Raw genomic sequence first — 57671 nt, 5'->3', positions numbered from 1 at the left:
ACCGAGACCGGCGTACGGAGGGTCGGTCGTCCCACTCGAGTACGGGTCACCGGCCTGCGCACCTGGGTCCGCATCGCCGGTGCCCGCGCGGCCGTACGGCTCATTCGACTGCGCGGCCGGGTCCGCGTCGTCGTCGCCCGCGAGATCAAACGAGTCCCCGCGCGCCGCGGTCAGACCCGGGTACCGATCGTCGGCGTCCGGCTCTGGCCATCCGTCGTCCGCCCGCGGGCCGTTGGGACCCGGTGGGCCAGAGGGCCGGGACGGGCCCGGAGGGGCCGCGGGGCCGGGATGGCCGGTGTATCGATTGTCGGACACGATCGTTCCTCCTTGGACGCGGAACCGGAACTGCCCGGGCATACCGGCGCCGAGCCGGCGGTGCCGGGCAGGGAACCGGCACTGCCGGTCGCCGAACCAGCGGTTGGCAGACACCGAACCCGTCGTGCCGGGTACCGCACCTGCGGTGCCACGCACCAAACCTGTGGTGCCGGGTGGCCCGTGGTGACGGATGGCCAGGGCCGGACACCGACCCGACAACTGCCGGACACGCAGCCCATGACGCCGGGCGCCGAGCCAGTGGCACCGGTACCGAACCCGGCGGTGCCGGGAGCCGAACCGGTCCCGGCGGTCGCGGAGTTCAGTGGAGCCGTCACGGTAGCCTCGAGAACCAGAGCAGTGATGTTGCCGCCGCGGCCAGGGCCGTGATGAGGCCGGCTGCGACGAACCACTGCCAGATCTCGCGTTCCTCGGTGCGGTGGCCGACGGAGCTGCCGATGTCCTCGTACACCTCCTGGAGTTCTTCTCCCGTCGCGGCCTCGTGGAAGTCGCCGCCGGTGCGGGACGCGAGGTTTTCCAGGGCGGGCCCGTCCACGGGGACCTGAATGGTGTCGCCGGACGGCAGTTCGATGGTGCCGCCTTCGGTGCCGTACGCGATGGTCGAGACCGGGATTCTGTCGCCGGCCGCCTCTTCGGCCGCCGATTCGACGGAGCGTCCCGTGGTGTTGGAGCCGTCCGACAGGAGCACGATGTGCGCGGGCGGCGGGCGCCGCTCAGCCTCCCGGTCGAGCATGCGCACGGCGTCCCGCGCGGCCACGACGGCCTCGCCGATCGCCGTGCCCTCGCCGGTGGTGAGCCGTTCGATGGCCGAGCGCAACGCGCCCCGGTCGGTGGTCGGCGGCACCGCCACGTTCGCGGTGCCGCTGAAGGGCACGAGCCCCGCGTTGAAGCGCTCGGGCAGCCGGTCGACAAAGGCGAGGGCGGCCCGCTGGGCTGCTTCGAAACGGGTCGGCTCGACATCGGTGGCCTCCATGGAGGCGGAGACGTCGAAGGCGACGACGACGGTGGCCCGTTCGCGCGGCACCCGCACGTCCGTGGTCGGCCGGGCGAAGCCGACGACCAGCAGGCCGAGCGTGGCGCAGAAGGCGGCCGCGGGGATGTGCCGCCGCCAACGGGGCTGCTTGGGTGCGACCTTGTCCAGCAGATCGAGGTTGGTGAATCGGACGGCGTACCGGCCGCGCCTGCGCTGCACCACCAGATACACGCCGATCAGCGCGACGAGCGGCACCAGAAGCAGCAGCCAGCCGGGCGAACGCAGACTCATGGCACCTCCCGGGGGACGGGGACGGGGACGGATGCGGATGCGGACGACGGTGATGTGGTGCTCACCCGGCGCAACGGCCGCCGGCTCCACGGCCGCCGGCACCTGGGCCGGGCGTTCACGCGGCACCGCCTCCCGCTCGGCGCCGCTGGGCCGCGACATGGCGTACGACGTCACGCACCCAGTCGCGGTCCGTGCGCAGCCGCAGGTGGGCCGCGCCCGCGCGGCGTATGGACGTCTTGATCAACGCCCGTTGCTCCAGCGCGGCTTCGGCGTACCGCTCACGCAACCGCCGGGCGTTGGTGGGGATTTCACGCCTGCGGCCGGTCTCGGGGTCGACCACCGTGAGCAGTCCGACGTCGGGCAGCTCCAGTTCGCGGGGGTCGACCGTCTCGACCGCGAGCAGCTGGTGGCGGTGGGCGATGGTGCGCAGCGGCTGCTCCCAGCCGGTCTCCAGGAAGTCGGAGACGACGGCGACGAGTCCGCGGCCCGGCAGGGTGCGCAGGGAGGACAGGGCGTCGGCGAGGGTGTGTCCGGGGGCGGCCGCGCCGGGTGCCACGCGGGGGCGGTCGAGGGCGGCGCGCAGGATTCTGAGGAGGTGGCCGCGGCCGGTGCGCGGCGGGATCCGCCGGATGCCGTCGGGGCCCGTGATCTGGGCGCCGAGCCGGTTTCCGGCCCGCTCGGTGAGGAAGGCGACGGCCGCGGCGGCGCCGACGGCCAGGTCGCGTTTCTCCATCCGGGCCGTGCCGAAGTCCATGCTCGCGGAGGCGTCCAGGACGATCCAGGTGGTGAGTTCCCGGTCGGCGAGGGTGAGGCGGACGTGCGGGACGGTGGTGCGCGCGGTGGCGCTCCAGTCCATCCGGCGTACGTCGTCCCCGATGACGTACGGACGGGTCTCGGACACTTCGCTGCCGGGACCGGGCACCAGCCCCGGGTGGTCGCCCTGGAGGAGGCCGTCGGGGCGGCGGGTGAAGAGCAGCTCCAGGTGCTTGAGGGCTTGTTCGGGGGTGAGTTCGCGGAGGGTGGGGGTGCCGCTCATGCCACGTTCTCCTCCTGGTCGGCCGCGGCCTGGCGCGGACTGATCCGTGGCTGCTCCACCGCGGCGAGCACCTCGTCGACGATCTCGGCTCCGGTGACGCCGTCGGCGAGCGCGTCGAAGGACAGCACCAGCCGGTGCGCGATGACCTCGTGGGCCAGATCGTGCACATCCTCGGGGAGGACGTAGCCGCGGCCGCGGAGCAGGGCGAGCGCCCGGGCGGCGGCGACCAGGCCGAGGGTGGCGCGAGGCCCTGCACCGTGCGCCAACCGGCTGTCGGGGCCCGCGAGTTCACGGGTCGAGACGATCAGCCGTACGGCGTACTCGGCGATCGCGTGGTGCACGAACACCTCGTCGGCGGTCCTTTGGAGCGCGATGAGCCGCTCGGGGGTCAGGACGGGGCGCGGCCGCGGCGGGTCGACGCTCATCCGGTAGAGGATCGCGAGCTCTTCGGACTCGCTCGGCGCGGCGATCTCCACCTTGAGCAGGAAGCGGTCGCGCTGGGCTTCGGGGAGTTGGTAGACGCCCTCGGACTCGATGGGGTTCTGGGTGGCGAGTACGAGGAACGGCTCGGGGACGGGGATGGTGGTGCCGCCGATGGAGACCTGGTGCTCGCCCATCACTTCGAGGAGCGCGGACTGCACCTTGGCGGGGGCGCGGTTGATCTCGTCGGCGAGGACGAAGTTCGCGACGACGGGGCCGGGTTCGACGCTGAAGGTCTCACTGGACTGCCGGTAGATCCGGTTGCCGGTGATGTCGGACGGGACGAGGTCCGGGGTGAACTGGAGCCGGGCGAACCGGCCGCCCGCGACCTGGGCGAGGGTCTTGGCGGCGAGCGTCTTGGCGACCCCGGGCACACCCTGGAGCAGGCAGTGCCCGCGGGCCAGGACCGCGGTGAACATCCGCTCCACCATGCGGTCCTGCCCGACGATCACCCGCTTGACCTCGAAGAGCGCCTCTTCGAGGAGCTTTCCGTCGCTGGTGTCGCTGTTCGTGGTCACAGGGCCTCCGCGGGGTCGGCGCTTCCTGCCGCGGCCGGCGCGGTGACCGTTGCGAGGACCGTGTTGCGCGTACGTGTCATGGTCTTGTCGCTCCTTAGCGCCGTCGGACTGCGGCTTCGCCCGGCGCACGGAGGCGCGGGCGAGGCCGCTGTGAGGCGTTGCCTGGGAGCAAGACCATCAGGCGAGGGCGAAAACCGGCTTAAGGACGGACCTGACTCGACGCGGAGCCGATTTCCGGAACGTCGTCCTCGTGGGTCCCTGCGCCATGGTCGTGTGCCGGCACGTCGTCCTCGTGGACCGGCCCGCCCAGTGTCGGTACCTCGCCCAGTGCCGGTACGTGGCGCAGGATCCGCAGTGCCGCGACGGCGAGCGCCGCCGATACCGCGGCCGCCACCACCGCGGCGACGCTCATACCGCTGGTGAAGGCGTCCCGCGCCGCCGCCACGACACCGGCGGGCAGTCCGTCCGCGGCCAACGCACCCGGCAGGCTGTCCTCCGCGGCCGGGCTGTCCGATGCCCGGCCCTCCATACGGGCCCGGTAGACGGCCGCTCCGACAGAGCCGAGCAGCGCGATGCCGAGGGCCGAGCCCAGTTCCCCCGCGGTCTCCGACAACGACGACGCCGAGCCCGCCTTCTCCGCGGGGGCCGAGCCCAGCACCAGGTCCGTGCCGAGCACCATCGTGGGCGAGACGCCCAGGAACGCCAGGGCCACGCCGCCGACCGTCAGGCCGAAGCCGCCCGTGCCGCCCGCCGCGGCGACCATCGCGTGGCCGAGGACCGCCAGCGCCAGACCGCCACCGACGAGGCGGCCCGGCGGCACGCGCCGGGCCAGCAACGGCGACACCATGGAGCCGGCGATCGTCGCGCCCATCGCGGGCAGCAGCCACAACCCCGCGTCCAGCGCCGAGAGTCCCCGGACCATCTGCAGGTACTGGACCGCGAAGAGCATCGTGCCGCCGACCGTGATCACCGCGACCAGCATGATCAGCAGAGTGCCGGTGAAGGCCCGCTCCGCGAACAGCCGCAGATCCATCACGGGCTGCGTCAGCACCCGTTGACGCCGCACGAACGCCAGGCCCAGCAGGACGCCGCCCGCTAGGACCACGAGAGCCGACGGCCGCAGTCCGTGTGCGGCCAGCTCTTTCAGGCCGTACACCACCCCGATGGCTGCCCCGAGCGACAGGGCCACGCTCAGCGGGTCGACGCGCCCGGCGCCGGGGTCGCGGTGCTCGGGAAGCAGCATGGGCGCGCTGATGAGCAGCAGCGCCATCACGGGCACGCCGAGCAGGAAGACCGAACCCCACCAGAACCGCTCGAGCAGCAGTCCTCCGACGACGGGGCCGACGGCGCTGCCCACCATGAAGCAGGTCATCCAGACCCCGACGGCGACCGCACGCTGCCGTGTGTCGCGGAACATGGTGCTGATCAGGGCGAGCGTGGACGGCATCAGGGTGGCGCCCGCGACGCCTAGCAGTGCGCGGGTGGCGATCAGCATGCCGGGGCTGGTGGAGTACGCGGCGGCGACGGAGGCGGCGGCGAAGGCGGTGGCGCCCGCCATGAGGAGCCTGCGGCGGCCGATGCGGTCGCCGAGGGCGCCCATGGTCACCAGGAATCCCGCGATCATGAATCCGTAGATGTCGAGGATCCACAGCAACTGGGTGCTGTCCGGCTTCAGTTCGGCGCTCATACTGGGTGCGGCGAGGTGCAGCACGCTGAGGTCGAGGGCGAGCAGCAGCGTGGGGAGCGCGAGGACGGCGAGCCCGGCCCATTCGCGGCGCCCCGCTCTGGTCGCGTGGGTGTAGGTCGTCATGCGCCGAGCGTGCCGAGCGACGCTGATGGTCCGCTGACGGCGGGCTGAGGGAGCCGGTTACGCTGGGCGTATGCGGTTCGGGGTGCTCGGTCCTGTGGCGGTCTGGTCCGCCGACGGCACTCCGGTGAACGTGCCCGAGCCCAAGGTCCGCGCCCTGCTGGCACTGCTGCTGGCCGCCGAGGGCCGGCCGGTGTCGCCGGACCGGCTGATCGAGGCGGTCTGGAGCGGCCGTCCGCCGGGCAAGGCGGCGAACGCCCTTCAGGCGAAGGTGTCCCAGCTGCGCCGGGCCCTGGAGCAGGGCGAGCCGGGGGCACGGGAGCTGGTGGAGTACGGCCCCGGGGGTTACCGGCTGCGCCTGGAGGCGGCCGAGCTGGACGCCGACCGCTTCCATGAGCTGGCTGCGCGGGCCCGTGCCACCCGGGATTCCCGCGCCCGCGCCGGACTGCTCACGCGGGGACTGGAGTTGTGGCGCGGCCCCGCCTACGCGGACCGCGCCACCGACGACCCGTTCGTGCACACGGCTGCCGACCGGCTGGAGGAGCAGCGGCTCACCGCACTGGAGGAACTGGCCGAGGCCCGGCTGGAGTTGGGCGAGCACCGCCTCATCGCCGACGAGCTCCGCGAACCGGTCGCGCTGCACCCGCTGCATGAGCGACTGCACGCCGTCCGGCTGCGGGCGCTGTACGGGGCCGGGCGGCAGGGTGAGGCACTGGCGGAGTACGAGGCGCTGCGGGTGCGTCTCGCCGAGGAGCTGGGCGCCGATCCCGGTCCCGAACTGGCCGCCCTGCACCGGTCGATCCTGCGCCAGGACCCGGCGTTGACGGAAGCGGTCCGGCGGGACCGGCCGCAGACGAACCTGCCCGCTCCCCTCACCCCCCTGCTGGGCCGGTCGGCGGCCGTGACGGAGCTGCGGAAGCTGCTCACCGGGCACCGTCTGGTGACGCTGACCGGGGCGGGCGGCGTGGGCAAGACCCGGCTGGCGCTGGAGACAGCGCGCCTGACCGAGGCCGAACACCCGGACGGCGTATGGCTCGTGGAACTCGCCGGGATCGGCGGGCCGTGCGGCGGCGACCCGTTCGCCGCCCTGACGGAGCTGACCGCGGGCGTCCTCGGCATCCGGGAGGAGCGGGGTCGGCCTCCCCTGCCGGGCGGCGGTGCGGCGTCGGGGGATCCTGTCGCCGAGGCCCTGCGCGAGCGGCGGCTGCTGTTGGTGCTGGACAACTGTGAGCATGTCGCGGACGCCGCGGCCCTGGCCGTCGGCCGCTGGCTGCGGGCCGCTCCCGGGCTGACCGTCCTGGCGACCAGTCAGGAGCCACTGGGCGTCGAGGGCGAACTGGTGTGGTCCGTACCGCCGTTGGCGCTCGAGGACGCCGTCGAGCTGTTCACCGCCCGGGCCGCCCCCGGCTTCGTACCGACTGCGGAGAACGCGGATGCCGTGGAGAGCGTGTGCCGTCGCCTCGACGGCATCCCGCTGGCGCTGGAGCTGGCGGCCACGCGCGTACGGGCGCTGGGTGTACGGGAGTTGGCCGCGCGTCTGGACGACCGGTTCGCCGTACTGGACGCGGGGCGGCGTGATGCCCCGGCTCGGCAGCGGACTCTGCGCGCCATGATCGACTGGAGTTGGGAGCTGCTCACCGGCCCGGAGCGCGCGGTGCTGCGCCGGCTCTCCGTCCACGCCGACGGCTGCACGCTCGACGCGGCCGAGGCGGTGTGCGCAGGGGACGACGTGCCGCGGTCCGAGGTCACGGGCCTGCTCGCCCGGCTGGTGGACCGCTCCCTCGTGGTGATGACCGAAGGGCCGGACGGGCCGCGCTACCGGATGCTGGAGTCCGTCGCGGTGTACAGCGCCGAACGCCTGGCGGAGGCGGGCGAGTCGAAGCGCGTACGGCGTCTGCATCGCGCGTACTACCTCGCGCTCGCCGAAGCGACCGCCCCCTTGCTGTACGGCGCCGGGCAGCAGGACGCCCTGCGGCGCCTGGACGGTGAGGCCGCGAATCTGCGGCGGGCCGTGGAGGGCGCCGTGCGGGACGGTGCCGCGGAGAGCGCGCTGCGGCTCGTCAACGCGCTGGGCTGGTACTGGTTCCTGCGCGGGCGGGCGCGCGAGGCGCTGCGCACGCTGGACACGGTGCTCGACGCGGCGAAGGGGGCACCCGAGGTGTCGCGTGCTCAGGCCGCGGTGTGGCGGGCGGGTCTGGCGATGGCGGTCTTCGGCGACGGCGAGGCCGTCGAACGCGGCGGCGAGGCCCTGGACGCGTACACGGCCGTGGCACCGGATCCGCGGGCGCGCGCATGGGCCCGTTGGTTCCTGGCCCTCACCCAGTGGGGCATGGGCGACCAGACCGTCTGTGTGAGACGGCTCGAGGAGGCCCTGGCGGGTTTCCGCGCCTGCGGCGACCGCTGGGGCACGGCCGCCGCCCTCGCGGCCCGCGCCTTCCAGGCCGAACTCGAAGGCGATCTGGCCGCGGTGGCGCGCCACGGCTGCGAGAGCCTGGATCTCTTCAGCCGGCTCGGTGACCGCTGGGGGCAGTTCCAGGCCACCGACGCACTCGGCTCCGTCGCCATGATCACAGCGGACTACGCGGAGGCGGAACGCCTGCACCGCGTCTCCCTGGAGCTGACGGAGGAGCTGGGCCTGTGGACCCAGTACGCGGAGAAGCTGGCCGATCTCGGCCGGGTCGCGTTACTGCGCGGCGACCACGCCCGCGCGGACGAACTGCTCGAACGGGCCCGGCGACTGGCGGCCGAGCACTCCCATCCCGTGGGCGAACAGTACGCGGATCTGGGACTCGCCATCAGCGCCCGCCGCCAGGGACGGCTCGACCGGGCCGAGGCACTCTTCCGCGCCTGGCTGGAACCCGACCGCGCCGCCCGGGCCTATCCGGCGCTCGCGTTCATCCTCGCGGAGCTCGGCTTCATCGCGGAGCTGCGGGGCGACGCGGCGGGTGCGCTGGCCCTGCACGAGGAGGGGCTGGCGAACGCCGAACGCTCCGCCGACCCCCGCGCGGTGGCCCTGGCCAAGGAGGGCCTGGCCGGTGCACACGCGCTGGCCGGCCGCACCGGCCTCGCCGCGCGGCTGCTCGCCGACGCGGCGGCTCTGCGTGAGTCCACCGGGGTCCCGCTGCCGCCGGCCGAGCGCGGCGACGTCGACCGCATCGCGGCGCGCATCGCCGCGGCGGGCACCGCAGCGGCGGAAACGCGACCGCGGCCCTGACTACGGTGACTACGGTGCCCGGACGCGCTCACACGGGAGTACGCCGGTCACAGCGCTTCGGGATCGACCGTGGACTCGGACGGAGTCCCGCCGGTCCCGTCCTTCTCGGGGCAGTCCTCCCGGTCGTAGGCGCCGGCTCCGCTGTCCGACGAGCCTTCCTCGACGACGAACTGGACCTTGTCGCGCGGCGGCTCGTCACCGTCGGCGGCGATGGCGACACCGCCTCCGGCAAGGCCCGCGGCGGCCAGCACGGTGGCGGCGACGACAACTGTCTTACGCATACGACGTGTCATGGTCGGTGGCTCCTTCAGCCGTGTGGGACGACATCGGGTACAGGGCCAGACCATCAGGCGAGGGCGAAAGCGGGCTTAAAGCGGGGCGCTGCCTGCGGGTTTGGTTGAGCCGGGGGGTCGTTCGTCGGGTGCGGGTGCGTCGTGGCTGGTCGCGCCCGCGCGGCGGAGCCGCATATAGACACTGCCCCGCGCCCCTGGGGAGGCGCCCCTGAGGGACGCCTCCCCTACGCCGCGTTTCCCAGCTTCTGACCTCTCAGGAGCACCCATGACGCTGCCGACGCGGCCAGCAGCACTACCGCTCCAATGCCCGCCGCGAGCGTGAGCCCGTCGACGAAGGCCGTGCGGGCGGCGTTCAGCAGCCCGTCGGCGTTCGGCAGGGCCGCCGCCGACTCCACCGCGCCGCCAAGGGACTCGTGCGCCGCGGCGGCCACGTCCGGGGGCGTGCCGGCGGGAGCGGTGAAGCCGCCGTAGACGCCGGTGACGATGGAGCCGAGCAGCGCGATGCCGAGGGCGGCGCCGAGTTCGTACGCCGTCTCGGAGACCGCGGACGCGGCGCCCGCCTGCTCCTTGGGGACGCTGGAGAGGATCACGTCGGCGGTCACGGTGAAGGAGAAGCCCGCTCCGACGCCCACGACCAGCAGCGCGCCACCGAGCAGCGGATAGCCGGTGGACTGGCTCAGCAGCGTGAGCGCGGCCAGTGCCAGGCCGATCGCGGCGAGCCCGCCCGCGACGACACCACGCACCGAGTACCGGCGCGCGGCCTTACCGGCTACGAGCCCCGCCGCCACCGCACCGATCGCCGCGGGCAGTTCGGCCAGCCCCGCCTCCAACGGCCCTCTGCCCTGCACGAGTTGCAGATACTGCGACAGGAAGAAGACCAGCCCGGACAGACCGAGGATGGTCAGCAGATCGGCGAGCACGGCCCCGGAGAAACCGCGATTGCGGAACAGCCGCATGTCCAACAGCGGGGTGGGCAACGTGAGTTGGCGGCGTACGAACCAGAAGAGCGCGGCCGCGCCGAGCAGACCCGCGGCGGCCGACTCACCACTCGCTCCGTGCGCGGCGGCCTCCTTCACCCCGTACACGATGCCGACCATGCCGACGAGGGACAGCAGGACACTGGTGAGGTCCCAGGGGCCGGGCTCAGGGTTGCGGGACTCGGGCAGCAGCTTCACGCCGACGAGGACGAGGACCGCCATCACGGGGAGGTTGATCAGGAAGACGGAGCCCCACCAGAAGTGTTCGAGCAGGAAGCCGCCGACGACCGGACCGACAGCCGTACCGGCCGAGGCGGTGGCGCCCCAGATACCGATGGCGAGACTGCGTTCGCGCGGGTCGTGGAAGAGGTTGCGGATGAGCGCGAGGGTGGCGGGCATCAGGGTCGCGCCCGCGACACCGAGCAGCGCCCGCGCCACAATCATCAACTCCGGTGTGCTCGCGTAGGCGTTGAGCACGGATATGAGACCGAACGCGACCGAGCCGATGAGCAGCAGCTTCTTGCGGCCGACGCGGTCGCCGAGGCTGCCCATCGAGACGAGCAGTCCGGCGATGACGAAGGAGTAGACGTCACCGATCCACAGGAGCTGAGTGCCGGAAGGCTTCAGGTCCTCGCTGATATAGGGGGTCGCGAGACCGAGTACGGTCGCGTCGACGGCCACCAGCAGCACGGCGAGGACGAGGACGGAGAGCGCGAGCCAACGGCCCGGACGCTTCTCCACCTCCGCCACGGCGGCCGGCCGCACAGTGCTGGTCATGATTCCTCTCTCCGTAGCGCACCGCCGAGCAACAGCTCGACGATCATGTAGTGGAAGTCCTTGGCGGCGACCCTGCCCTCGGTCACGGCCCACGCCCCGGAGGCGATGAGCCCGTAGACGGCCTCCGTGAGCCAGGCCGGCGTGAGGTCGATACGGAACTCGCCGCTCTCCTGACCGCGCCGGAACAGCGCGCCGATGCGGGCGTCGAGCCGGGCCCAGCCCTCGTTCCGCTCCTCACCCTCGAACAGCTGGTTCTCGCCATAGAGGAAGGCGAGCAGCCCGGCGGCGCTCTCCAGCTCCTTCACCAGGCGGCGTACGGCCTCCCGAGCGGTGCCCGCGTCGAGCCGCGCCGCATCCAGGGCCGCCTCGCACTCCTGGATGCCGAGCTCTTCGAGGGCTCGTACGAGGGCGTCGCGCCCGGCGAACTGGCGGTGCAGCGTGGCCCGGCTGATCCCGGCCGCCCTGGCGACCTCGTCCATGGTGGCGGTGGACTTCCGGGTCAGCAGGGCCGCGGCACTGCGCAGCACGTGTTCACGATCGACAGCCATGAGACAAGCATAGGCCATATGAGACAAGAGCGTCTCATACAAGGCGTGCGACGCTCACCACCAGCGGGTCTGCCGCGGATGCGAAACCGTGAGACTCAGTGCCAGGGCAGCTGCCCGCGCCGCTCCCAGTACGCGCCCGGCTCCTCGGCGAGAGCGGTCAGCCGGGCCGCTTGTTCGTCGTCCAGGTCCACCACCGCGGCGTGCAGGTTCGACGCGAGCTGGGTGACGGTGGCCGCGCCGGAGAGGACGACACCGGCCCAGGGCTGCCGCAGGACGAGGGCGAGGGCGACCGCGTCGGAGCCGAGTTCCGCCGCTTCGGCGATGGCGCGTACGGCCTCCGGGGCGTGCGGACCGGCGAGGCGGCCGTTGGCCATGGCCTCTTTGACGATCACGGTGAGCCCGGCGTCGTGCGCCTCGGCGAGCGCGGGCGCGGCGGAGGTCTCCAGCGCGTTGTAGGTGGCCTGGACGGTACGGAAGACGGGCTCGCCGTCGACAGTCACGGCGAGGGCGGCCCGGATGGCGTCGGCCTGGGCCGGTCCGCTGGTGGAGAAGCCGATCGTGAGCCCTTGGGCGGCGGCTTCCGCCAGCTTGGCGTGGAGTTCCTTGTCGGTGAGGGCCGGGCTGTCCGGGGTCACCGAGTGGATCTGGTAGAGGTCGAGCCGGTCGCCGAGCAGCTCGGCGGTCTCGGCGCGCTGCCGCTCGTACGTGGCGACGCTGTGGTCCTTGACCTCATGTTCCTCGGCGTCCGAGCGCCAGTCCGCGGTGTAGGTGTAGCCCCACTTGCTGCCGATGACGACGTCGTCGACACCGGGCCGGGTACGCAGCCAGTCGGCGAGGAACTCCTCGGAGCGGCCGTACGAGCGGGCCACGTCGAAGTAGCGCACGCCCTGGGCGTAGGCGGCGTCGAGGAGTTCGTGGGTGCGGATGCGCAGCGTTTCGACGCTGCGGTTCTCTCCGAGGTCGCGGTCCCGGCCGAGGTTGATGTAGCCGGGGCGGCCGACGGCGGCGAGGCCCAGTCCGATGTGGCAGGTGGGGGTTGTTGCTGTGGCCAGTCGGGCGAAGGGCATCGCGGGCTCCGTTCGGTCGGCTCCGGTACGGTTCCCGACCAACGTAACCCGCGATGACCTTTGACTCCGCCCAAGAGCTCGGTTCGTACCGTGCTTTGGCGGGTGCGGGAGCCTCGTGGCTTGTCGCTCCCCCACTCTCGGCTTCGCTCGAGCGGGGGGACCCCCATCGCGGCGGAGCCGCAAATCGATACAGCCCCGCGCCCCTTACGGGGCGCTCCACTTACCGCTTCTCTTTGGCCTTGGCCCACGCGTGCTGGGCCGCCACGTCCGCCTTCACCTCGGCGAGCTGGACGGCGACCGCGCTGGGCGCCGTGCCGCCGCGGCCGTTGCGGGAGGCGAGCGCGCCCGGGACGTTGAGCACGGACCGCACCTCGGGTGTCAGGTGCGCGGAGATCTTCGCGAACTGCTCGTCGGTGAGGCCGTCGAGCTCGAGGCCGTCGGCCTCGGCGACCTTCACGCACTCGCCGGCGACCTCGTGCGCCACGCGGAACGGCACGTTCTGCTTGACCAGCCACTCGGCGATGTCGGTGGCGAGCGAGAAACCGGCGGGGGCCAGCTCTTCCATGCGCTCGCGGTTGACGGTCAGGGTCGCCATCATGCCGGTGAAGGCGGGGAGCAGGACCTCCAGCTGGTCGCAGGAGTCGAAGACCGGCTCCTTGTCCTCCTGGAGGTCGCGGTTGTACGCGAGGGGCAAGGCCTTGAGGGTGGCCATGAGGCCGGTCAGGTTGCCGATCAGCCGGCCGCTCTTGCCGCGCGCCAGCTCCGCGATGTCCGGGTTCTTCTTCTGCGGCATGATCGAGGAGCCGGTGGAGAAGGCGTCGTGGAGGGTGACGAAGGAGAACTCCTTCGTGTTCCAGATGATGACCTCCTCGGCGATCCGGGAGAGGTTCACGCCGATCATCGCGGTGATGAAGGCGAACTCGGCGACGAAGTCCCGGGAGGCCGTGCCGTCGATGGAGTTGCCCGAGCTGCCGTGCTCGAAGCCGAGGTCCTTCGCGACCGCCTCCGGGTCGAGGCCGAGGCTGCTGCCGGCCAGGGCCCCCGAGCCGTACGGCGACACGGCCGTCCGCTCGTCCCACTGACGCAGACGCTCGGCGTCCCGGGAGAGGGCCTGGGCGTGGGCCAGTACGTGATGCGCGAAGAGCACCGGCTGGGCGTGCTGGAGGTGCGTACGGCCCGGCATGGCGACGTCCGGGTGGGCCTCGGCCAGGCCGATCAGCGCGTCCTGGAGGTCGGCGATCAGGCCGCCGATGACGCGGGCGTGGTCGCGCAGATACATCCGGAAGAGCGTGGCGACCTGGTCGTTGCGCGACCGGCCCGCGCGGAGCTTGCCGCCGAGGTCCGGGCCGAGCCGCTCCAACAGGCCCCGCTCCAGGGCGGTGTGGACGTCCTCGTCGGCGATGGTGCCCACGAACGAGCCGTCGGCGACATCGGCCTCGAGCTGGTCGAGCCCCGCGAGCATGCGCTCCAGCTCGTCGGCCGTGAGGAGGTTCGCCTTGTGCAGCACGCGCGCGTGGGCACGCGAACCGGCGATGTCGTACGGCGCGAGCCGCCAGTCGAAGTGGACGGACGCGGACAGCTTCGCCAGGGCCTCGGCGGGACCGTCGGCGAAACGGCCGCCCCAGAGCCGTACGTCACCGCTGTTGCTGCTCACTTGCTCTGCTCCTCGGAGGATGGTGAATGTGCGACCGCCTCCCCACCCTTCCAGGTGAGGAGGCGGCTGTCAGGCCAGTGTCGGGCATAGGGGCGCGGGGAACTGCGCGACCAGCCACAGACGGCCCGCAGTTTCCCACCGCCCTTCAGCGGAGCGCTCAGGCCAGGTCGCGCTTCGCCGCGATCTTCGACGACAGGCTGTAAATGTCGATGAAGCCCTTCGCCGCAGACTGGTCGAACGAGTCGCCCGTGTCGTACGTCGCGAGGTTGAAGTCGTACAGCGACGACTCGGAGCGCCGGCCGGTGACGACGGCGCGACCGCCGTGCAGGGTCATCCGGATGTCGCCGGAGACGTGCTGGTTGGCCTCGTTGATGAAGCCGTCCAGGGCACGCTTGAGCGGGGAGAACCACAGGCCGTCGTAGACCAGCTCGCCCCAGCGCTGCTCGACCTGCCGCTTGTAGCGGGCCAGTTCGCGCTCGACGGTGACGTTCTCCAGCTCCTGGTGGGCCGTGATCAGCGCGATGGCGCCGGGAGCCTCGTACACCTCACGGGACTTGATGCCCACGAGCCGGTCCTCGACCATGTCGATCCGGCCGATGCCCTGGGCGCCGGCGCGCTGGTTCAGCTGCTGGATCGCCTGGAGGACGGTGACGGGCTTGCCGTCGATGGCGACCGGGACGCCCGCCTTGAAGGTGACGACGACCTCGTCGGGCTCACGCGGGAGCGCGGGGTTCTGCGTGTACTCGTAGACGTCCTCGATCGGGGCGTTCCAGATGTCCTCCAGGAAGCCCGTCTCGACGGCGCGCCCGAAGACGTTCTGGTCGATGGAGTACGGCGACTTCTTGGTGGTGGCGATCGGCAGGCCCTTCTCCTCGCAGAAGGCGATCGCCTTGTCCCGGGTCATCGCGTAGTCGCGGACCGGGGCGATGCACTTGAGGTCGGGGGCGAGGGCGACGATGCCGGCCTCGAAGCGGACCTGGTCGTTGCCCTTGCCGGTGCAGCCGTGGGCGACCGTGCTGGCGCCGTGCTTCTGGGCGGCGGCGACGAGGTGCTTGACGATCGTCGGCCGGGAGAGCGCCGAGACCAGCGGGTAGCGGTCCATGTAGAGGGCGTTGGCCTTGATCGCCGGGAGGCAGTACCCCTCGGCGAACTCGTCCTTGGCGTCCGCGACCTCGGCCTCGACGGCACCGCAGGCGAGCGCGCGCTTGCGGATGACGTCCAGGTCCTCGCCGCCCTGGCCGACGTCCACGGCAACGGCGATGACCTCGGCGCCCGTCTCCTCGGCGATCCAGCCGATGGCGACGGAGGTGTCCAGGCCGCCCGAGTAGGCGAGTACGACGCGCTCGGTCACGGGTTTCTCCTCACAGTGCATTCGCTGACATGCATGAGTATGCAGGAGCCTGCATGGTTCGTCAATCTCGGGCCCGCCGGGGAACACGCCGGAGAACACCCCGAAGAACATGGCGAACAAATCTCAGGTTTCGTTTGAACGAGGGAAACCGCTTTCCCGTATCTCCCGCTGAACGCAGGCGCCGCGTTTGTAAACCGCTGTACCGCTGTACCTCTGCACCGCTTGTACCGCTGTATCGCACAGACAGCACGCCGCCCGACTGACCACGGGCGGCCCAACCCCCGACCAGAGCGAGGCTTCCGCATGTCCAGGGCTCTCCCGAAGTACAACAAGCGCCGCGTAACGATGATTGGCGGCGCCGCCGCGGTGGTGTTGTCCGGTGCTGTGATCGCCGGATCGGCCTTGGCCGGAGAGACGTCGAACAACAACAGCGACCAGGCCGCCACGAAGGCGTCTCCCGGCACGGTGAACTGCCCGGCCGTCGAGGGCAGCCTGCCCGAGATCCCCGCCTCCGCGCAGGCCGAGGTCGACCGCAACCTCACGCTCCTCGACACCCAGGTCGATGAGGCCAACCAGCGACTGGTCGACACCGTCGGCCAGGGCGGATCCAACTTCGTCCAGAACGCCATCCTCGGCCCGCTGGAAGACAAGCGCATCGCCACGCTGAACCGCATAGAAACCGCGATCGGCCGCGCAGCCGAGAAGCCCGAAGGCCTCGAAGCCCTCGCGGCGTGCGAACTCAATGCGGGTGGGGCGGCCGAGGAGGAGCCGGCCGAGGCGGCGACCGGCGCGGCGGGCGAGAACGCGGGCGGCGCCGGAGCCGGAGACGCGGCCGGTGACGCCGGAAACGCGGAGGATGCCGGTGGAGCCGAGGACGCGGGCAACGCCGGCGCCGCGGGCACCATCAGCTGCCCCGAGGTCGAGTCGAGCCTCCCCGCCGAGATCCCCGCTTCCGCACAGGCCGAGGTGGACAGCAACCTCGCCCAGCTCGACACCCAGATCTCGGAGGCCAACCAGCGCCTTGTCGACACCGTCGGCCAGGGCGGCCCCAACTTCGTCCAGAACGCCATCCTCGGCCCGCTGGAGGACAAGCGCGTCGCCGCGCTCAACCGCATCGAGACCGCCATCGGCCGCGCAGCCGAGAAGCCCGAGGGCCTCGAAGCCCTCGCGGCCTGCGAGCTCAACCAGTAACGACACCGAGCAAGAACGACACCGAGTAAGCCCTCCGTGGCCGCCCCGAGCGCTGGGCCGGGGCGGCCACGGAGCCCGGGTGCACAATTCCTTAGACAGTCAAAAGAATTGCACCAATAATCGTTAGGTATGGGAAAGACTTACGAGCGCATAGACGGCCGACTGCGTACGTTCATCGAGGCGCAGCCCCTCTTCTTCACCGCGACCGCGCCCCTGTCAGGCGACGGCACGGTCAACCTCTCCCCCAAGGGTCTCAAGGGCTCGTTCGCGATCCTCGACGAACTCACCCTCGCCTACCTGGACTTCGCCGGAAGCAACGCCGAGACCATCGCCCACCTGCGGGAGAACGGCCGGATCACCCTCATGTGGTGCGCCTTTCAGGGCCCGCCGAACATCGTCCGCGTACACGGCCACGGGGAGCCGGTCTTCCGTGACGACCCGCGCTTCAAGGAACTCCTCACCCACTTCCCGGACATCGATCCGACCCCACACGGCCTGCGCGCGATCATCGTCGTGACGGCCGAGCTCATCCGCGACACCTGCGGCTACGCGGTGCCCTTCATGGCGTACGAGGAAGACCGCGAGCTGCACGCCAAGCGCTTCGCGCGGGAGGACGACGTGTCGCTGAACGCGTACTTCCAGAAGAAGGAGCACGTGGCGGCGAGCCTGGATGGGCTACCCGGGCTGCCGTTGCCCCTGCCGCCCCGTAGCGTCTGAGGCATGCGCCTCGGAGCCGCCGTCCTCGCGTCCGCGTCCCTCGTCGCCCTGACGGCCATGGCCCCCGATGCCCGGCCACCGCTGCCGGAGCGGATGGCGGACACGGGCGGCGGCTCGCAGCTCATCACCGCCCGGGCCGCCCGGACCTCCTCGACGACCGGCACGGTCACCTGGTGGGACCGGCGCGACGGCCGCTGGGTGAAGGCCGGCTCCGCGCCGGCCCGCTTCGGCGCGAAAGGGCTCGTCGAGGGCGGCTCCCGCAGGCAGGGCACGAACACCACACCCACCGGCCTGTACGACCTGCCGTACGCCTTCGGCATCGAGCCCGCGCCGAAGGAGACGACCGCCACGTACCGCCGGGTGCGCCAGAACTCCTGGTGGTGCCAGGACAACGACTCGCGCTCCTACAACCGCTGGGCCGAGCCGCGCCCGGCCGACTGCCGGGCGGCCGAGTCCGAGCACCTGATCTCGTACGGGAAGCAGTACGCGTACGCGCTGGTCATCGGCTTCAACTACGAGCGGCCGGTGCGTGGGCGCGGCGCCGGGATCTTCCTGCACGTCAACGGGCGTGGGGCGACGGCCGGCTGTGTGTCCGTGCCGCGGGACGCGATGCGGCGGATCCTGAACTGGGCGGATCCGGCACGCGGCCCGCACATCGCGATCGGGACGGAGAGCGGGCCGACCTCTATCGCCGGTTACTGAGTCGGTCACTGAACTCAGTCACTGAAGTCGGTCACCGAGTCAGTCACCGAGTCGAGTCGGTCACCGAGTCGGTCAGTGTGAAGTCGATCAAGGCATTCGCACCGCCACAGGGTTACCGCGAGTTGCTCCAGTTCACAGCTTGCTCCCTGGGCCGTTGAACAAGCTGCCGTCCCGGGACGTACCTCTGGGCCAAGGGCCACTCCCCCTCTCGCCAGTCCCACGGAGGAACCGTGAGTACGATCGCCGGCGGTCGCGCTGCGCGGCGCCAGACGTTGCGCCGTATCCGCCCTCGTCGCAACCCCGCCGTCCCGTTGCTGCTCGCCGTCTGGGCGGGCGCGGTGGCGGTGGTCTGGCTGTGGTGGAGCAACACACCGTCCATCGCCAACAACACGGACCGGATACTCAACGCCGGCCGGATCACCGGTCTGCTGGCCGGCTACCTGATGGCACTCGTGGTGTTGCAGATGGCCCGGGTGCCCGCGCTGGAGCGCCGGGTCGGCTCCGACCGCGTGGCGCGCTGGCACGCGATGAGCGGCCGCTACACGCTCAGTCTGGTCCTCGCGCACCTCATCCTGACGATGTACGGCTACGCGCTGCAGGCAGGCCTCGGATTCTCCGGGATCGTCCAGCAGACCATCGACTCGGTCAACACGCTGCCGGACATGGGCAAGGCGGCGATCGGCACGAGCCTGTTGCTGTTCATCGGCCTGATCTCCGCCGGCGGGATCCGGCGCAGGATCCCGTACGACACCTGGTACCACATCCATCTGCTCACGTACGCGGCGGTGTACCTCTCGTTCTGGCACCAGCTGTCCACGGGCAACGACTTCGCCGTCCAGCCCGCCGCGACCACGGCCTGGTACGCGCTGTACGGGACCGTGACCGCGCTGGCCCTCTGGTACCGGGTGCTCGTGCCGATCCGGCTCAACCTGCGGCACCGTATGCGGGTCGCGGACGTCGTCGAGGAGGCACCCGGGGTCGTCTCGGTGCTGATCTCGGGGCGGCGGCTGCACCGCATCGGCGCCGAGGCCGGACAGTTCTTCCGGTGGCGGTTCCTGGCGCCGGGCATGCGGCTCAGCTCGCACCCGTACTCCCTGTCGGCGGCGCCGCGCCCCAACATGCTGCGCATCACGGTCAAGTCGATCGGCGACCACAGCGCCAGGCTGCGCGAACTTGAGCCCGGTACCCGCGTATGGGCGGAGGGCCCGTACGGCGCGATGACCGCCTCCCGGCGCAGGAGCGGCAAGGTGCTGCTGATCGCGGGCGGTGTCGGAATCACCCCGATGCGGGCGCTGTTCGAGACGCTGCCCGGCTCGCCCGGCGATCTGACGCTGCTGTACCGGGCCAACAGCACCCAGGACCTGGCTCTGTGGGACGAGCTGGCCGCCATCGCCGACGAGCGCGGCGCCCGGCTCATGTACGCGGTCAACAGCCCGGACGGGGAGCGCCCCGACATCTCGGCGGAGACCCTGCGCAGAAAGCTGCCGGACGTCGACCGCCACGACGTTTTCCTGTGCGGGCCGCCCGGCTTCGCACAGCAGGTGTACGACGCACTCCGCGGCGCGGGCGTTCCGGCCCGCCGCATCCATCACGAGTCGTTCGAGATGTGAGCGACGGGAGTCAGGAGCGATGAAGAAGAGTCACCCCATTCGGCGTGCCGTGCTCGCCACCGCCGCCACCGTGTCCGGGATCGTGCTGGTTCTGTCGCTGAAGCCGGCGTCGGACCCGTCATCGTCCGCATCCGCGCAGGGCGGTGCGTCGCCACAGGGCGGCGCGCAGCAGTCGGCCGTCCAGGACGGCGCCGTCACCGGAACCGCGGCCACGACCGAGTACGGCCCCGTCCAGGTCCGCCTCACCATGGCGGGCGGCAAGATCACCAAGGCAGAGGCGGTCCAGCAGCCCAAGGGCGGACGCAGCGACCAGATCAGCGCCGACGCGATCCCCAAGCTCAACCAGGCCGCCGTCACCGCGGGCAGCGCCGACATCGACGCCGTCTCCGGCGCCACCTACACCAGCGCCGGCTACAAGAAGTCCCTCCAGTCCGCCATCGACAAGGCCGCCAAGGCCCCGGCCGGCGGCGGGTCGTCCTCCGGCTCGGCCCAGGCCCAGACGGCCACCGGAGACGTGGCCAAGACCGAGTACGGTCCTGTCCAGGTCCGCGTCACCATGGCGGGCGGCAAGATCACCAAGGCCGAGGCGGTCCAGCAGCCCAAGGGCGGACGCAGCGACCAGGTCAACGGCGACGCCATCCCCAAGCTCAACCAAGCCGCCGTCACCGCGGGCAGCGCCGACATCGACGCCGTCTCCGGCGCCACCTACACCAGCGCCGGCTACAAGAAGTCCCTCCAGTCCGCCATCGACAACGCCGCCAAGGCCAGCGGCGGTTCCGGCGAGACCGGTTCCGGACAGACGGGTTCCGGACAGGCCGGTTCCGGCAGTGGATCCGGCGAGACCGGTTCCAGTAGTGGCAGTGGCGGTGGCGGGTCCTCCGACGTGGCGGCCGACGCCCGCGTTGTGACCGGCAGCGTGTCCGACACGGAGTACGGCCCCGTCCAGGTCCGTATCACCATGACCGGCGACAAGATCACCAAGGCCGAGGCGGTGCAGAAGCCGACCGGCGGACGCAGCGACCAGGTCAGCGGCAACGCGGTCCCCAAGCTCAACCAGGCGACGGTCGCCGCGGGCAGCGCGGACATCGACGCGGTCTCGGGTGCCACGTACACCAGCGCCGGTTACAAGAAGTCCCTCCAGAACGCCCTGGACCAGGTCGGTGGCTGAGGTGGCGGAATCCGCGGAGGCGCCCCCCGCGGCGGTGCGCCACGCGGAGGAGGTGATGGGCACGGTCGTCTCGTTCGACGTGCGCGGTGGCGAGCCCGAGGCCGTCCAGACCGCGTTGGAGGAGGCGATCGCCCAACTGCATGTGGTGGACGCGGTGTTCAGCACATACAAAGAGGACAGCCAGGTCTCCCGGCTCGGCCGGGGCGAGCTGACCGTCGACGCCTGCGACCCGGAGGTCGCCGAGGTTCTCGAACTGTGCACCGAGGCCGAGCGGTTGAGCGACGGCTGGTTCAGCACTCAGTACGCGGGGGTCGTCGACCCGACCGGCCTGGTCAAGGGCTGGTCGGTCGAGCGCGCGGCCCGGCATCTCATGGCGGCCGGAGCGAGCGGCGTGAGCGTGAACGGCGGGGGCGACGTGCAGTTGCTCGGCACGCCGGGGCCTCAGCGGCCCTGGCGGGTCGGTGTCTCGGACCCGCTGCGCCCGGGCTCCCTCGCGGCGGTCGTCTCCGCGGCCGGCGCCGACGAACTGGCCGTCGCCACCTCGGGTTCCGCCGAGCGCGGCGTCCACATCGTGGACCCCGGCACCGGCAAGTCCGCGGTCACCGACCTGGTGGCCGTCACCGTGGTAGGCCCTCGTCTCACCTGGGCGGACGCCTGGGCGACGGCCGCCTTCGCGATGGGTTCCCGGCAGGCTCTCGCCTGGCTGGAGTCCCTGCCGGACGTCGAGGCGCTGCTCATCACGGCGGGCGACGAGGTCCGCTGCACGGGTGGGCTGGCCGCCCGGCTGGGGTAAGGCTTCAGCGGGTCATCGTGGTACGACAGGTGCCGGCCGTCCGTGGCTGGTCGCGCAGTTCCCCGCGCCCCTAAGGGGCGCGGGCGCGCCCCATACGAGACGCGGCTCAGTGGTTGTTCTGAGCCAACCGCAGCAAATGATCAGCCAGCGCCTGACCACCCGTCGGGTCACGGCTGATCAACAGCAACGTGTCGTCCCCCGCAATAGTCCCGAGAATGTCATGCAGCTCGGCCTGATCGATCGCCGAGGCAAGAAACTGCGCAGCCCCCGGAGGGGTCCGCAGGACCACGAGGTTCGCGGACGCCTCCGCGGAGATCAGCAGCTCCGCGGAGAGCCGCCGCATCCGCTCCTCCTTCGCCGACTCGCCCAGCGGTACGCGCGGGGTGCGGAAGCCGCCCTCGCTCGGTACCGCGTAGATGAGGTCGCCGTCGTTGTTGCGGATCTTCACCGCGTTCAGCTCGTCCAGGTCCCGGGAGAGCGTCGCCTGGGTGACGGTCAGCCCGTCGTCGGCGAGGAGCTTCGCCAACTGGCTCTGGGAGCGCACCGGTTGCCGGTTGAGGATGTCCACGATCCGGCGGTGGCGTGCGGTGCGGGTCTGCGGCACGGCAGGCCCGGCGTGCTCGTGATCCTGCGCCTGGCTCATCGTCGTCGTCTCATTCTTTGGCTCGTCCGTCCCCGTTGGCTACTGCGTCGAGAACGCCGGGCAGCACCCGGAGGAAGGCGTCCACCTCGTCGTCGCGCAGGTTCAGCGGCGGCATCAGCCGTACGACATCGGGGGCGGGCGCGTTCACCAGGAGGCCGGCGTCCTGAGCCGCCTGCTGCGCCTGGGGCGCGAGCGGCTCGGTGAGCACGATACCCAGGAGCAGGCCCGAGCCCCGGACATGGCCGATCATCGGGTGGGCCAGTGACTCGATTCCGTCGCGCAGCTTCTCGCTCGTCCGCTTCACGTTCTCCAGCAGACCCTCGGCCTCGATGGTGTCGAGGACGGCGAGTCCGGCGGCGCAGGCGACCGGATTCCCACCGAACGTCGTGCCGTGGTGGCCCGGCTTCAGCAGCTGGGCGGCGCGGCCGAAGGCGACGGTCGCGCCGAGGGGCAGTCCGCCGCCGAGGCCCTTGGCGAGGGTGACGATGTCCGGCAGGACGCCCTCGTGGGCCTGGTACTCGAACCAGTGCCCGGTCCGCCCGACGCCCGTCTGCACCTCGTCGAGGACGAGGAGCGTGCCGGTGGCCGCGGTGATGGCGCGGACCGCCTTGAGGTAGCCGGCGGGCGGGACGACCACGCCGTTCTCGCCCTGCACCGGCTCGACGACCACGAGCGCCGTGTCCTCGGTGACCGCGGCGGCCAGCGCCTTGGCGTCGCCGTACGGGACGTGCGTGACGTCACCCGGCAGCGGCAGGAACGGCTCCTGCTTGCCCGGCTGCCCGGTGAGCGCGAGCGCGCCCATGGTCCGGCCGTGGAAGCCGCCGTGCGTGGCGACCATGTGCGAACGCCCGGTCAGCCGGCCGATCTTGAAGGCGCCCTCGTTGGCCTCGGCACCCGAGTTGCAGAAGTACACGCGCCCATCCCGCCCGAAGAGCTGGAGCAGCCGTTCGGCGAGCACGACAGGAGGCTCGGCGACGAAGAGGTTGGAGACATGGCCGAGCGAGGCGATCTGCCTGCTGACGGCCTCGACGATCGCGGGGTGGGCGTGGCCGAGCGCGTTCACCGCGATCCCGCCGACGAAGTCGAGGTACTCCTTGCCGTCGGCGTCCCAGAGCTTCGTGCCCGCGCCGCGGACGAGGGGCAGCCGCGGCGTGCCGTAGTTGTCCATGAGCGCGCCCTGCCAGCGCTGGGTGAGCTCGGCGTTCGAAGCGTTGCCGGTCACGCGGCATCCCCCTTGTTCCTGTTGTTCCTGTCGTCCTCGTCCGGCACGACCATCGTGCCGATGCCCTCGTCGGTGAAGATCTCCAGCAGGATCGAGTGCTGGACCCGGCCGTCGATCACGCGGGCGGTGTTCACGCCGTTCCGCACGGCGTGCAGGCAGCCCTCCATCTTCGGGACCATGCCGCTGGCCAGCTCGGGAAGCAGCTTCTCCAGTTCCCTCGCGGTGAGGCGGCTGATCACCTCGTCGGAGTTCGGCCAGTCCTCGTAGAGGCCCTCGACGTCCGTGAGGACCATGAGGGTTTCGGCGCCAAGTGCCGCAGCGAGTGCCGCAGCCGCCGTATCAGCATTGACGTTGTAGACATGTCCGTCGTCCTGGGAACGGGCGATCGAGGAGACCACCGGGATCCGGCCGTCCGCGAGCAGTGCCTCGATCGCGCCTGTGTCGATTGCGGTGATCTCGCCGACCCGCCCGATGTCGACCAACTCGCCGTCGATCTCGGGCTGGTGCTTGGTGGCGGTGATGGTGTGCGCGTCCTCGCCGGTCATGCCGACGGCGAGCGGCCCGTGCTGGTTGAGCAGCCCGACCAGTTCGCGCTGCACCTGTCCGGCCAGGACCATGCGTACGACGTCCATGGCCTCCGGAGTGGTGACCCGCAGGCCCGCCTTGAACTCGCTCTCGAGGCCGTGCAGATCGAGCTGCGCGTTGATCTGGGGGCCGCCGCCGTGCACGACGACGGGCTTCAGGCCCGCGTGCCGCAGGAAGACGACGTCCTGCGCGAAGGCGGCCTTCAGCTCCTCGTTCACCATGGCGTTTCCGCCGAACTTGATGACGACGATCTTGCCGTTGTGCCGGGTCAGCCAGGGCAGCGCCTCGATGAGGATCTGGGCCTTGGGCAGTGCGGTGTGCTTCCGCGTCACATTGTTCGCACTACTCGCATCGCTCGCATTGCTCATGACGAATACGCGCTGTTCTCGTGGACGTAGTCCGCGGTGAGGTCGTTGGTCCAGATCGTGGCGGTCTCATCGCCTGCCGCGAGGTCGGCGACGATATGGACCTCGCGGTAGCGCATGTCGACCTTGTCGCGGTCCTCGCCGACGCCGCCGTTCTTGCAGACCCAGACGCCGTTGATGGCGACGTTCAGCCGGTCGGGCTCGAAGGCGGCCGCGGTCGTGCCGATCGCGGACAGGACGCGGCCCCAATTGGGGTCCTCGCCGTGGAGCGCGCACTTGAGGAGGTTGTTGCGGGCGATGGAGCGGCCCACCTCGACGGCGTCGTCCTCGGTCGCGGCGTTGATCACCTCGACCTTGATGTCCTTGCTGGCGCCTTCGGCGTCCCGGATGAGCTGCTGCCCGAGGTCGTCGCAGACCGCGCGTACGGCTTCGGCGAACTCCGCGTATTCCGGGGTGACTCGGGAGGCGCCGGAGGCGAGCAGCAGGACGGTGTCGTTGGTCGACATGCAGCCGTCGGAGTCGACGCGGTCGAAGGTGACCTTCGTGGCCGCGCGCAGCGCCCTGTCCAGTACATCGCTCTCCACGTCGGCATCCGTCGTGAGGACGACGAGCATGGTGGCGAGGCCGGGAGCGAGCATCCCGGCGCCCTTGGCCATCCCGCCGACGGTCCAGCCGTTCCCCTCGACAACCGAAGTCTTGTGGACGGAGTCGGTGGTCTTGATGGCGATGGCTGCCTTCTCGCCGCCGTGCTCGTTCAGGGCGGCGGCGGCTGTCCCGACTCCGTCGAGCAGCTTGTCCATCGGGAGCAGTACGCCGATGAGGCCGGTCGAGGCGACGGCGACCTCCCCGGCGTTGTGACCGAGAACCTCGGCGACCTTCTCGGCGGTGGCGTGCGTGTCCTGGAAGCCCTTGGGTCCCGTACAGGCGTTGGCGCCACCGGAGTTGAGGATCACGGCGGAGACGAGGCCGCCCTTGACGACCTGCTCGGACCACAGCACCGGCGCGGCCTTCACACGGTTGGAGGTGAAGACGCCCGCGGCGGCCAGACGGGGCCCGTTGTTGACCACGAGGGCGAGGTCCGGGTTGCCGTTCTCTTTGATGCCTGCTGCGATGCCGGAGGCGGTGAAGCCCTGGGCAGCGGTGACACTCACGGTGCGACTCCGATCGTGGAAAGACCCGTGTCCTCGGGCAGCCCGAGGGCGATGTTCATGCTCTGCACCGCGCCGCCCGCGGTGCCCTTGGTCAGGTTGTCGATGGCGCTGATCGCGATGATGCGCTGTGCGGCCGCGTCGTACGCGACCTGGATCTGAACGGCGTTGGAACCGTAGACGGACGCGGTCGCGGGCCACTGCCCTTCCGGCAGCAGGTGTACGAAGGGCTCGTCGCCGTAGGCCTTCTCGTACGCGGCGCGCACGGACTCGGCGGTGACGCCGTCCCGGGCCTTGGCTGTGCACGTGGCGAGGATGCCGCGTGGCATCGGGGCGAGGGTCGGCGTGAAGGAGACGGTGACCGGCTCGCCTGCTGCCGCGCCGAAGTTCTGGATCATCTCGGGGGTGTGCCGGTGGACCCCGCCGACGCCGTACGGCGACATGGAGCCCATGACTTCACTGCCCAGCAGATGCGGCTTGAGCGCCTTGCCCGCGCCCGAGGTCCCGGAGGCGGCGACGATCACGGCCTCGGGTTCGGCGAGCCCGGCCGCGTACACGGGGACGAGCGCGAGGGAGGCGGCGGTGGGGTAGCAGCCGGGTACCGCGATGCGCTTGGACCCCTCCAGCGCGGCGCGGCCACCCGGCAGTTCGGGGAGGCCGTACGGCCAGGTCCCGGCGTGCGCCGAGCCGTAGAACCTCTCCCAGTCGCCCGCGTCCTTCAGCCGGAAGTCGGCCCCCATGTCCACGACGAGAACGTCCGGACCGAGCTGCTCGGCGACGGCGGCGGACTGCCCGTGGGGCAACGCCAGGAAGACGACGTCATGCCCGGCGAGCACGTCGGAGGTGGTCTCCTGGAGCACCCGGTCGGCCAGCGGCAGCAGATGCGGCTGCAGCGCACCGAGGCGCTGACCCGCGTTCGAGTTGCCGGTCAGAGCGCCGATCTCGATCTCGGGGTGTGCCAGGAGCAGTCGCAGCAGTTCCCCGCCCGCGTATCCACTCGCTCCAGCCACCGCCGCACGTACCGCCATGGAACCCTCCTCTAGATGGCATGACTATACGTTTCGCCGCACGTTTATGCAATCCAGATGGTGGCAGGGTGCGGATGTCGCTGCAGAGCGGGCGCCTAGGATCGCCGCCATGGCGCTGCGACCTGTTCACGTGAACATAAAAGCTCTTGATGCCTCGGCGGTCGGCCGGTTCTGGGCGGAGGCGCTCGGCTGGAGTGCCTACAGCGCCGGCGTGACCACCTACGTCGGACCAGAAGGTGGCCTCGTCTGGCCGGACCCGGTCGTCCTCGGCATCGACGTCGTTCCCGTCCCGGAACGCAAGACACCGACGAAGAACCGTGTGCACCTCGATCTCGCCACCACCTCTGCGGCCCATCAGGCGGACCTGATCGCGCGTCTCCACTCTCTCGGTGCGACGCCCGCCCACGTGGGCCAGGGCAACGTGCCGTGGACGGTTCTCGCCGACCCCGAGGGCAACGAGTTCTGCGTGCTGGAGCCCCGGGAGATCTACCGGGACACCGGGCCGATCGCCGCGGTGGTGGTCGACTGCGCGGATCCACGGGCCGTGGCCCGCTTCTGGGACGAGGCGATGGACTGGACCCTGCACGAGGTGACCGACGATCACGCGGTGTTGCGCTCCGCCAAGGGTGTCGGCCCGTATCTCGAGTTGCTCCGCACGCCCGGCGTGAAGACAGCGCCGGACCGCGTCCACCTCGACCTGCTGCCGTACCCCGGTGACGACAAAGCGGCGGAGGTGGCCCGGCTGCGGGCCCTCGGCGCCACCGACCTCGACATCGGCCAGGGCGACGTCCCGTGGACGTGCCTGACCGACCCGGAGGGCCACGAGTTCTGCGTCCTCGCCCAGTCCTGACGCGGAGCCTTGATTCCACGCTCGCCCCTGGAGCGGTTCAGGGTTGCTCTCCGTCCGCAGAAGGAGACGTTCCCCGAGGTGGCCCCAGGGATCGGCCCCTTCGTACGCACGACGCCCGTGGCCCCGGCCGCGTGGTCCGCTGGATCGCATGGCGATGGACAGGCGTACGGCGGTGAAGGTGATGGGGCTCGGTTCGCTCGGGTTCGGTTCGCCGGGGTTCAGGAGTGGCCCGGAGGCGCGTAGGGCGGCGATCACGGTGCAGGCCGAGTCGGCCGTCCGTACCAACATGCCGACGGCCCGGGATCGCCGGGCCTCGGGCGGCGCGTTACTCGCGCTGGCGACCGCTCGACGTCCGCCGGAGCGGGGCTGGTACGCGACGTACGAGGTGGACGTTCCCGCCGAGGGACCGTACCGGCTGGCGGCGGTGGCCACGGTCCCGGTCGAGCAGCCGCACATCGAGGAGGTCGGCTCCTACTTCAAGCTCGCGGTGGGCGACGCTCCCCCGCTGCCGGTCGCCCGCTCACAGCCGTACTGGTACGAATCCGCGCCCGCGTGGGGCGATCTCTCCGAACTCACTCTGGGCGTCGTCGAGTTGGCGCGCGGCAGGAACACGATCACCTTCGTCGTCGACGAGCCGACCGTCCTGTCCGACGCCACCGGGTACCGCTTCCTCCTCGACCGGTTCACGCTGACGCCCGTGCACCGCGTCGCACCGCTCGGCATCCACCTCGGCGACCCGGCCCACAACCTGGGTACATACCGGGGCGACGAGCCTGGACTCCCTCAGCTCACCTTCGCCTTGGAAGGGCGCACGGAACGGCCCCGCACGCTGGCCTTCACCGTCACCGACTACTTCGGCAACGAGGTCGCGCGAGGGCGGGCGACCGTCCCGGCCGGCAGGACACAGGTATCGATCACGCTCCCGGAACTGCGCCAACTGCCTCCGGGCCACTACCGGGTGACGGCCGCCGGCATCACCGGCTGCTTCGCGCGACTGCCCGGGCGACGGCCCGTCACCGGCCCCGGCAACCGCTTCGGCGTCAACAGCTACGTCTTCTCCCTCGTACCGCCCTCCCGACTGGACGCCTTCGCCGCCGCGATGAAGGACATGGGCGCAGGACACGTACGCGACGGAATGGCGTGGCCCGCCGCCGAGCCGCGCCCAGGCACGTACGACACACGGCTGTACGACACCGTGCGGCGGGCCTTCCACCGCCACGGGCTCGCCACGCTCGATGTACTGACCACCGCCCCGGAGTGGGCGATGACGGAGGCCTCGCTGCCGCTGACCGCCGATCTGCGGGACACGTACCGCTACGCCGCCCATCTGGCCGCCGCCTCGCCCGACGCGGTCCAGCTGTCGAACGAGCCCGACGTCGACACGACCAGTTCCACCGGCGACCAGCACGCGGCCTTCGTCAAGGCGGCCGCGCTGGGGATCGCGGATGCGGGGCCGTCCACCACGGTCACCGTGCTGCCCGGCATCGCCGACGCGGGCAGCTACTTCCAGATCCTGATGCTGCAGAACGACGTGGCCCGCTACGCCGACGCCTGGGGCTTCCACGGCTACCCGGATCCGAGCGACCAGGCCGATCCCGACGTCCCCGAATCGACCGACGTACAAAGGGAGTTGCGCCGTCTGTACGGGGCCGCACGGCTGCCGATGTGGATGACCGAGTCCGGGATCTTCCTCAATGCGCGGCCCGGCAGCGATCTCACCCCCGCGCAACAGGCCGTCCAGGCCCGCTATCTCGTCCGCGCGACGGTGGGCAGCCTGGCGGCCGGGACGGGTAAGCAGTTCTGGTTCGGCGCGCCGCCGATCCACGACGAGGGCGTGTACTTCGGGCTGCTCAGCCGCGACTTCCAGCCCTGGCCCGCCTACAGCGCCCACGCCGCGCTCACCTCACTGCTCGGCGAGGCGCGTTTCGTGGAGCGGCTGTCCGACGCGTGCCACGTCTTCGCGGACGGGGCCGGGCGACACGTCACGGTGGCCTGGGCAACGGCGGCGGAGGAGGTGTCGGAGGTCGAGATTCCGGTGGTGTCTGGGGTGACGGCCGAGGTGTACGACATCATGGGCCGCCGCGTGGGGACGGTCGGGCCCGAGGGCCGGGTGAAGGTCTCGCAGAACCCGGTCTATGTCGTACAAGAAGGCATAGAAGCCATAGAAGACATAGAAGGCATACAGGAAGCGGAGTCGGAGGAGGACCCGGACTCCCGCCCCGCCACCCGGAACCTGTCCGCCGCCGAGCACATCGTGCTCAGCCAGCGCTTCGACCTCGCGAACGCCGCACCCAACAAGGCTGACGGCGACGCCGAACCGCCCCTCGGCTACCGGCTGTCCACCACGACCCGGATGGCCGTCGACGTCTACAACTTCAACGCCGCGCCCCAGACAGTCGATGTGACCGGCCAGGCCTTCGGCGGCTGGACGGTACGGCCGACCCGGCCAGCCCGCCCGAAGGGCCGGATCACCGTGCCGCCCAAGGGCCGTACGAGCGTGGAGTTCACGGTCGTCGCCGGGGAGGGAGTGCGCCGGGGCGTGGACTACCCGCTCGTCTTCGAGGCGTCGATCCGCACCGCGGACGGCGAGCGTTCCGTCCCGCCCTCCGTCTCCCGCATCCAGCGCAGGTCCCGCAGGCGCGGCAGGCCGATCCCGCTCGCGCCCTCCGTCGACCGGCTCACCCCGGCCGACGGAACCACGGTGGACGGTCCCGACGTACGGGTGGAGGCCCGGATCACCGACGCGCTCTCGGGCGTGGACGCGGCGCGCGTCGACGTCGAGGTGGACGGGCGACGCGCGCCCTGCCACTACGACCCGGCCACCGGACGACTGACGGCCGCCCTGCGCCTTCGGCCGGGTCGCCATGAGATCTGGGTCCGGGCGTACAACAGGGCACACGCGCCGGCCCGGGCATCCGTTTTGGTGACGGTGCGCGAATAGCCCTCCGCTGCCCTCCGCCACCCCTACTGCCCTTGCCCTTCACCGCCCCTTGCGAGCCGCATACGCCCGTGCCGCCCGCACCCGGTTGCCGCACTTCGTCGTGCACCAGCGGCGGGCCGCGTGCGAGCGCAGGAACCAGCGGACGCAGCCCTGGGCGGCGCACTCCGTGAGCTGGCCGGCCTCGGAGCCGGTGAGGAGTTCCGTGGCGTCCTCGGCGAGGAGGGAGAGCGCGGCGGCGGCCGGGTTGCCGGTGTCGGGTTCGTCGGCGCGGTGCGGGCCCTCGGACGTCCAGGCGAGTCGTGGCGTCGAAGGGGCCGCCGCCAGCGCGGAGTTGAGGGTGTCGAGGCTGTCCCCCGGCGGCAGGGCGTGCGCGCCGCACGCCTCGAACAGCGAACGCAGTGACTCGCGCAGCCCGAGGAGCCTGCCGAACTGCCGCCCGTTCAGCGCCACCCGGTCCGGCAGCAGCTCATGGCGTACGAGCCACAGGTGCGCGGCCTCGGTGTCGTCGAGCAGGTCGACCGTGCCGTGGCTCAGCGTAAAACGCGTGTTGACCAGGGCGAGCGAGACATAGCGCTCCTCGCCGGGGACCTGGAGCTGGTGCAGGTAGTGGGGGGCGTCGTGATCCACGGTCTCATGCTAACGCTTGCGATTCTCCGTGAGGAAGCCTAGCGTTCCTCACGGCAAACAACGCACGAACCCGTGAGAGGTGTATCGCCGTGGCCTTCGATGTGGACGCGCTCCGCAAGGACTTCCCGATCCTCGAACGCACGGTGGAGAGCGGCGCCGGGCTCGTCTATCTGGACTCGGGGGCCACCACGCAGAAACCGCTCCAAGTTCTCGACGCCGAGCGGGACTTCTACCTCACGCACAACGCGGCCGTGCACCGCGGCGCCCACCAGCTGGCGGGCGAGGCGACGGAGGCGTACGAGAACGCGCGCCGCACGATCGCCCGCTTCGTCGGCGCCTCCGCGGACCGGGCCGACGAGATCATCTTCACCAAGAACGCGACGGAGGGCATCAACCTCGTCGCGTACGGGCTCGGCAACGCGCGCCGTATCGGCCCCGGCGACCGCATCGTGGTCACGGAGATGGAGCACCACGCGAACCTGGTGCCCTGGCAGCAGCTCGCCGAGCGCACCGGCGCGAAGCTGGACTGGTTCGGGCTCACCGACGAGGGCCGTCTCGATCTCTCCCGTATCGACGAACTGCTCGACGAGCGCACGAAGGTCGTCGCGCTGACGCATCAGTCGAACGTCCTGGGCACGGTCAACCCCGTACGCCTGATCGCCGATCGAGCGCACACGGTCGGCGCGCTGGTCGTGGTGGACGGCGCGCAGTCCGTCCCCCACCGGCCCGTCGACGTACGCGAGTCGGGAGCCGACTTCCTCGCCTTCTCCGGGCACAAGATGCTCGGTCCGAACGGCGTCGGCGTGCTGTGGGGGCGGCGCGAACTCCTCGCGGATCTCCCGCCGTTCCTCACCGGCGGCTCGATGATCGAGGTCGTCGAGATGGACCGTGCGAGTTTCCTGCCGCCGCCCCAGCGGTTCGAGGCGGGTGTCCCGATGGCGCCGCAGGCGGTGGGCCTAGCGGCTGCCGTCGACTATCTCCAAGCCCTCGGCATGGACGAGGTCGCCGCATACGAGGACACCCTCACGGCACGGGCGCTGGAGCTGCTCCAGGAGATCCCGGGCGTACGCGTCATCGGCCCGCGCGACCTCACGGACCGCGGCTCGGCGGTCTCCTTCACGGTCGACGGCATCCATCCGCACGACGTAGGCCAGGTGCTCGACGAGCGGGGCGTCGCGGTCCGCGTCGGCCACCACTGCGCCCGCCCGATCGTGCGGCGCTACGGGGTCCCGGCGACGACACGGGCGACGTTCTACGTCTACAACACGCCGGAGGAGGTCGACGCGCTGGCCGAGGGCGTACGGGCGGCTCAGGCTTACTTCGGCGCCTGAGCACCGACACCTGAGCCGCCCGCCGGATCACCTCGTCCGGACCCTTGCGATCACCTCTCCTTGATCCTCAGGAAGGTGACCGAGTTGGCCGGGAAGGTGTACGTGAACTTGTCGGCGACTCCCTCGAAGGTGGACCTGACGGGGGCGACGGGCGTCTCCGTCTCGCTGTTCACCGCGTCGGGCGCGGCCTTCAGCGTGGTGACGGCGGCCTTCTTCGCCGTCTTCAGCCCGCCGAGGTCGACGGCCGTACGGGCGTCCGCCGCCTGGGCGTTGACCACCTTGACGATCACGTCACCGCTCTTCGCGTCCCGCGTGACGACCTGCCGGAACGGCTCGGCCGGCTTGTCGTCGGTGAAGCTGCCCCATTCCTTGCCGTCGAGGTAGAGGGTCACCTGACGGCCGCGCACCTTGATGTCGATGTCGTACGCGCGGCCCGTCTCGACCGACCCGGCCTTGGTGATGAGCGTCCCCTTGCCGCCGTCCACGGCCTGTTCGACGGCGGACTGGGTGTTGTTCCAGCCGCCCAGGTTCCACCAGTAGTAGTTCCCGGTGTCCTTGACCCCGAAGGCGACGAGGAAGCCCTCCTTGCCGGACTTCTTGGTGGCCTTCACATGCAGGTCGTAGTCGTGCCATGACGGATCGCCCGCCGACACCATGGTGTTCTCGGCGGCCTCGTCGGTCTGCACGTACTGCCCGTCCTGGACGCTCCAGCTGCCGCCGCCCGTGTGCGTCCACTTCGAGGCGTCACCGGAGAAGTCGTCACTGAGCAGCGTCGAACCGTCCGCGCCGGTCACCAACACATCGTCGTACGCGGCGCTGGTCGCCCAGGTCGAGAGGCCGACGGCGCCCGAGATGGGACCGCTCAGCGACGGTGTGCTGGTGGCCCTGGACGGCACGACCCGGTCGCCGACGTTGCGCATGAACAGCTTCTGGACCTCGTAGTTGGCCGAGTTCCAGGAGGCGTGGTTGTTGAACCAGATCATGTCGGGGCGCCACTGCACGTAGTCCTCGTTGGCGAGCAGCGGGGCGTACGAGGCCAGCTTCACGATGTCCGCGTTGCGCTCCAGGCCGGTCATGAACGCGGCTTCGGAGAGGGCGTTCTTGAAGGCGTTGCCTTGGGAGGCGTACTCGCCGAGGAAGACCTTGGGGCCGTTCCTGTCGTACGAGTCGTAGCGGTCGTTGTTCTGCAGGAACCACTGCGGGCTGTTGTAGTAGTGCTCGTCGACCATGTCGACGTTGCCCTCGCGGTTCAGCTTCCAGGCCGTGTCGAAGGTCGAACCAGTGTCGTCCGGACCGGAGTTGGAGATGACGGTGATGTCCGGGTACTTCGCCTCGATGGCCGCGCGGAACTGCTTGAAGCGGGCGAAGAACTCGTTCGGCAGGTTCTCCTCGTTGCCGACGCCGAGGTGGGTGAGGTCGAAGGGCTTCGGGTGGCCCATCTGCGCCCGCTTCTTGCCCCACTCGCTGGTCACGGGCCCGTTGGCGAACTCGATCAGATCGAGGGTGTCCTGGATGTGCCGCTTGAGGAGCGCGTCGTCGTCGGTGGCCTTGTTCTGGCCGCAGCCGGTGACGAGCGCGGGGACGACGGGCAGCGGCATCGCGCCGATATCCTCGGAGAACTGGAAGTACTCGTAGTAGCCGAGGCCGTAACTCTGGTTGTAGCCCCAGAAGTTGGCGTTGGTCGCGCGCTGCTCGACGGGGCCGATGGTGTCCTTCCACTGGTACGAGCGCTTGCGCTGCCAGCCGGAGGCCTCGTCGTATCCCTCCATGCTGCCGGTGTTGACCAGGCAGCCGCCCGGGAAGCGGACGAAACCGGGGTCCAGGGCGGCGATCTTCTCGGCGAGGTCCTTGCGCAGGCCATGGCCCTTGTACGTGTCGCGCGGCAGGAGCGAGATCATGTCGAGCGCGACCGGTCCTGCGGCGGCGACGGTGAGGCGGCCGGTGGTGCTCGTGCGGGTCGCGGTGAACTTCGCCTTGTACTTGGCCCAGCCGCCGCGCGCGGTGACCCGGCGGGCCTCGGCGAGCGTCCCGTCGGCGTCGGCCAGGGTCACGGTGAGGGCGGAGGCCTGGTCGGCGCGGGCCCAGACCGAGAAGTCGTAGACCTTGCCCTTCTCGACCGAAATCCCGGTGTTGTAACCGGAGTTGGTGACGGACGAACCGCCGTCGAGGGTGAGGTAGGTGCGGTTGCGGGCGTTGAGGCGGCCGTCGTCGTTCACGGCCTTCGCGGTACCGGAGGCGGCCCAGGAGGTGAGGGGCGTGTACGAGGCGTTGTCGGCCGTCGAGTACTCGAACGACCGGTTCTGTACGAGCTCCGAGTACAGGCCGCCGTCCGCGGCCCGGTTGATGTCCTCGAAGAAGACGCCGTACATCGTGTCGTCGATCTTCGCGCCCTTGGTCTTCGGGTCGACGGTGATCGCATAGTCGGTGGTGTCCTCGGCGGCGGCGTTCCCGGGGGCGGCCGGGACGAGGAGCGAGGCGGCCATGATGCCGGTGGCCGTCAGGGCGAGTCTCCAGCGGGTGCGGGTGCGTGACATGGATACTCCGCGGCTCTTGGATGATTCGACATTGATCGTTCAAATTGTTCGAAATATCGGACAGTGATCAACACTTCGAACGGCAAGATAAGGAGGGGGCTGGAGTGCGTCAATGGTTTGCACAGGACACGTCAGGGAGGCGGAACGGCATGGATGATTTCTGGCCGGTGGCCGACGTTCTGGCGTATCTGGCCGGGAGTTGGCGCGTGGAACGCTCGGTACGGGACCACGCGAGCGAGGCGGAAGGGACCTTCAGCGGGACGACGGAGTTCGCACCGCTCCCAGAGGGCGGCCTGCTCCACCACGAGTCCGGCACCTTCGTATGGCAGGGCGTCGCCCGTCCCGCCGAGCGAACCCTGCGGTTCCTGCCGGGCGATACGCCGGCCCGGGCCGACGTACGGTTCGCCGACGGCCGCCCCTTCCATGACCTGGACCTGACCACCGGGCGGCACCTCACCGACCACCCGTGCGCGGCGGACCTCTACCGGGGCGAGTTCACGGTGTACGACGCGGACCGCTGGCGCACGGTGTGGCGGGTGGGCGGACCGGCCAAGGACCTGGTGCTCACGACGGACTACACCCGCGCGGGCTGACCGTCGAACCGGAGGTTCCAGCGCCCCGCCCGGCCCGTGAGCGTGGCCGTCGACAGGGGGCGGACGTCGATGTTCCAGTACGTCGACGGAGGCGCCATCAGTGCGTAGACGAGCGCGGCGCGTACGACGGCGGGCTCCGCCACCGCGACGATCTTGCCGCCGTCGTCGTCGGCGGGACGCGTGTCGAGCCAGCCGCCCACGCGCTGAATGAACTCCAGCAGCGACTCGCCGCCGTGCGGCGCGGAGCGCGGATCGGTGAGCCAGGCGTCCACGGCCTCGGGCTCACGGGCCATCGCCTCGCCGAGCGTGAACCCGCGCCAGCGGCCCATGTCGCAGTCCCGCAGGGCGGGTTGGACAAGCGGGGCGTAACCGAGGGCGTCCCCGGTGGCCCGGCTGCGCCGCGTCGGCGAGCAGTACCGCAGCTCGGCCGCCGCCAACGGCACCAGCATGTGCGCCACGCGCTGCACCTCGTCCCAGCCCTCCTGGTCGAGCGGCCGGTCGTCCTCGAACCGCTCCGCGAGCAGCGGGGAGCTGCGCGCGGCGGCGACCAACGTGACCCGAAGTTGCATGGGCAGATCGTGAGCCGCGGAAGTACGCAGGTCAAGAGGCGTTGCTCAGGAGTTACCCGGGGCGTACGGCACCCGACTCGAAGGCGGTCCGCAGTCTGCGTACGCCCTCGTCGATCTCCGCCGCGCTCGCCACGGCCGCGAAGCTCAGCCGCAGGTGTGCGGCGGCGGGTTCGGCGCTGAAGTAGGGGCGGCCTGGGGTGACGGCCACGCCCGCGCGCAGGGCGCCGGCGGTCAGGGCCGACTCGTCCGTGCCTTCGGGCAGCCGCAGCCACAGGTGGTAGCCGCCGGAGGGGATGTGCGGCAGGGCGAACTCGGGAAGTCGCAGCCGCAGCGCGGCCGTCATGGTGTCGCGGCGGTTCTTCAGCTCCGTGGCGACGGCCCGCAGATGACGCGGCCAGGCGGGCGAGCCGACGAGTTCCAGGGCCGCCTCCTGGAGCGGGCGCGGCACGAAGAAGGTGTCGACGACCTGGATGGCCCGCAGCCGTTCCAGTACGGGCCCGCGGGCGGCGAGCGCGCTCACCCGGAAACTCGGCGAGGTCGCCTTGGTCAGGGAGCAGACGTGCACGACGACTCCGTCGGGGTCGTCCGAGGCCAGCGGACGCGGCAACGGCCCCGCGTCCTCGTGCACGAGACGGCGTACGAAGTCGTCCTCCACGACGAACGCACCGGCTTCACGCGCGATCCGCAGCACCTCGCCGCGCCGCTCCGGGGCGAGCACGGCACCGGTCGGGTTCTGGAACAGCGGCTGGCAGACGAAGACGCGGGCACCGGTCGCCCTGAACGCGTCGGCGAGCAGATGGGGGCGTACCCCGTCGGCATCGACCGGTACCGGTACGGGACGGAGTCCGGCCGCCCGGGCGATCGCCAGCATGCCGGGATACGTGGGCGATTCCACGAGGACCGGTGCACCGGGCGGGGCGAGCGCGCGCAGGGCGGTGGTCAGCGCGGACTGGCCGCCTGCCGTGATCAGCACCTCGGCGGCGGTGATCGCGCCGCCGATGCCCCGCGCGAACCACTCGCGCAGCTCCGGCAGCCCGTCCACCGGCGGTCGCGCCCAGGCACCGGGGCGCCGGCCCGCCCGGGACAGCGCCGCGGCCATCGCCCGCTCCGGCTGCAATGCGGGGTGCAGATAGCCCGCGTTGAACTCGATGACCCCGGACGGCGGTGTGGCCAGCGTGACCAGCACCCCGGAGGCGTCGACGGTGCGCGGCACGAGTTCGGCGGCGGCGTCCGCGCTGAGCGCGACCTCCTGCCAGGAGGTGTCGCCCGCGACCGTCCCGGCGGTCCGCGGCCGGGCCCGGAACGCGCCGGCCCCCGGCCGGGTCACCACCAGCCCCTCGGCGGCCAGCTGCGCCAGCGCCCGGGACACGGTCACGGGACTCACCCGAAACCGCTCGACGAGCGCCCGACTGGACGGCAGCTTTCCACCGGGAGAGTAGCGGTCAAGCTCGCTCCGCAGCTGATTCGCCAGATCGCCCACACTGCTACGCTCATGCATGAGAGCAGAGGATAGCGCTACTCCACCGACATCGATAGCGGTGCCCACCGCCCCGTCAGGGGCGCGGGGCGGTGACATCGGCGGCTCCGCCGCGCGGGCGCGACCAGCCACAGACGGCCCGCAGCCTTCCAACCAGCCCCCGGCAGGGCCCCGTTCCGGAACCCTCCAAGCCGCCCTCGGTGTCACCGCCTTCTCCCTCACCTTCCCCGCCACCGCCTGGGGTCTTGAAGGCTTCGGCCCGTGGTCGCTCGTAGCCGTGCGGAGTCTCCTTGCCGCGCTCATCGCGGGCGGCTGCCTGCTGGCCCTGCGCGTACCGCTGCCCGCCCGCCGCCACTGGGCGGGCCTGTCCGTCGTGGCCGCCGGAGTCGTACTCGGCTTCCCCATGCTCACCACCCTCGCCCTGGAGACCTCCACGACCGCCCACGCCGCGGTCGTGGTCGGCCTGCTCCCCGTGACCACCGCGCTGCTCTCGGCCCTGCGTGTCGGCACCCGCCCCTCCCGTACCTTCTGGGCCGCGGCGCTCGCGGGATCGGCCGTGGTGATCGCGTTCACCGTGGAGCAGAGCGGCGGCGCCCTGTCGAGCGCGGACGCCTACCTCTTCGCGGCGCTGCTGATCTGCGCGGCCGGCTACACGGAAGGCGGCCGTCTGGCCCGTGTGATGCCCGGCTGGCACGTCATCGGCTGGGCCCTGGTGCTGTGCCTGCCGCTCACGCTGCCGGCCACCGCGATCGCGCTGTCGTACGAGCCGGTACGGCTGACCGCGCACAGCGTGACCGGACTGCTCTGGGTGGCGGCCGGCTCCCAGTTCCTCGGCCTGGTGGTCTGGTACCGGGGCATGGCGATGATCGGCATCCCGAAGGCCAGCCAGTTGCAGTTGGCGCAGCCCCTGCTCACACTGGTGTGGTCGGTGCTGCTCCTCGGCGAGCACATCACCCCGGCCGCACCGCTCGCGGCCGCGGCCGTGCTGGTCTGCATCGCGGTCGCCCAGCGAGCGCGCGCCTGAGCGGCACACACCCGGTGGCAACCAGCTCCAACGGCCCTAGACTGAAACCCACGGACAGACCCACGGACCGCTACTCCCGTGCGAGACGAGGAGGCCCACCAGATGCGTGCAAGCAAAGGCGACCACCTGCTGGTACACGGCAGGATCGTCGGACAGCACGACCGGGTCGCGGAAGTCGTCGAGGTACTCGGGCCGGACGGCAATCCCCCGTTCCGCGTCCGCTTCGAGGACGGCCACGAGACCGTGATGTCCCCCGGTCCTGACACCGTCGTCCAGCATCACGTCGGCGAGAACCAGACCCAGAGGTAAGCCGGGCCGGGCCCAGGAGGTCAGCGCGGCGGTTTCGCGGGCTGCTTGTAGTGATCGGCGATCACGCGTGCCATCGCGCCGGTCGGGTCGGCGCGGACCTCCTTGGCCGCGAAGAACACATGCCCGCGCGCCTGGGGGTGCTCCTTGGCGAGGGTGAGGTGCCGTGACAGCTCGGCCGGGGCCTGCCAGGCCTCGGGCTGGGCCGGATCCCCGGCCTTGTACAGCGCCTCACCCACGTACAGCTTGGTCCTGCTGCCCTCGGCGACCTTCGCCCACCAGGGCAGCAGCTTGGCGTAGTCGGCGGCGGCGAAGCCGATGTTCCAGTAGATCTGCGGGCAGATGTAGTCGATCCAGCCCTCGCGGACCCATTTCCTGGTGTCGGCGTACAGATCGTCGTACGTCTGCACACCGGCCTGGGTGTCCGAGCCGAGCGAGTCGGTCGCGGCGTTGCGCCACACCCCGAACGGGCTGATCCCGAACTGCGTGGCCGGCCGGGTCTTCTTCACCCGGGCGGCCGTCTCGCGCACCAGCTTGTCCGTGTTGTCCCGCCGCCAGGCCGCCCGGTTCGGGAAGCCGCCGCCGTACTTCGCGTACGCCGCGTCGTCGTCGAAGGCCTCGCCCGGGACCGGGTAGGGGTAGAAGTAGTCGTCCCAGTGCACGGCGTCGACGGCGTACTTCTTCACCGCGTCGAGCATCGCGTCCTGGACGAAGGCGCGGACCTCGGGCAGCCCCGGGTTGTAGTAGAGCTTCCCGCCGTACGGCACGACCCAGCCGGGGTGCTTGCGGGCGGGGTGGGACGCGATGAGCTTGGCGGGGTCGGCGTGGTTGGCGATCCGGTACGGGTTGAACCAGGCGTGCAGTTCCAGGCCCCGCGCATGCGCCTCCTCGACCGCGGTGCCGAGCGGGTCCCAGCCGGGGTCCTTGCCCTGGACGCCGGTGAGGTACTGCGACCAGGGCTCGTACGGCGAGGGCCACAGGGCGTCGGCCGTGGGGCGCACCTGGAAGACCACCGTGTTCAGGCGGCAGCGCACGGCCGTGTCGAGATGTGCGAGCAGCTGAGTGCGCTGCTGAGCCGCCGTCAGCCCGGTCCTGGACGGCCAGTCTCGGTTGGCGACCGTGGACAGCCACATACCGCGCAGCTCACCGGCGCCGGCGCGACGCCGGGGCTCGGCCGTCTCGTCCTCGTCCTCCCCGCCACCGGTCGTCGCGGCCCATGCCGCCGCGCCTCCGGCGGTCGTGAGCCCCGCCAGCATGACCCCCGCGAACGCCCTGCGTGTCACTCGCCCCATGGGTTCTCCCCCATACGTAACGAATCGGCCTGGTCACGTACCGCTTCCAGGCCGACAGCATGCCGTACCCGGACGATCGATCATCGGGAGCCCGAGAGTAACGTGCACGAATGGAGCAGGCGCCCCCGGGTCCTGCCACCCCCCATGGAACAGCGAAAGGGACGATGTGACGGACACCTTCGGAGACATCTCACGTGTCGGAGTGGTGGGCTGCGGCCAGATGGGAGCGGGCATCGCCGAGGTGTGCGCCCGTGCCGGTCTTGATGTGAAGGTCGCCGAGACCACGGGCGAGGCCTTGGAGATCGGCCGGACCCGGCTCTACAACTCGCTCTCCAAGGCGGCCGAGCGCGGCAAGATCTCCGAGGAGGAGCTGGCCGCGACGCAGGAACGGCTCACCTTCACCACCGACCTCGGCGAGTTCGCCGACCGAGACCTGGTGATCGAGGCCGTCGTCGAGAACGAGCAGGTCAAGACGGAGATCTTCCAGGTGCTCGACCAGGTGGTGACCCGCCAGGACGCGATCCTCGCCTCCAACACCTCCTCGATCCCGCTGGTGAAGCTCGCCGTGGCCACCTCGCGTCCCGACCAGGTCATCGGCATCCACTTCTTCAACCCGGCCCCCGTGCAGAAGCTGGTCGAGCTGATTCCGGCGCTCACCACCTCCGAGGGCACGATCAGCCGGGCGCAGGCACTGGTGGAGAAGATCCTGGGCAAGCACTCGATCCGCGCCCAGGACCGCTCGGGCTTCGTGGTCAACGCCCTGCTGATCCCCTACCTCCTCTCCGCGATCCGGATGTTCGAGTCGGGCATCGCGAGCCGCGAGGACATCGACAACGGCATGGAGCTCGGCTGCGCCCACCCGATGGGCCCGCTCAAGCTGTCCGACCTGATCGGCCTGGACACGGTCGCGTCGGTGGCGTACTCGATGTACGAGGAGTACAAGGAACCGCTGTACGCCGCTCCCCCGCTGCTCCAGCGCATGGTGGACGCGGGCCGCCTGGGCCGGAAGTCGGGCTCGGGCTTCTACAGCTACCCGTAGTGACAGCCTCGCACTGATTACGCTCCGCACATTTCGGGCCGACGTGCGCCCGGCACTCTTCTGGAGGGCCGGGCCCACGCCATTCACACACCGTGTGCTTGCCGGGCACGCATATGCCCCTCGCACACGCTCCCCATGCGTCAACCAGGCGAGTTGACTTTCCGTGCGCATCAAGGGATGTGACGACTACGGAAAGGAGCGGACTGTGACCGCCGAACCCGAGCATCCCGTGGTTCATGGTGAACTCGCGGAGTTACGCCGGTCCCACGAAGTGGGCCTTGCCCGGATCGAGGGAGGACTGGCGTTGCTCACGCAGCACGACGAACGGACCGCCAAGGATCTGGACGACCTGAGCGCACGGGTCGTCATCCTGGAACACAACCGTTGGCCGCTGCCCGCGCTCGTGACCGTCACGGCAGTGGGCTCACTGGTCGTGACGGTCTGGCAGGCCTTCGGCCGCTGAGCCTGGTCCAGGACGCGGTGGGGGGATCAGGGCAAGGCGTCCTGCCCGAGCTTCAAGTGGTGCAGGAGGAGCAGCGCGGCTGCCATGTTGGCGGCCGGGACCTCTCCGCGGGAGACCATGTCGGGGACGAGCTTGAGCGGAACCCACTCGCGACGGTCCGACTCGAAGTCGTCCACGGGGTGTCCGATGTACGCGCCTTCGTCGGCCCAGTAGATGTGGTGCCGCGCGTCGGTGAGCCCGTTGGAGGGCTCGACGCTCATCAGATGGCGTAGGGGTCCCGGCCGCCACCCGGTCTCCTCCTCCAGTTCGCGGGCTGCCGCGACGACGATGTCCTCGCCGTCCTCGACGACGCCCGCCGCGAGCTCCCACCCCCAGCTGTCGGTGATGAAGCGGTGCCGCCACAGGAGCAGCACCTCGTTGGCCTCGTTCACCACGGTGGCCACGGCGACGGGCCGCAGCCGTATGAGGAAGTGATCGAGGTGCCGACCGTCCGGTAGCTCTACGTCTGCGAGATTGACGCTGAACCAGCGGTTTGCATACACAGTTTGCTCGTTCTGTTTCGTCCACTGCACGGTTCTGCCACCTTCCGCCGAGTAGATGGCAATATCGCAGCAGGAGCGTCCACACAGCAGGCTCGCCATGTCCGCTCACAGCACAGCGGCAAGGCGCAGAGGTGGGGCTTCCTCTAGAGCGGTACGCGCAGTGCCCCGTCGATGAGTTCGGCGGCCTCGGACGTTCCCGCGCAGTCACTGGCCACCAGATGCTCGCGTACCGCCCGCAGTCTGTCGCGCAGCCGCTGGGACTCCATGCCCCGCGCCTGCTCGGCCATTTCGACCGCGGTGACCACCGCTTTGTCCGCGTTTCCCTGGCGCAGTTCGATCTGGCTGAGCATGGCGAGCCGGTGCACCCGGCCCCGGTCGTGCGCCGGGGTGTCCACGGCGGCCGCGGCATGCTCCTGCGCGGCCGTCAGGTCACCGAGGCTCAACAGGGCCTCCGCCACCTGTACGTTGACCAGGCCCGGCTGGACATAGCCGGTCTCGTCCGGCTCGTAACCGCGCCGGATGCGTTCGGCGGCCGACTCGGCACGCCGTATGCAGGACAGCGCGCTGCTGCCGTCGCCCAGGTGTGCATACGCCTTGGCCTGCATCGCGTAGAGGTCGGAGGCGAGCGCCGGCGTGATGTGCCGCCCCGCGGCGCGCAGCGCGGCCTCGGCGAAGGCGACGGCCTGCCGGTACTCGCGCATGAACAGCGACTGATTCACGAGCAGGGCGATGACATAGGCGCCAAGTCCCCGGTCCCCGCTCGCTTTTGCGAGTCTGAGCGCCTGGTGGAAGTAGCGCTGGGCGAGACCGTGCGCGTCGGAGTCATAGGCGCAGATGCCCGCGATCGCCACCAACCCGCCGGTGGCGCGGTGGAGTTGGCGGCCCGTCGCGTCGGTGTAGCTGCCTCTGAGAAGCGGCGCGGTCTCGGAGTTGAGGAACCCGACGATGCGGCTGCGGGTCGCCACGCCACCCGCCTTGCGGTACATCTGCTCGTAGTGGGCGCGGGCGGAGCGCAGCATCTCGATGTCGGCCATGCTCACGCGCTGCCGTCCGCCGCGTGAGACGTCCGTGTCCTCGGGCGGGTTCTCCCACTCCCATACGGGCATCACGGCGGGCGTTCCGGTGACGGCGGGAGCGCCGAGGATGTGCGGGCGCTGCTGCTCGTCGGAGCGCCACAGGGCGGTGGCGCGCTCGACGAAACCGGAGAGGGTCGTGCTGTGCGGAGCGGCCGACTCGCCGGGTACGCCGAGACCTATGTCGTCGAGCGTGACGGGCCGTTGCAGGCGCGCGGCGAGCACTTCGCAGATCAGGTCGGGCACCTGGCCGCGCGGCCGCTGGCCCTTCAACCACCGGGCCACGGCGGTGTGTTCGTAACGAAGCGCCAGGCCACGGCTCCGCCCCGCCTGGTTCACATGTGCGGCCAGTCCCGCGTGAGATATCCCGGCCTCGTCGAGAATCGCGTCGAGGAGAGTGTTGGGCTGCATGAATGCCCTCCGGGTGACTCGGTGCGGACAGAGTAGTGCGTTCGCCTTCACACGGGGTGTGAACGGAGTGCTCGAATCCTGGCAGTACGTGCGCTGTTGCGGAGAGTTCCCGGCCGGTTCACTGAAATGCCTCGCAAGAGGCCGACCGGGCCGCCGGCTCCCCCTCGTACAGTGCGGTGGCCCGTCTTCGCGCCGTCCGCCCAGCTGCCTGCCCGACACTCCGTGGCTCGGCGGGCGGCGTCGGGGGCTACAGGTGATTTGTCGGCTGCGGGCGCGTTGTGGCTGACCGCGCCCCTGAAGGGGCGCGTTGTGCCACGCGGTCGTTGCGTAGTACCAGTACCGCCATGTCGTCCGAGGGGCTTCCGCCCGTGTGGCGCAGGAGCCCGGCGAAGACGTCATCCAGGACCGCTCTCGGCGAAACCGGCTGTGTGCTGACGGCCTCGGTGAGCATGGCGGGCAAGGGAAAGAAGCGGCCCCGTGCGTCCCGTGCGTCCTCCACACCGTCGGTGTGCAGGAACAACGCCTCGCCGGGCAGCACATGGCCGCAGCCGGTGGCCGGCAGTTCAGCGGGCAGCGGGAACGGTCCCAGAGGGGGCAGGGGGTCGTCGCGGGCGAGGGGTTCCACGCGGCCGTCGCGCAGCAGATACGGCCATGGGTGGCCGCAGTTGAGGGCGCGTACCTCGCCGTCGTGGGCTATCTCCAGCAGCAGTACGGTGACGAAGTCCTCGGCGACGGGGTTGTCGTGGGTCAGGCCGGACGAGGGGTGCTCGGCCCGCGCTCGCTCCCGCAGGTGCCGGGCCAGTGCGCGCTCCATCCGCCTCAGAACGGAAGAGAGTTCGCCCTCGTCGTGGACGGCTTCGCGGAAGCTGCCCAGCAGCGCGGCGACCGTTCCGATCGCGGCCAGCCCGTGGCCCCTTACGTCCCCCATGACCACCCGCACCCCGTGTTGCGTGGCCATCACCTCGTACAGATCACCACCCACCACCGCACCCCGGCTCGCGGACAACTGCCCGGCGGCCAGCGCGAGTCCGTCAAGGCGCGGCGGCAACGGGCGCAGCACCACGGCCTGGGCGGCGACGGCGACGGCGCGGGCCCTCTCGAGTTCGCGCAGCAGCCGGGCGCGGCGCCCGGCCGTGAGATAGCTGGCGACGACGACGGCGAGGATCGCCGCGAACGTGCCGCACCGGCTTCCGAGGTCCTCGTCCCGGTCCACGGTGCCGACCGGGACGAGAGCGAAGACCGCGCACACACCGCCCAGCAGCACGCACTGGCGTCGGCCGGTGCCGGCGCAGGCGATGGCGGGGGCGGCGGCGAGGAGCGGAACCAGCTGGGCCCCGGTGGGGAAGAAGACCTCCCACAGGACGACGGCGACGACCCAGAGGCCCGGCAGGACGAGAACGAGCGTCCGCCACGCACGGGAGGCAGCGACGCGCGTGCCGCCCCGTGCGATGGTACGGATCATGCCGACGGACCCCCCAGACTGCGGTGCGGCGGTCGCGGGGCCTTCCCTGGTCGGCACTCATGGACGGCCGATCGACCGGCTCGATTCTGTCGACGCCCCTACCCGAATGACCAGTTGGCACCGAATTCTCACCCGAATGAGTGAGGGGCACATCCGTATCCTCGGATGTGCCCCTCGTCGCAGGTCAGCGATCATGTGCCAGGGTCACGCCCCGCGCAGCACCGCCCCGGTGCGCTCGCTCGCGAGGGCGATCGCCGCGTCGCGGGCGGCCGAGGCCTCCTCGACGGTGAGCGTGCGGTCGTCGGCGCGGAAGCGCAGCGCGTACGCCAGGGACTTCTTGCCGGTGCCGATCTGCTCGCCGGTGAAGACGTCGAACAGCCGGATGGACTCGAGGAGTTCACCCGCACCCTCGCGCAGCGCGCCCTCGACCTCGGCGGCCGGGACCGACTGGTCGACGACGAGCGCGACGTCCTGCGTCGCGACCGGGAAGGTGGAGATCCGGGGCGCCTGGAAGGCACCGGCGCCGGCCCGCTCCAGCAGGTCGAGCTCGACCTCCATGGCGCAGGTGCGCTCGGGCAGGTGCAGCGCCTTGATGACCCGCGGGTGCAGCTCACCCGCGTGCCCGACAAGGGTCTCCTCGCCGTCCACGACAGCGAGCAGAGCCGCACAGCGGCCGGGATGCCACGGCGCGTGCTGGTCCGCCCGGACGATGAGCTCGACACCGGCCTCGCGGGCGACGGTGCGGGCGGACTCGACCGCGTCGGCCCAGTCGGCCGGGCGGCCCTTGCCCCACCAGCCGGCCTGCTCGCGCGCGCCGGCCAGCACGGTGGCCACGCGGCGCGGCTGGCGCGGCAGCGCGCCGTTCAGCGCGGCGATCTCCTCGTCGGTGGGCCGGTGATCGACCGGCAGCCGGACCGGGACCGTCTCCTCGCCGGTCGGCCGGAAGACCAGGCCGGTCTCGAAGAGCACCAGGTCGTGCGAGCCGCGCCCGTCGTTGCGGCGCAGCGCGGCGAGCAGCCCCGGCAGCAGCGTCGTACGAAGGGCGGGCTCCTCGTCGGAGAGCGGATTGACCAGCTTGACCGTGGTACGGCGCGGGTCACCGGCCTCCAGGCCGAACTGGTCGAAGACGTCCTCGCCGATGAAGGGATAGTTCAGCGCCTCGACGTATCCGGCGCCGGCCAGCGCGCGGCCGACCCTGCGGTGCAGCCGCTGCCGGTCGGTCAGGCCGAGCCCCGCGGGAGGCTTGGGCAGGGTCGAGGGCAGGTTCTCGTAGCCCTCGAGCCGGATGACCTCTTCCGCCAGGTCGTTCGGGTCGGTGAGGTCGGGTCGCCAGGACGGCACGGTGACGATCAGCTCGTCCTGGCCGTAGACGTCGCAGCCCACCTCCTGGAGGCGGCGTACGACGGTCTCGCGGCCGTAGGCGACGCCCGCGACCTTGTCCGGGTGGTTCGCCGGGATGGTGATGGTGTGCGGCGCGGAAGGCGCGATGACCTCGGTGACTCCGGCCTCGGCGGTGCCGCCCGCGAGGAGCACGAGCAGGTCGACGGTCCGCTGGGCCGCGGCGGACGCGGCGAGCGGGTCGACGCCGCGCTCGAAACGCTTGGACGCCTCGGAGGCCAGCTTGTGGCGGCGGGCGGTGCGCGCGATGGAGACCGGGGCGAAGTGCGCGGCCTCGATGACGACCTCGGTGCTGCCACCGGCCTCGTGCTCGTGGTCGGCGATCTCCGTGTTGGCGCCGCCCATCACACCGGCGAGGCCGATGGGCCCGCGGTCGTCGGTGATCAGCAGGTCCTCGGTGTCCAGCGTGCGCACGACACCGTCGAGCGTGGTGAGCTTCTCGCCCGGCTCGGCCCGGCGCACACCGATCGCGCCCTGGATGCGGGTGCGGTCGTACGCGTGCAGGGGCTGGCCGAGTTCCAGCATCACGTAGTTGGTGATGTCGACGGCGAGCGAGATCGGGCGCATGCCCGCCTTCTGGAGGCGACGCCTGAGCCAGATCGGAGAGCGCGCCTCGGGGTCGAGGCCGGTGACCGTACGCGCGGTGAAGCGGTCGCAGCCGACCGGGTCGGAGACCTGCACCGGGTAGCCGAACGCGTTCGGGCCCGGTACGTCGAGGAGGGCCGGGTCGCGCAGCGGCACCCCGTAGGCGATGGCGGCCTCGCGGGCGACGCCGCGCAGCGACAGGCAGTAGCCGCGGTCGGGCGTGACGGCGATGTCGAGGACCTCGTCGACGAGTTCGAGCAGCTCGACGGCGTCGGTGCCGACCTCGTACTCGGGCGGCAGCACGATGATGCCCTTGGTGCCGTCGTCGCCCATGCCCAGCTCGTCGCTGGAGCAGATCATGCCGTGCGAGGTCCTGCCGTACGTCTTGCGCGCGGAGATCTCGAAGCCGCCGGGCAGCACGGCGCCCGGCAGGACCACGACGACCTTGTCGCCGACGGCGAAGTTGCGGGCGCCGCAGATGATCTCCTGGGGCTCGCCGGTGCCGTTGGCCTGACCGACGTCGACGGTGCAGAAGCGGATGGGCTTCTTGAACTCCGTCAGCTCCTCGATGGTCAGCACCCGGCCGACGACGAGCGGCCCCTTGAGGTCGGCACCGAGATGCTCGACGGTCTCGACCTCGAGGCCGGCCGAAATGAGCTTGGCCTGTACGTCACGGCCGGTCTCCGTCGCCGGCAGGTCGACGTACTCCCGCAGCCAGGAAAGCGGGACCCGCATCAGATCTCCATCCCGAACGGCCGGGTGAACCGGACGTCACCCTCGACCATGTCTCGCATGTCTTCGACGTTGTGGCGGAACATCAGCATCCGCTCGATCCCGAACCCGAAGGCGAATCCGCTGTACTTCTCCGGGTCGACGCCGCAGGCGGTCAGCACCCGCGGGTTGACCATGCCGCAGCCGCCGAGCTCGATCCAGCCCTCGCTCGAGCAGGTGCGGCAGGGGCGGTCGGGGTTGCCGACGGACTCGCCCTTGCAGACGTAGCAGAGCATGTCCATCTCGGCGGACGGCTCCGTGAACGGGAAGTAGTTCGGGCGCAGCCGGGTCTTCATGTCCGCGCCGAAGAGCGACTGGACCATGTGGTCCATGGTGCCCTTGAGATCGCCCATGGTGAGGCCCTCGTCGACGGCCAGCAGCTCGATCTGGTGGAAGACCGGGGTGTGGGTCGCGTCCAGCTCGTCCGTACGGAAGACACGGCCGGGGCAGACGACGTAGACCGGCGGCTCACGGTCGAGCATGGCGCGGGCCTGGACGGGCGAGGTGTGCGTACGGAGCACGACACCGGACTCGCCGTCGCTGTCAGCCCCCTTCGGCCCGTGCACGAAGAAGGTGTCCTGCATCTGCCGGGCCGGGTGGTCCGGGCCGAAGTTCAGGGCGTCGAAGTTGAACCACTCGGCCTCGACCTCGGGGCCCTCGGCGATCTCGTACCCCATGGACACGAAGACGTCCGCGACCCGCTCCATCATGGTGGTCAGCGGGTGCCGGGCGCCCGCCGGTACGCGGTCGTACGGCAGCGTGACGTCCACGGCCTCCTCGACCAGCACCCGGGCGTCGCGCTCGGCCTCCAGCTCGGCCTGGCGGGTGGCCAGCGCCTTGTTGACGGCGCCGCGGGCCTGGCCGACGCGCTTGCCCGCGTCGGCCTTGGCGTGCGGGGGCAGGGCGCCGATCTCGCGGTTGGCGAGCGCCAGCGGCGAGGAGGGGCCCGTCTGGGCGACCTTGGCCTCATGGAGCGCGTCGAGGGAGTCCGCGGCGGCGAAGGCGGCGAGCGCCTCGTCCCGCATGCGCTCGATCTGTTCCGGTTTCAGTGCCTCGACCTCTACAGGGTCGTACGACTTGTTCGGTGCCGACATCTCTTCCCGTGCTTCCGATTGGCTGGCTGAAGGTCCCCGTCGCGACTCGCAGACGAAAGTGACGTAGACGAATCGTCTCTGACTTCGGACGCAAAGGTGCCAAAGGCCGAGTCTAACGGGGCTGAGGTGTGCGAATGCGCCCGTGGGGCCTCGGTCGGCGTTACTGCAGATACGCCGGGGTGCCCACGGGCAACGTAAATCGGAACTGTGCGCCGCCGCCGGGGGCACGGCCGACCGTGATCGTGCCGCCGTGGGCCTCGACGATGCCCTTGACGATGTACAGCCCGAGGCCCGTGCCGCCGCGTTTGCTGCCCCGCCAGAAGCGGGTGAAGACGCGGTTCATGGACTCCTCCGGGATGCCGGGGCCCTCGTCGCTCACCGTGACCGATGTCGCGGCGCTCTCCCGTTCGCGGGGCGACGGCGCGGGCTCTACGTCGATGGTGACGGTTCCCTCGCCGTGCCGCACCGCATTTTCCAGCAGGTTGCTGAGCACCTGGTCGACCTTGTCGGGGTCGGCCCACAGGTCGGGCAGCGGCTGGCCGACGCGCAGCAGGAAGCGGTCGGCGGACTGGCCGGCGGCGACGTACGCCTGGATGTGGCGGCCGACGGCGACGCCCAGGTCGACGGGCTGGCGGCGCAGTTCGAGGCGGCCCGAGTCGATGCGGGAGATGTCGAGGAGCTCGGCGATGAGGCGCGTGACGCGGTTGGCGTCGGCGTCGACCGTCTCCAGCATGAGCTTCTTCTGGTCGTCGGTGAACCGTTCCCACTTGGCGAGCAGCGTCGCCGTGAAGCCCTTGACCGAGGTGAGCGGGGAGCGGAGTTCGTGGGCGACCGTGGCGATCAGTTCGGCGTGGCTGCGCTCGGTGCGGCGGCGGGCCTCGGTGTCACGCAGCGAGACGACGACGCGGCGGACGGGGCCGGTGGGGGCGGTGCGCACATACCGCGCGGAGACCAGCACCTCACGCCCGCCCGGGAGCAGCAGATTGCGCTCGGGCTGCCCGACGCGGATCGCAAGGCCGCCATAGGGGTCGGTGAGCTGCCACCAGCGGCGGCCTTCCAGGTCTTCTAACGGAAGGGCCCATTCCAGGTGCCGGCCCAGCGCGTCGGCGGCGGAGACGGCGGTGATCCGGGCGGCCGCGGCGTTGAAGCAGATCACGCGGCCGAACTCGTCGGCGATCACCAGTCCGTCGGGCAGGTCGTCGGGGTCGATGCCGAGGTCGGTGAGATCACCGCGCAGGGACGTGGGTGCGCTGTGCACGTCCCGTGCTCGCAGTGCCCTTTTGGCACCGCTCGTTCCGACACTCATCCCCGTACCCCACCTCTCGGACCGGCACAGTGGGCCCCGAGCTCGCACCCTACTAGCTGGGAGTGACGGAACGGACCCCCTCAGGGACGACCGCCGCGGGCGCGCTGCGCACGGGCGGACGCGTAGAGACATACGGCCGCCGCCGTCGCGAGGTTCAGGCTCTCGGCCTTTCCGTGAATGGGTACGCGCACGACGGCGTCCGCCAGCGCGCGTGTCTCCTCCGGGAGCCCCCACGCCTCGTTTCCGAACACCCAGGCGGTGGGCCCGCCCATGGCGCCGTGATCGAGTTCGTCGTCCAGGTCGCGATCCCCCGCTCCGTCGGCGGCGAGGACGCGTACGCCGGCGTCCTTGAGCCCCGCGACGGCGTGCTCCACGGGCACCCCGACGGCGACGGGCAGATGGAACAGCGAACCGACCGACGCCCGCACGGACTTGGGGTTGTAGACGTCCACGGACGCGTCGGTGAGGACGACGGCGTCCGCGCCCGCGGCGTCCGCACACCGCAGCACGGTGCCGGCGTTCCCGGGGTCCCGCACATGCGCCAGCACGGCGACCAGCCTGGGCCCGGCTTCGAGGATCTCCTCGAAGGGCAGATCCAGGAACCGGCAGATCCCCACGAGTCCCTGCGGGGTGACGGTCGTGGAGATGTCCTCGATCACCTCGTCGGCGGCGAGATGCACCCGCGCTCCGGCGGCCCGCGCATCGCCCACGATGTCGGCGTACCGCTCAGCGGCGTCGAGCGTCACGAACAGTTCGACGAGCGTCGCCGCACCGTTGCCGCCCCGATGCCCGGCCGCCTCCCGCACGGCCTGCGGCCCCTCGGCGAGGAACAGCCGCTCCTTCCCCCGGAAGCTCCGCTTGGCGAGCCGCCGCGCGGCGGACACACGAGCGGAGCGGGGGGAGACCAGCTCGGCGGCGGGTGGCATGGGTTCACCTTCGGTGGGATGGCCGGGGCCCTCCTGAGGGCTGATTTCAGCCCGTCCGGCGTTTGAGGACGAGGCCGCCAGGCCGACAAGCGGGGGTCTGGGGGCGCAGCCCTCAGGAACGGATGGGACGGGTAAGGGCGGCGGGGGCGAGGAAACCGCTCGCCCCGGACGCACTCGAACCCGCGGGCAGCGCACAGCCTGCCTGCGGGTTCGGGTCACATCAGATACGCGGCTGAAGCCGGCGCAGCGTCACGCGGCCTTCGGCGCGTTGACGTCCGACGGCAGCGCCTTCTGGGCGACCTCGACGAGCGCGGCGAACGCGTTCGCGTCGTTGACGGCGAGCTCCGCGAGGATCTTGCGGTCGACCTCGACGTTCGCGGCCTTCAGGCCCTGGATGAAGCGGTTGTAGGTGATCCCGTTGGCGCGGGCAGCGGCGTTGATGCGCTGGATCCACAGCTGACGGAAGTCGCCCTTGCGCTTCTTGCGGTCGTTGTAGTTGTAGACCAGCGAGTGGGTGACCTGCTCCTTGGCCTTGCGGTACAGGCGCGAACGCTGACCGCGGTAGCCGGAGGCCTGCTCGAGGATCGCCCGGCGCTTCTTGTGGGCGTTGACTGCCCGCTTGACGCGTGCCACTTGATTAACTCCTTGTAGCGGGGCCGTGGTTGGACTCACACGACCCGAAATCGATTGGGTCCCGGTCAGAGATCAGGTACGCGATGCGTTCCCGACGTCACTTGCCGAGAAGCTTCTTGATCTTCTTGGCGTCGCCCGGGGCCATCTCGGCGTTACCGGTGAGGCGACGCGTCAGACGGGACGACTTGTGCTCGAGCAGGTGGCGCTTGCCGGCGCGCTCACGGAGCACCTTGCCGGAGCCGGTGACCTTGAAGCGCTTGCGGGCACCGCTGTGCGACTTGTTCTTCGGCATAGCGCCGTTCTCTCCTCGTCAGTGGCGTTCCGATGCCCGGTCGTGAAACCGGGCACGGCGGAACGTCAGATGTATCGATTGACATCCCCGGACTCGCGTCCAGGGACCTGGACCCCAGGACCTGCGTCCCGGAATCAGGCCTCGGCGGTAGCCTCGGCCGGGGCCTCTACGGTCTCGTCCTCGTCGTCGGCCTCATGGGCGTTCTGCGAACGGCCCGGGTTGGCCTTCGCCTCCGCCTTGCGGGCCGCCTGGGCCTCACGGGCTTCGGCCATCGCCTCGGTCTTCTTCTTGTGCGGACCGAGAACCATGATCATGTTTCGGCCGTCCTGCTTCGGGTTCGACTCGATGAAACCGAGGTCCTGGACGTCCTCCGCGAGACGCTGCAGCAGTCGGAAGCCCAGCTCGGGCCGGGACTGCTCGCGACCACGGAACATGATCGTGATCTTGACCTTGTCGCCCTGCTTGAGGAACCGGACGACGTGACCCTTCTTGGTGTCATAGTCGTGCGGGTCGATCTTCGGCCGGAGCTTCATCTCCTTGATGACCGTGTGCGCCTGGTTCTTGCGCGCCTCACGGGCCTTCATGGCCGACTCGTACTTGAACTTCCCGTAGTCCATGAGCTTGCAGACCGGCGGGCGGGCGTTCGCCGCGACCTCGACCAGGTCGAGGTCGTACTCCTGCGCAAGCTCCAGGGCCTTGGCAAGCGGAACAATCCCGACCTGCTCGCCGCTGGGACCGACAAGTCGCACCTCGGGAACGCGAATCCGGTCGTTGATGCGGGGCTCGGCGCTGATGGATCCTCCTCGGTTAGCACCACACGGCTGTCTGGCAGACAGCCCGTGTACTTCTTTTCACTGGGACCAACCACCACGGCGCATGAAAAATGCCCCGGACGGGACGCAGGCGGGGCTCCAATGACTACCGGAGCACCGCCGCGGTAGCCCGCGGGGCGCATATCCAGCGGCTCCATCGTCCGTACGGAACGATGGTGGCCGCCTGACCGGGTGACCCGCCGTCCCGAGGGACAGCCAGGTGGGAGATCGGAGCCTCCACTTGCGGGTCGGGCACGCTATATGTTTCTGGGCGCATCCGACCGGTCGTTACACAAGGTTAGCAGCGCCCTCCGGAAACCGCTAATCCTCGCTGGCCTATCGTGTGGGGCATGAGTGACACCCCTCCTGAGACCCCCGACTTCGACGCCATGACCCGCGACATCGCGGAGGTTCCCGCGGTCGAGGTGATCGTGACGGTCGCGGTCAACCTGATGAGCGCCGCCGCCGTGAAGCTCGGTCTGACCGAGGAGGGCGAGAAGCACAAGGACCTGGACGAGGCGCGCAAGCTGGTGCACGCACTGGCCGGGCTGCTGGACGCGAGCGCGACCGAGATCAGCTCGTTCCACGCGGCGCCGCTGCGCGACGGCCTGAAGTCGCTGCAGCTGGCGTTCCGCGAGGCGTCGGTCGTCCCGGACGAGCCGGGCCAGGGACCGGGCGAGAAGTACACCGGCCCGGTCTTCGGCTGAGTCCGGCCCCAGGGACGTACGAGAGACGCAGGGACGTACGACGACTTCAGGGACGTACGTAAAGGGGCTCGCCCGGTGGGATCGCCTCGGTCGGCAGGAGTGCCAGGTCGAGGCCGCGTACCAGGCGGGCCCTCAGTGTGTCGTCGGCGGCCAGGCGGTCGGCGACGGCGCGGGCGGTCTCGGCGGGGGTGGCGGACGGGTCCAGTACGAGGGCGAGGGTGCCGTCGGCCTGGCCGGGGCCGAGGTGGGCGCGGAGCACGGCGGGCTCGGCGGCGACGGCGGCCCGTACGGCGTCGGTGACGGCGGGGTCCGCGAGCGGGTCCGTGCTCGTGCGGCCCTCGGCGAGGGCGAGCAGGGCGGGGCCGGTGAGTTCGTACGGCACGGGGCCCGCGAGGTCGAGCACGATCGTGTCGGCCTTCTCGTGGGCGGCGGCCTGCAGGGCCTGGTGCAGGGGTACGGCGACGGGGCGGGCCGCCGGGTCCCAGCGGGCGAGCGACTCGGTGGACGTGAAGGCGGGCAGGGCGGTCCGGGGCCCGGCCTTGAGCGTGGGGACGGCCATGTCGCTCGTCTTCTCGTGGCGCAGCCCGTTCTCGTCCTCCTCGGTCTCCCCCAGGACGGCCACGACGGGTACGAGGAGCCGGGCGCCCTTGAGTGCCTCAAGGACCGGTGCGTGTGCGGACCGGTCCTCGGCCCAGGCCGCGAGCGCGGCGCTCAGCCGGGGGTCGGCGGAGCCGTCGTCGTCGGGGAAGCCGGAGTCGGGAATGTTCTTGTTCGCCACGGTCACCGACTCTATGCGGGTCTGGCTGATGGGCTTCCCGTGCCCCCGGAAACGCGTTGTTCACGTGGCTCAGGGTTTTCTCAGCGATCCCTTACACGCTTCTGACATTCGTCTAACCGCAGGCACAGCGCCGGGCCCCAGCATCGCGGGATGGACTCGCAGCGAGCTCGTCGGCCCGGCGCCCGCCCGTCCTGGCGCAGGCCTCTTCTCTACACCGGGGTGGCCTCCGTGGTGCTCGTCGGTGTCACCGCCTCCGGGACCACTTACGTGAAGGCGCAGGCGCCGGGCGCCACCGGCCTCGTATCGTCCTCGGCATCGCCCACTGCGGGCGCGCGGGCAGCGGACGCATCTCAGACGCCGGAGGCGACAGTGGAATCCGTGGCGGCGGCTCAGACCCCGGCCCACACCCCGACTCCCACACCCACACCCACTCCCGCGGTGGACCGCGACGCCGTGCTCGCCGAGGCGATGGAGTCCGTGGCCGTGGAGGGCGGCGCGGAGGTGTCGGTGGCGGTGCTGGATGCGGGGTCCGGGGAGGGCGCGGCGTACGGGGACGGGATGTTCGACACCGCGAGCATCGTCAAGGTCGACATCCTGGCGGCGCTGCTGCTCCAGGCGCAGGACGCCAAGCGGGAGTTGACGGCGTCGGAGAAGGCGTACGCCACCGCGATGATCAAGAACAGCGACAACGTGTCGGCGAGCGCGCTGTGGGACGCGATCGGGCGGGCGGAGGGTCTGGCGGCGGCGAACAAGCGGTTGGGGCTCAGCGGTACCGAGGGCGGGGACGGTGCGTTGTGGGGGCTGACGCAGACGACGGCTGTGGATCAACTCGCCCTGCTTGAGCAGGTGTTCGGGGACGACTCGGAGTTGAGTGAGGCGTCGCGGGCGTATCTGCGGGGGCTCATGGGGGACATCGCCGTTGGCCAGGATTGGGGGGTATCGGCCGCCGGATCCACCGGATCCGACGGGTCTGCCGGGTCGGGATTCGCCCTGAAGAACGGGTGGTTGCCCCGGAGCCAGACCGGGCTGTGGGACATCAACAGCATCGGGCGGGTGACGGTGGACGGGCACGCGTATCTCGTCGCGGCACTGTCGAAGGGCAACTCCACGAAGGCGCAGGGGATTTCGCTGGTGGAGGCCGCGGCCAAGGCCGCGGTGTCGTCCCTGCGGGACGCTGACGCCTAGAAGCTGACGTCTAGAAGTCGTGGTGGCGTGGTCTGTGGCGGCCGCGCCACAGGACGACCGCAACGATCAGGAGCGCTCCGCCGGCACCGCCCGCGAGGGGGCCCGCCCAGTCGGACGCGGACCCGTCGTCGTCCGCGGCGTCCGGGCCCGAGCCGAAGTACTTGTCGCCGTACGCGGCCGAGCGCAGCCTCTCCGGCTTCAGTTTGCCGCCGGCCTCGATGGCGGCCGCGGGGTCGACGAAGCCGAAGCCGCGGGAGTCGTCGCGGCCGCCGTTGGGAGCATTGCGGGCCGTGTCCTCCAGGAGCTCCTTGATCTGGGCGGGGGCCAGGTTCGGGTGGGCCGCCCGGACGAGGGCGACGGCTCCGGAGACGAAGGCCGCGGCGGCGCTGGTGCCCCAGCCCTCGTAGTACTTGCGGTCCGGGTCGGCGATGACGACGTCGACGCCGGGTGCGCTGACGGTGGCGTACCAGCGGCGGGTGGAGAACGAGGCGCGGGTTCCGTAGCGGTCGACGGCGGTGGCGGCGATGACGCCCGGGTAGGCGGCCGGGTACGAGATGTGGTCGCCCTTCTCGCCGCCGTTGCCCGCGGAGGCGACGACGACGGCGCCCTTCTTCAGGGCGTACTGGACGGCGGCGTCCTCGGTGGCCTCGGGGTGGGCGGACTTGGAGTCGTCGCCGAGGGAGAGGTTGATGACGTCGGCGCCGTGGTCGGCGGCCCAGCGGATGCCCTCGGCGAGGGCGTTGCCGCGGGTGTTGCGGGCCTTGCCGCGGGCCGAGTCACCGTCTTCGAGGATCACGCGGACGGGGAGGATCTTGGCCTCGGGGGCGATGCCCATGACGCCGTCGGCGTTGCCGGGGCCGTGTCCGTTGCCTGCGATGATGCCGGCCATCGCGGTGCCGTGCCGGGCCCAGGCGCGGTCGCCCCGGCCGGCGCCGAAGCCGACCATGTCCTTGCCGGCGAGGACGTTGCCCGCCAGGTCCGGGTGTTCGGCGTCGACGCCCGTGTCGAGGACGGCGACGGTGATGCCCTGGCCCTTCGTCGTCTGCCAGGCCTCCTGGGTGTGCATCGCGTCCAGGGCCCACTGCTGGGCCCGTATGCCGTCGGCGTGGGCGGTGGTGGGCGGGACGAGGGCGAGGGAGGCGGCGAAGAGGGTGGCGAGGACTCCGGCCCTGCGGGCGCCGCCCAAACCTGTGTTCTTACGGGCCTCACGGGTCATGACGGCTTCTCCGTGGCCGAGTTGACGGTTTTGCGGAGGCCGCGCTCGATGCGGTCGGCGAGGCCCTGTGCGTCGTGGCCGAGGCCCGCCTGGGCGGCGGGCGTGGTGGCGTCGGTCTTCATGGCGTCCTCGGCGGGCTCCGGCTCGGCGACGGGGCGGCCGTCGGCGAAGCCGGAGACGGCGTAGACGACGACGGGGGCGTCGGTCAGCACCGACACCGTCCATGACGCGCGCTGGCCGTCGCCGAAGCCGGCGGCGACGGTGCCCTTCGGGGCGTAGGGGCGGGGCATCAGGTCTCGCCGCTGTTCGAGACCCTCGTCCTTGAACTGGCTGTTCAGTGCACCCATGGCCGCGGAGTCCGCTTTGGTGAAGAGGAGGCCGACGGTGGTGACGTGGCTGCGGGTCGCGTCCGTGTAGGTCGCGCGCAGGAGGCGCAGGCAGCCGGCCGGGGCGAGGGCCTTGCGCAGGAGCGGGTCGAAGGCGTCCGCGCAGCCGCTGTCCGGGGCGACGGCGATACGGGTCCAGGTGCGGTCGGCTCCACCGGGCCCCGCTCCCTCTCCGTCCACGGTCGGCGGGAACAGCTGGTCCACCGGGACGCTGTGCCAGAGGTCACCGGCCGCCGTGAACGAGTCCCGTGCCGCGGCGTCGCCCGCCCCGTCTCCGGTCAGCCAACTCCCGGTCACCGCACCGCCGATGAGCCCGAGCCCGAGCACGACACAGGCCGCGACAGCCGCGACCCGGGGCCGGACCCGGGGCCCCACGGGTCCCAGCCGCGCGGTGTCGTCGTCGTACGTGTCCGGAGACGCGAGCGAGACGAAGGTGCGGCCGGCGGGGGCGGCCGATGTCGGGTCCATCGGCTCCAGAGGTTCGGCCCCGTACCGGGAGCGGGCCGACAGACGCGTGGCGCCCTCGGCGGCCGCGGTCGGGCCCGAAGGTGCCGGGG

Annotated in this window: 49 protein-coding genes and 2 pseudogenes (1 of these 51 running past the window's edge); 17 read left to right on the top strand and 34 right to left on the bottom strand. The window is 71.0% G+C overall.

The window, feature by feature from the left end; translation table 11 throughout:
* The 5 genes from G5C60_RS11175 to G5C60_RS11155 form a co-directional block, all read right to left on the bottom strand.
* Positions 1-315, bottom strand: the 5' end (the start) of a protein-coding gene (locus G5C60_RS11175; RefSeq protein WP_338145776.1) for a S1C family serine protease. It extends 846 nt beyond the left edge of the window; only the first 315 of its 1161 coding nucleotides appear in the window; it begins with the start codon at positions 313-315; its stop codon lies beyond the left edge, outside the window.
* Between the two features lie 331 nt (positions 316-646).
* Entirely contained in the window at positions 647-1756 is a 1110-nt protein-coding gene (locus G5C60_RS11170; protein ID WP_241266685.1) for a VWA domain-containing protein, read from the bottom strand.
* Complete coding sequence (locus tag G5C60_RS11165; RefSeq protein WP_165257581.1) at positions 1713-2633, bottom strand: DUF58 domain-containing protein; 921 nt, start codon at positions 2631-2633, stop codon at positions 1713-1715. Before G5C60_RS11165 ends, G5C60_RS11170 begins: the two co-directional genes overlap by 44 nt.
* Complete coding sequence (locus G5C60_RS53620; protein WP_338145775.1) at positions 2630-3631, bottom strand: AAA family ATPase; 1002 nt, start codon at positions 3629-3631, stop codon at positions 2630-2632. The genes G5C60_RS11165 and G5C60_RS53620 overlap by 4 nt, the downstream gene beginning before the upstream one ends.
* 199 nt (positions 3632-3830) lie before the next feature.
* The gene (locus tag G5C60_RS11155; protein WP_165257578.1) at positions 3831-5441 is read right to left on the bottom strand and encodes an MFS transporter; all 1611 of its coding nucleotides are present in this window, start codon (positions 5439-5441) and stop codon (positions 3831-3833) included.
* A gap of 70 nt (positions 5442-5511) precedes the next feature.
* On the opposite strand from G5C60_RS11155, the gene G5C60_RS11150 reads away from it, so the two are divergent.
* Positions 5512-8652 (top strand): ATP-binding protein, encoded by a 3141-nt coding sequence (locus tag G5C60_RS11150; RefSeq protein WP_165257576.1) that lies wholly within the window; start codon positions 5512-5514, stop codon positions 8650-8652.
* 47 nt (positions 8653-8699) lie between these two features.
* Here the strand turns inward: G5C60_RS11150 and G5C60_RS11145 are convergent, their stop codons facing one another.
* The 6 genes from G5C60_RS11145 to G5C60_RS11120 all read right to left on the bottom strand — a co-directional run bounded on the left by G5C60_RS11145 (position 8700) and on the right by G5C60_RS11120 (position 15319).
* Positions 8700-8945, bottom strand: coding sequence for a hypothetical protein (locus tag G5C60_RS11145; protein ID WP_165257573.1), 246 nt, complete (start codon positions 8943-8945; stop codon positions 8700-8702).
* A gap of 224 nt (positions 8946-9169) precedes the next feature.
* Complete coding sequence (locus tag G5C60_RS11140) at positions 9170-10699, bottom strand: MFS transporter (protein ID WP_165257571.1); 1530 nt, start codon at positions 10697-10699, stop codon at positions 9170-9172.
* Positions 10696-11247 carry a TetR/AcrR family transcriptional regulator gene (locus tag G5C60_RS11135; protein ID WP_206439347.1) on the bottom strand — a complete coding sequence of 184 codons (552 nt, stop codon included), beginning with the start codon at positions 11245-11247 and terminating at the stop codon, positions 10696-10698. Before G5C60_RS11135 ends, G5C60_RS11140 begins: the two co-directional genes overlap by 4 nt.
* Before the next feature lie 95 nt (positions 11248-11342).
* Positions 11343-12314 carry an aldo/keto reductase gene (locus G5C60_RS11130; protein ID WP_165257566.1) on the bottom strand — a complete coding sequence of 324 codons (972 nt, stop codon included), beginning with the start codon at positions 12312-12314 and terminating at the stop codon, positions 11343-11345.
* Positions 12315-12534: 220 nt separating this feature from the next.
* The gene (gene argH / locus G5C60_RS11125; protein WP_165257564.1) at positions 12535-13968 is read right to left on the bottom strand and encodes an argininosuccinate lyase; all 1434 of its coding nucleotides are present in this window, start codon (positions 13966-13968) and stop codon (positions 12535-12537) included.
* A 157-nt stretch (positions 13969-14125) separates the two neighbouring features.
* Positions 14126-15319 (bottom strand): argininosuccinate synthase, encoded by a 1194-nt coding sequence (locus G5C60_RS11120; protein ID WP_165257562.1) that lies wholly within the window; start codon positions 15317-15319, stop codon positions 14126-14128.
* Between the two features lie 303 nt (positions 15320-15622).
* Between G5C60_RS11120 and G5C60_RS11115 the strand changes: the two genes are divergently transcribed.
* From G5C60_RS11115 to G5C60_RS11090, 6 genes are all read left to right on the top strand, one after another.
* Entirely contained in the window at positions 15623-16510 is an 888-nt protein-coding gene (locus G5C60_RS11115) for a hypothetical protein (protein ID WP_165257559.1), read from the top strand.
* Between the two features lie 129 nt (positions 16511-16639).
* Positions 16640-17227 (top strand): pyridoxamine 5'-phosphate oxidase family protein, encoded by a 588-nt coding sequence (locus tag G5C60_RS11110; protein ID WP_165257556.1) that lies wholly within the window; start codon positions 16640-16642, stop codon positions 17225-17227.
* A 3-nt stretch (positions 17228-17230) separates the two neighbouring features.
* Positions 17231-17929: a L,D-transpeptidase family protein gene (locus G5C60_RS11105; protein ID WP_165257554.1), complete on the top strand. Its 699-nt coding sequence runs from the start codon at positions 17231-17233 to the stop codon at positions 17927-17929.
* A gap of 230 nt (positions 17930-18159) precedes the next feature.
* Positions 18160-19539 (top strand): ferric reductase-like transmembrane domain-containing protein, encoded by a 1380-nt coding sequence (locus G5C60_RS11100; RefSeq protein WP_165257552.1) that lies wholly within the window; start codon positions 18160-18162, stop codon positions 19537-19539.
* A gap of 19 nt (positions 19540-19558) precedes the next feature.
* Complete coding sequence (locus G5C60_RS11095; RefSeq protein WP_165257550.1) at positions 19559-20707, top strand: FMN-binding protein; 1149 nt, start codon at positions 19559-19561, stop codon at positions 20705-20707.
* 1 nt (position 20708) lies between these two features.
* Complete coding sequence (locus G5C60_RS11090) at positions 20709-21500, top strand: FAD:protein FMN transferase (protein WP_165257618.1); 792 nt, start codon at positions 20709-20711, stop codon at positions 21498-21500.
* A gap of 106 nt (positions 21501-21606) precedes the next feature.
* Here the strand turns inward: G5C60_RS11090 and G5C60_RS11085 are convergent, their stop codons facing one another.
* Genes G5C60_RS11085 through argC form a run of 5 tightly spaced genes read right to left on the bottom strand, consistent with a single transcriptional unit; the run spans position 21607 to position 26491 of the window.
* On the bottom strand, positions 21607-22143 hold the full coding sequence (locus G5C60_RS11085) for an arginine repressor (protein ID WP_165257547.1): 537 nt from the start codon (positions 22141-22143) through the stop codon (positions 21607-21609).
* Between the two features lie 10 nt (positions 22144-22153).
* Positions 22154-23365 (bottom strand): acetylornithine transaminase, encoded by a 1212-nt coding sequence (locus tag G5C60_RS11080; RefSeq protein ID WP_165257544.1) that lies wholly within the window; start codon positions 23363-23365, stop codon positions 22154-22156.
* Positions 23362-24318 carry an acetylglutamate kinase gene (gene argB / locus G5C60_RS11075; protein ID WP_165257541.1) on the bottom strand — a complete coding sequence of 319 codons (957 nt, stop codon included), beginning with the start codon at positions 24316-24318 and terminating at the stop codon, positions 23362-23364. The genes G5C60_RS11080 and argB overlap by 4 nt, the downstream gene beginning before the upstream one ends.
* Positions 24315-25466, bottom strand: a complete 1152-nt coding sequence (gene argJ / locus G5C60_RS11070) for a bifunctional glutamate N-acetyltransferase/amino-acid acetyltransferase ArgJ (protein WP_165257538.1) — start codon at positions 25464-25466, stop codon at positions 24315-24317. The genes argB and argJ overlap by 4 nt, the downstream gene beginning before the upstream one ends.
* Entirely contained in the window at positions 25463-26491 is a 1029-nt protein-coding gene (gene argC / locus G5C60_RS11065; protein WP_165257535.1) for an N-acetyl-gamma-glutamyl-phosphate reductase, read from the bottom strand. The genes argJ and argC overlap by 4 nt, the downstream gene beginning before the upstream one ends.
* 109 nt (positions 26492-26600) lie before the next feature.
* On the opposite strand from argC, the gene G5C60_RS11060 reads away from it, so the two are divergent.
* Complete coding sequence (locus G5C60_RS11060) at positions 26601-27341, top strand: VOC family protein (RefSeq protein WP_165257533.1); 741 nt, start codon at positions 26601-26603, stop codon at positions 27339-27341.
* 148 nt (positions 27342-27489) lie between these two features.
* The gene (locus G5C60_RS11055; RefSeq protein WP_165257531.1) at positions 27490-30282 is read left to right on the top strand and encodes a glycoside hydrolase 5 family protein; all 2793 of its coding nucleotides are present in this window, start codon (positions 27490-27492) and stop codon (positions 30280-30282) included.
* 39 nt (positions 30283-30321) lie between these two features.
* On the opposite strand, the gene G5C60_RS11050 is transcribed toward G5C60_RS11055, so the two are convergent.
* Entirely contained in the window at positions 30322-30909 is a 588-nt protein-coding gene (locus G5C60_RS11050; RefSeq protein WP_165257528.1) for an ABATE domain-containing protein, read from the bottom strand.
* A gap of 89 nt (positions 30910-30998) precedes the next feature.
* Here G5C60_RS11050 and G5C60_RS11045 point away from each other — a divergent pair, with 89 nt between their 5' ends.
* The gene (locus G5C60_RS11045) at positions 30999-32240 is read left to right on the top strand and encodes a SufS family cysteine desulfurase (protein WP_165257524.1); all 1242 of its coding nucleotides are present in this window, start codon (positions 30999-31001) and stop codon (positions 32238-32240) included.
* 50 nt (positions 32241-32290) lie between these two features.
* Here G5C60_RS11045 and G5C60_RS11040 read toward each other — a convergent pair whose 3' ends face one another.
* Complete coding sequence (locus G5C60_RS11040; protein WP_165257521.1) at positions 32291-34774, bottom strand: alpha-L-arabinofuranosidase C-terminal domain-containing protein; 2484 nt, start codon at positions 34772-34774, stop codon at positions 32291-32293.
* 149 nt (positions 34775-34923) lie between these two features.
* Here G5C60_RS11040 and G5C60_RS11035 point away from each other — a divergent pair, with 149 nt between their 5' ends.
* Positions 34924-35367, top strand: coding sequence for a DUF6314 family protein (locus G5C60_RS11035; protein ID WP_165257518.1), 444 nt, complete (start codon positions 34924-34926; stop codon positions 35365-35367).
* On the opposite strand, the gene G5C60_RS11030 is transcribed toward G5C60_RS11035, so the two are convergent.
* A complete protein-coding gene (locus G5C60_RS11030) occupies positions 35349-35936 on the bottom strand; it encodes a histidine phosphatase family protein (RefSeq protein WP_165257514.1) in 588 nt (195 codons plus the stop codon). The two genes, G5C60_RS11035 and G5C60_RS11030, sit on opposite strands and share 19 nt — an antisense overlap.
* Positions 35937-35988: 52 nt before the next feature.
* Complete coding sequence (locus G5C60_RS11025) at positions 35989-37434, bottom strand: aminotransferase-like domain-containing protein (protein WP_165257511.1); 1446 nt, start codon at positions 37432-37434, stop codon at positions 35989-35991.
* On the opposite strand from G5C60_RS11025, the gene G5C60_RS11020 reads away from it, so the two are divergent.
* Entirely contained in the window at positions 37433-38437 is a 1005-nt protein-coding gene (locus tag G5C60_RS11020; protein ID WP_165257509.1) for a DMT family transporter, read from the top strand. The genes G5C60_RS11025 and G5C60_RS11020 overlap by 2 nt on opposite strands.
* A gap of 102 nt (positions 38438-38539) precedes the next feature.
* Positions 38540-38746, top strand: coding sequence for a DUF1918 domain-containing protein (locus G5C60_RS11015; RefSeq protein WP_165257507.1), 207 nt, complete (start codon positions 38540-38542; stop codon positions 38744-38746).
* Between the two features lie 20 nt (positions 38747-38766).
* On the opposite strand, the gene G5C60_RS11010 is transcribed toward G5C60_RS11015, so the two are convergent.
* Positions 38767-40035 carry a glycoside hydrolase family 10-like protein gene (locus tag G5C60_RS11010; RefSeq protein WP_206439345.1) on the bottom strand — a complete coding sequence of 423 codons (1269 nt, stop codon included), beginning with the start codon at positions 40033-40035 and terminating at the stop codon, positions 38767-38769.
* A 166-nt stretch (positions 40036-40201) separates the two neighbouring features.
* Here G5C60_RS11010 and G5C60_RS11005 point away from each other — a divergent pair, with 166 nt between their 5' ends.
* Both G5C60_RS11005 and G5C60_RS11000 read left to right on the top strand, forming a co-directional pair.
* Positions 40202-41074, top strand: a complete 873-nt coding sequence (locus tag G5C60_RS11005; protein ID WP_165257504.1) for a 3-hydroxybutyryl-CoA dehydrogenase — start codon at positions 40202-40204, stop codon at positions 41072-41074.
* A gap of 205 nt (positions 41075-41279) precedes the next feature.
* Positions 41280-41537, top strand: a complete 258-nt coding sequence (locus G5C60_RS11000) for a hypothetical protein (protein ID WP_165257502.1) — start codon at positions 41280-41282, stop codon at positions 41535-41537.
* A gap of 26 nt (positions 41538-41563) precedes the next feature.
* Here G5C60_RS11000 and G5C60_RS10995 read toward each other — a convergent pair whose 3' ends face one another.
* The 10 genes and pseudogenes from G5C60_RS10995 to infC all read right to left on the bottom strand — a co-directional run bounded on the left by G5C60_RS10995 (position 41564) and on the right by infC (position 52849).
* Positions 41564-42109: an NUDIX domain-containing protein gene (locus G5C60_RS10995; RefSeq protein WP_165257500.1), complete on the bottom strand. Its 546-nt coding sequence runs from the start codon at positions 42107-42109 to the stop codon at positions 41564-41566.
* A gap of 113 nt (positions 42110-42222) precedes the next feature.
* Positions 42223-43563: an NsdA family TPR-like regulatory protein gene (locus G5C60_RS10990; protein ID WP_165257498.1), complete on the bottom strand. Its 1341-nt coding sequence runs from the start codon at positions 43561-43563 to the stop codon at positions 42223-42225.
* A 247-nt stretch (positions 43564-43810) separates the two neighbouring features.
* A complete protein-coding gene (locus G5C60_RS10985) occupies positions 43811-45025 on the bottom strand; it encodes a PP2C family protein-serine/threonine phosphatase (RefSeq protein ID WP_165257496.1) in 1215 nt (404 codons plus the stop codon).
* A gap of 204 nt (positions 45026-45229) precedes the next feature.
* The gene (pheT, locus tag G5C60_RS10980; protein ID WP_165257494.1) at positions 45230-47743 is read right to left on the bottom strand and encodes a phenylalanine--tRNA ligase subunit beta; all 2514 of its coding nucleotides are present in this window, start codon (positions 47741-47743) and stop codon (positions 45230-45232) included.
* On the bottom strand, positions 47743-48873 hold the full coding sequence (pheS, locus tag G5C60_RS10975; protein WP_165257491.1) for a phenylalanine--tRNA ligase subunit alpha: 1131 nt from the start codon (positions 48871-48873) through the stop codon (positions 47743-47745). The genes pheT and pheS overlap by 1 nt, the downstream gene beginning before the upstream one ends.
* Before the next feature lie 160 nt (positions 48874-49033).
* A complete protein-coding gene (locus G5C60_RS10970) occupies positions 49034-50179 on the bottom strand; it encodes a sensor histidine kinase (protein ID WP_165257489.1) in 1146 nt (381 codons plus the stop codon).
* A gap of 80 nt (positions 50180-50259) precedes the next feature.
* Positions 50260-51105, bottom strand: coding sequence for a TrmH family RNA methyltransferase (locus tag G5C60_RS10965; RefSeq protein ID WP_165257479.1), 846 nt, complete (start codon positions 51103-51105; stop codon positions 50260-50262).
* A gap of 249 nt (positions 51106-51354) precedes the next feature.
* Complete coding sequence (rplT, locus tag G5C60_RS10960) at positions 51355-51738, bottom strand: 50S ribosomal protein L20 (RefSeq protein ID WP_006141703.1); 384 nt, start codon at positions 51736-51738, stop codon at positions 51355-51357.
* A gap of 97 nt (positions 51739-51835) precedes the next feature.
* The gene (gene rpmI / locus G5C60_RS10955; RefSeq protein ID WP_165257477.1) at positions 51836-52030 is read right to left on the bottom strand and encodes a 50S ribosomal protein L35; all 195 of its coding nucleotides are present in this window, start codon (positions 52028-52030) and stop codon (positions 51836-51838) included.
* 134 nt (positions 52031-52164) lie between these two features.
* Positions 52165-52849: pseudogene (infC, locus tag G5C60_RS10950) on the bottom strand (translation initiation factor IF-3).
* Positions 52850-53192: 343 nt separating this feature from the next.
* Here infC and G5C60_RS10945 point away from each other — a divergent pair.
* Positions 53193-53549, top strand: coding sequence for a DUF1844 domain-containing protein (locus G5C60_RS10945; protein WP_165257475.1), 357 nt, complete (start codon positions 53193-53195; stop codon positions 53547-53549).
* A gap of 46 nt (positions 53550-53595) precedes the next feature.
* On the opposite strand, the gene G5C60_RS10940 is transcribed toward G5C60_RS10945, so the two are convergent.
* Positions 53596-54327: an SseB family protein gene (locus G5C60_RS10940; protein ID WP_165257473.1), complete on the bottom strand. Its 732-nt coding sequence runs from the start codon at positions 54325-54327 to the stop codon at positions 53596-53598.
* 150 nt (positions 54328-54477) lie between these two features.
* Here G5C60_RS10940 and G5C60_RS10935 point away from each other — a divergent pair, with 150 nt between their 5' ends.
* Positions 54478-55512, top strand: a complete 1035-nt coding sequence (locus G5C60_RS10935; protein ID WP_165257471.1) for a serine hydrolase — start codon at positions 54478-54480, stop codon at positions 55510-55512.
* Between the two features lie 10 nt (positions 55513-55522).
* On the opposite strand, the gene mycP is transcribed toward G5C60_RS10935, so the two are convergent.
* Together mycP and G5C60_RS10925 are read right to left on the bottom strand one after the other, a co-directional pair.
* On the bottom strand, positions 55523-56728 hold the full coding sequence (gene mycP, locus G5C60_RS10930) for a type VII secretion-associated serine protease mycosin (RefSeq protein WP_165257469.1): 1206 nt from the start codon (positions 56726-56728) through the stop codon (positions 55523-55525).
* Positions 56725-57671: pseudogene (locus G5C60_RS10925) on the bottom strand (hypothetical protein); the annotation flags it as partial. The pseudogene G5C60_RS10925 and the gene mycP, both read right to left, overlap by 4 nt.

Origin of the sequence: Streptomyces scabichelini (assembly GCF_011045015.1) — a bacterium.
Classification (GTDB): domain Bacteria; phylum Actinomycetota; class Actinomycetes; order Streptomycetales; family Streptomycetaceae; genus Streptomyces; species Streptomyces scabichelini.
The sequence above is the reverse complement of the archived record's forward strand: the minus strand, read 5'-3'. Positions and strand labels throughout refer to the sequence as shown.

Excerpts from the sequence above, each read along its gene's own strand:
- G5C60_RS11170 (WP_241266685.1), bottom strand. The coding sequence starts at position 1,756 with ATGTCGCGGCCCAGCGGCGCCGAGCGGGAGGCGGTGCCGCGTGAACGC.
- G5C60_RS11165 (WP_165257581.1), bottom strand. The coding sequence starts at position 2,633 with ATGAGCGGCACCCCCACCCTCCGCGAACTCACCCCCGAACAAGCCCTC.
- G5C60_RS11155 (WP_165257578.1), bottom strand. The coding sequence starts at position 5,441 with ATGACGACCTACACCCACGCGACCAGAGCGGGGCGCCGCGAATGGGCC.
- G5C60_RS11150 (WP_165257576.1), top strand. The coding sequence starts at position 5,512 with ATGCGGTTCGGGGTGCTCGGTCCTGTGGCGGTCTGGTCCGCCGACGGC.
- G5C60_RS11145 (WP_165257573.1), bottom strand. The coding sequence starts at position 8,945 with ATGACACGTCGTATGCGTAAGACAGTTGTCGTCGCCGCCACCGTGCTG.
- G5C60_RS11140 (WP_165257571.1), bottom strand. The coding sequence starts at position 10,699 with ATGACCAGCACTGTGCGGCCGGCCGCCGTGGCGGAGGTGGAGAAGCGT.
- G5C60_RS11135 (WP_206439347.1), bottom strand. The coding sequence starts at position 11,247 with ATGGCTGTCGATCGTGAACACGTGCTGCGCAGTGCCGCGGCCCTGCTG.
- G5C60_RS11130 (WP_165257566.1), bottom strand. The coding sequence starts at position 12,314 with ATGCCCTTCGCCCGACTGGCCACAGCAACAACCCCCACCTGCCACATC.
- G5C60_RS11115 (WP_165257559.1), top strand. The coding sequence starts at position 15,623 with ATGTCCAGGGCTCTCCCGAAGTACAACAAGCGCCGCGTAACGATGATT.
- G5C60_RS11110 (WP_165257556.1), top strand. The coding sequence starts at position 16,640 with ATGGGAAAGACTTACGAGCGCATAGACGGCCGACTGCGTACGTTCATC.
- G5C60_RS11105 (WP_165257554.1), top strand. The coding sequence starts at position 17,231 with ATGCGCCTCGGAGCCGCCGTCCTCGCGTCCGCGTCCCTCGTCGCCCTG.
- G5C60_RS11095 (WP_165257550.1), top strand. The coding sequence starts at position 19,559 with ATGAAGAAGAGTCACCCCATTCGGCGTGCCGTGCTCGCCACCGCCGCC.
- G5C60_RS11085 (WP_165257547.1), bottom strand. The coding sequence starts at position 22,143 with ATGAGCCAGGCGCAGGATCACGAGCACGCCGGGCCTGCCGTGCCGCAG.
- argB (WP_165257541.1), bottom strand. The coding sequence starts at position 24,318 with ATGAGCAATGCGAGCGATGCGAGTAGTGCGAACAATGTGACGCGGAAG.
- argC (WP_165257535.1), bottom strand. The coding sequence starts at position 26,491 with ATGGCGGTACGTGCGGCGGTGGCTGGAGCGAGTGGATACGCGGGCGGG.
- G5C60_RS11060 (WP_165257533.1), top strand. The coding sequence starts at position 26,601 with ATGGCGCTGCGACCTGTTCACGTGAACATAAAAGCTCTTGATGCCTCG.
- G5C60_RS11055 (WP_165257531.1), top strand. The coding sequence starts at position 27,490 with ATGGCGATGGACAGGCGTACGGCGGTGAAGGTGATGGGGCTCGGTTCG.
- G5C60_RS11040 (WP_165257521.1), bottom strand. The coding sequence starts at position 34,774 with ATGTCACGCACCCGCACCCGCTGGAGACTCGCCCTGACGGCCACCGGC.
- G5C60_RS11035 (WP_165257518.1), top strand. The coding sequence starts at position 34,924 with ATGGATGATTTCTGGCCGGTGGCCGACGTTCTGGCGTATCTGGCCGGG.
- G5C60_RS11030 (WP_165257514.1), bottom strand. The coding sequence starts at position 35,936 with ATGCAACTTCGGGTCACGTTGGTCGCCGCCGCGCGCAGCTCCCCGCTG.
- G5C60_RS11020 (WP_165257509.1), top strand. The coding sequence starts at position 37,433 with ATGAGAGCAGAGGATAGCGCTACTCCACCGACATCGATAGCGGTGCCC.
- G5C60_RS11025 (WP_165257511.1), bottom strand. The coding sequence starts at position 37,434 with ATGCATGAGCGTAGCAGTGTGGGCGATCTGGCGAATCAGCTGCGGAGC.
- G5C60_RS11015 (WP_165257507.1), top strand. The coding sequence starts at position 38,540 with ATGCGTGCAAGCAAAGGCGACCACCTGCTGGTACACGGCAGGATCGTC.
- G5C60_RS11010 (WP_206439345.1), bottom strand. The coding sequence starts at position 40,035 with ATGGGGCGAGTGACACGCAGGGCGTTCGCGGGGGTCATGCTGGCGGGG.
- G5C60_RS10990 (WP_165257498.1), bottom strand. The coding sequence starts at position 43,563 with ATGCAGCCCAACACTCTCCTCGACGCGATTCTCGACGAGGCCGGGATA.
- G5C60_RS10985 (WP_165257496.1), bottom strand. The coding sequence starts at position 45,025 with ATGATCCGTACCATCGCACGGGGCGGCACGCGCGTCGCTGCCTCCCGT.
- pheT (WP_165257494.1), bottom strand. The coding sequence starts at position 47,743 with ATGCGGGTCCCGCTTTCCTGGCTGCGGGAGTACGTCGACCTGCCGGCG.
- pheS (WP_165257491.1), bottom strand. The coding sequence starts at position 48,873 with ATGTCGGCACCGAACAAGTCGTACGACCCTGTAGAGGTCGAGGCACTG.
- G5C60_RS10970 (WP_165257489.1), bottom strand. The coding sequence starts at position 50,179 with ATGAGTGTCGGAACGAGCGGTGCCAAAAGGGCACTGCGAGCACGGGAC.
- G5C60_RS10965 (WP_165257479.1), bottom strand. The coding sequence starts at position 51,105 with ATGCCACCCGCCGCCGAGCTGGTCTCCCCCCGCTCCGCTCGTGTGTCC.
- rpmI (WP_165257477.1), bottom strand. The coding sequence starts at position 52,030 with ATGCCGAAGAACAAGTCGCACAGCGGTGCCCGCAAGCGCTTCAAGGTC.
- G5C60_RS10945 (WP_165257475.1), top strand. The coding sequence starts at position 53,193 with ATGAGTGACACCCCTCCTGAGACCCCCGACTTCGACGCCATGACCCGC.
- G5C60_RS10935 (WP_165257471.1), top strand. The coding sequence starts at position 54,478 with ATGGACTCGCAGCGAGCTCGTCGGCCCGGCGCCCGCCCGTCCTGGCGC.
- mycP (WP_165257469.1), bottom strand. The coding sequence starts at position 56,728 with ATGACCCGTGAGGCCCGTAAGAACACAGGTTTGGGCGGCGCCCGCAGG.